54 protein-coding genes and 1 riboswitch (1 of these 55 running past the window's edge) are annotated in these 57,671 nt (G+C 37.6%); of the genes, 13 read left to right on the top strand and 41 right to left on the bottom strand.

Annotation, left to right across the window (positions count from 1 at the left end):
- The 17 genes from bchH to OXPF_RS13575 form a co-directional block, all read right to left on the bottom strand.
- Positions 1 to 3,129 carry the 5' portion of a magnesium chelatase subunit H gene (bchH, locus tag OXPF_RS13655; RefSeq protein ID WP_054876149.1) on the bottom strand. It extends 621 nt beyond the left edge of the window, so the window shows 3,129 of its 3,750 coding nt (coding positions 1–3,129); its start codon is at positions 3,127 to 3,129; its stop codon lies off the left edge, out of view.
- Positions 3,130 to 3,244: 115 nt separating this feature from the next.
- A riboswitch (cobalamin riboswitch) is annotated at positions 3,245 to 3,423 on the bottom strand.
- Positions 3,424 to 3,544: 121 nt separating this feature from the next.
- On the bottom strand, positions 3,545 to 3,832 hold the full coding sequence (locus OXPF_RS13645; protein WP_054875780.1) for a DUF2325 domain-containing protein: 288 nt from the start codon (positions 3,830 to 3,832) through the stop codon (positions 3,545 to 3,547).
- Positions 3,833 to 4,185: 353 nt separating this feature from the next.
- On the bottom strand, positions 4,186 to 4,587 hold the full coding sequence (vapC, locus tag OXPF_RS13640) for a type II toxin-antitoxin system tRNA(fMet)-specific endonuclease VapC (protein ID WP_054875779.1): 402 nt from the start codon (positions 4,585 to 4,587) through the stop codon (positions 4,186 to 4,188).
- Positions 4,584 to 4,814 carry a type II toxin-antitoxin system antitoxin VapB gene (gene vapB / locus OXPF_RS13635; protein WP_054875778.1) on the bottom strand — a complete coding sequence of 77 codons (231 nt, stop codon included), beginning with the start codon at positions 4,812 to 4,814 and terminating at the stop codon, positions 4,584 to 4,586. Before vapB ends, vapC begins: the two co-directional genes overlap by 4 nt.
- Positions 4,815 to 5,026: 212 nt before the next feature.
- Positions 5,027 to 5,728 carry a DUF2225 domain-containing protein gene (locus OXPF_RS13630; RefSeq protein ID WP_054875777.1) on the bottom strand — a complete coding sequence of 234 codons (702 nt, stop codon included), beginning with the start codon at positions 5,726 to 5,728 and terminating at the stop codon, positions 5,027 to 5,029.
- 87 nt (positions 5,729 to 5,815) lie between these two features.
- Positions 5,816 to 6,373 (bottom strand): aspartyl-phosphate phosphatase Spo0E family protein, encoded by a 558-nt coding sequence (locus tag OXPF_RS13625; protein ID WP_054875776.1) that lies wholly within the window; start codon positions 6,371 to 6,373, stop codon positions 5,816 to 5,818.
- Positions 6,374 to 6,534: 161 nt separating this feature from the next.
- Positions 6,535 to 7,014, bottom strand: a complete 480-nt coding sequence (locus OXPF_RS13620) for a sterol desaturase family protein (RefSeq protein ID WP_054875775.1) — start codon at positions 7,012 to 7,014, stop codon at positions 6,535 to 6,537.
- Between the two features lie 45 nt (positions 7,015 to 7,059).
- Positions 7,060 to 8,811, bottom strand: a complete 1,752-nt coding sequence (locus OXPF_RS13615) for a hypothetical protein (protein WP_054875774.1) — start codon at positions 8,809 to 8,811, stop codon at positions 7,060 to 7,062.
- Positions 8,812 to 8,823: 12 nt separating this feature from the next.
- Positions 8,824 to 9,765 carry a hypothetical protein gene (locus OXPF_RS13610; RefSeq protein WP_054875773.1) on the bottom strand — a complete coding sequence of 314 codons (942 nt, stop codon included), beginning with the start codon at positions 9,763 to 9,765 and terminating at the stop codon, positions 8,824 to 8,826.
- A gap of 1 nt (position 9,766) precedes the next feature.
- On the bottom strand, positions 9,767 to 9,907 hold the full coding sequence (locus tag OXPF_RS22545) for a hypothetical protein (protein WP_160317223.1): 141 nt from the start codon (positions 9,905 to 9,907) through the stop codon (positions 9,767 to 9,769).
- 37 nt (positions 9,908 to 9,944) lie between these two features.
- A complete protein-coding gene (locus tag OXPF_RS13605; RefSeq protein ID WP_054875772.1) occupies positions 9,945 to 12,650 on the bottom strand; it encodes a GAP1-N2 domain-containing protein in 2,706 nt (901 codons plus the stop codon).
- On the bottom strand, positions 12,647 to 13,900 hold the full coding sequence (locus OXPF_RS13600) for a TRAFAC clade GTPase domain-containing protein (RefSeq protein WP_054875771.1): 1,254 nt from the start codon (positions 13,898 to 13,900) through the stop codon (positions 12,647 to 12,649). Before OXPF_RS13600 ends, OXPF_RS13605 begins: the two co-directional genes overlap by 4 nt.
- A 12-nt stretch (positions 13,901 to 13,912) precedes the next feature.
- Positions 13,913 to 14,548: a hypothetical protein gene (locus OXPF_RS13595; protein ID WP_054875770.1), complete on the bottom strand. Its 636-nt coding sequence runs from the start codon at positions 14,546 to 14,548 to the stop codon at positions 13,913 to 13,915.
- 11 nt (positions 14,549 to 14,559) lie between these two features.
- Positions 14,560 to 15,834, bottom strand: a complete 1,275-nt coding sequence (locus OXPF_RS13590; RefSeq protein ID WP_054875769.1) for a vWA domain-containing protein — start codon at positions 15,832 to 15,834, stop codon at positions 14,560 to 14,562.
- Between the two features lie 173 nt (positions 15,835 to 16,007).
- Positions 16,008 to 18,341: a hypothetical protein gene (locus OXPF_RS13585; RefSeq protein ID WP_054875768.1), complete on the bottom strand. Its 2,334-nt coding sequence runs from the start codon at positions 18,339 to 18,341 to the stop codon at positions 16,008 to 16,010.
- Positions 18,342 to 18,583: 242 nt separating this feature from the next.
- Complete coding sequence (locus OXPF_RS13580; RefSeq protein ID WP_054875767.1) at positions 18,584 to 21,967, bottom strand: tubulin-like doman-containing protein; 3,384 nt, start codon at positions 21,965 to 21,967, stop codon at positions 18,584 to 18,586.
- 105 nt (positions 21,968 to 22,072) lie between these two features.
- A complete protein-coding gene (locus OXPF_RS13575; RefSeq protein ID WP_054875766.1) occupies positions 22,073 to 24,052 on the bottom strand; it encodes a VWA domain-containing protein in 1,980 nt (659 codons plus the stop codon).
- Positions 24,053 to 24,622: 570 nt separating this feature from the next.
- On the opposite strand from OXPF_RS13575, the gene OXPF_RS13570 reads away from it, so the two are divergent.
- The gene (locus tag OXPF_RS13570) at positions 24,623 to 26,332 is read left to right on the top strand and encodes a methyl-accepting chemotaxis protein (protein ID WP_054875765.1); all 1,710 of its coding nucleotides are present in this window, start codon (positions 24,623 to 24,625) and stop codon (positions 26,330 to 26,332) included.
- 239 nt (positions 26,333 to 26,571) lie between these two features.
- Here OXPF_RS13570 and OXPF_RS13565 read toward each other — a convergent pair whose 3' ends face one another.
- The gene (locus OXPF_RS13565; protein ID WP_242854410.1) at positions 26,572 to 28,344 is read right to left on the bottom strand and encodes a flavin monoamine oxidase family protein; all 1,773 of its coding nucleotides are present in this window, start codon (positions 28,342 to 28,344) and stop codon (positions 26,572 to 26,574) included.
- Positions 28,345 to 28,468: 124 nt separating this feature from the next.
- Complete coding sequence (aroD, locus tag OXPF_RS13560; protein WP_054875763.1) at positions 28,469 to 29,242, bottom strand: type I 3-dehydroquinate dehydratase; 774 nt, start codon at positions 29,240 to 29,242, stop codon at positions 28,469 to 28,471.
- Positions 29,243 to 29,487: 245 nt separating this feature from the next.
- Here aroD and OXPF_RS13555 point away from each other — a divergent pair, with 245 nt between their 5' ends.
- Positions 29,488 to 31,461 carry a penicillin-binding transpeptidase domain-containing protein gene (locus tag OXPF_RS13555; protein ID WP_054875762.1) on the top strand — a complete coding sequence of 658 codons (1,974 nt, stop codon included), beginning with the start codon at positions 29,488 to 29,490 and terminating at the stop codon, positions 31,459 to 31,461.
- Between the two features lie 28 nt (positions 31,462 to 31,489).
- Here OXPF_RS13555 and OXPF_RS13550 read toward each other — a convergent pair whose 3' ends face one another.
- From OXPF_RS13550 to map, 3 genes are all read right to left on the bottom strand, one after another.
- The gene (locus OXPF_RS13550; RefSeq protein ID WP_054875761.1) at positions 31,490 to 33,856 is read right to left on the bottom strand and encodes a heavy metal translocating P-type ATPase; all 2,367 of its coding nucleotides are present in this window, start codon (positions 33,854 to 33,856) and stop codon (positions 31,490 to 31,492) included.
- Positions 33,857 to 33,968: 112 nt separating this feature from the next.
- Positions 33,969 to 34,340, bottom strand: a complete 372-nt coding sequence (locus OXPF_RS13545) for an ArsR/SmtB family transcription factor (RefSeq protein WP_054875760.1) — start codon at positions 34,338 to 34,340, stop codon at positions 33,969 to 33,971.
- A 216-nt stretch (positions 34,341 to 34,556) separates the two neighbouring features.
- Positions 34,557 to 35,303, bottom strand: a complete 747-nt coding sequence (gene map / locus OXPF_RS13540; RefSeq protein WP_054875759.1) for a type I methionyl aminopeptidase — start codon at positions 35,301 to 35,303, stop codon at positions 34,557 to 34,559.
- Positions 35,304 to 35,474: 171 nt separating this feature from the next.
- Here map and OXPF_RS13535 point away from each other — a divergent pair, with 171 nt between their 5' ends.
- Complete coding sequence (locus OXPF_RS13535) at positions 35,475 to 36,587, top strand: DUF5050 domain-containing protein (RefSeq protein ID WP_054875758.1); 1,113 nt, start codon at positions 35,475 to 35,477, stop codon at positions 36,585 to 36,587.
- Between the two features lie 130 nt (positions 36,588 to 36,717).
- Positions 36,718 to 37,584 (top strand): hypothetical protein, encoded by an 867-nt coding sequence (locus OXPF_RS13530; RefSeq protein ID WP_054875757.1) that lies wholly within the window; start codon positions 36,718 to 36,720, stop codon positions 37,582 to 37,584.
- A gap of 136 nt (positions 37,585 to 37,720) precedes the next feature.
- On the opposite strand, the gene OXPF_RS13525 is transcribed toward OXPF_RS13530, so the two are convergent.
- Together OXPF_RS13525 and OXPF_RS13520 are read right to left on the bottom strand one after the other, a co-directional pair.
- Positions 37,721 to 38,173, bottom strand: coding sequence for a hypothetical protein (locus tag OXPF_RS13525; protein WP_054875756.1), 453 nt, complete (start codon positions 38,171 to 38,173; stop codon positions 37,721 to 37,723).
- Positions 38,170 to 38,376, bottom strand: coding sequence for a helix-turn-helix transcriptional regulator (locus tag OXPF_RS13520; RefSeq protein WP_054875755.1), 207 nt, complete (start codon positions 38,374 to 38,376; stop codon positions 38,170 to 38,172). Before OXPF_RS13520 ends, OXPF_RS13525 begins: the two co-directional genes overlap by 4 nt.
- A gap of 412 nt (positions 38,377 to 38,788) precedes the next feature.
- Between OXPF_RS13520 and OXPF_RS13515 the strand changes: the two genes are divergently transcribed.
- The 3 genes from OXPF_RS13515 to OXPF_RS13505 all read left to right on the top strand — a co-directional run bounded on the left by OXPF_RS13515 (position 38,789) and on the right by OXPF_RS13505 (position 41,236).
- Positions 38,789 to 39,598, top strand: coding sequence for a transporter substrate-binding domain-containing protein (locus OXPF_RS13515; RefSeq protein WP_054875754.1), 810 nt, complete (start codon positions 38,789 to 38,791; stop codon positions 39,596 to 39,598).
- Positions 39,599 to 39,785: 187 nt separating this feature from the next.
- Positions 39,786 to 40,502 (top strand): amino acid ABC transporter permease, encoded by a 717-nt coding sequence (locus OXPF_RS13510; protein ID WP_083479961.1) that lies wholly within the window; start codon positions 39,786 to 39,788, stop codon positions 40,500 to 40,502.
- Positions 40,499 to 41,236, top strand: a complete 738-nt coding sequence (locus OXPF_RS13505; protein WP_054875753.1) for an amino acid ABC transporter ATP-binding protein — start codon at positions 40,499 to 40,501, stop codon at positions 41,234 to 41,236. Before OXPF_RS13510 ends, OXPF_RS13505 begins: the two co-directional genes overlap by 4 nt.
- Before the next feature lie 50 nt (positions 41,237 to 41,286).
- On the opposite strand, the gene OXPF_RS13500 is transcribed toward OXPF_RS13505, so the two are convergent.
- From OXPF_RS13500 to OXPF_RS13425, 17 genes are all read right to left on the bottom strand, one after another.
- Entirely contained in the window at positions 41,287 to 42,150 is an 864-nt protein-coding gene (locus OXPF_RS13500) for an AraC family transcriptional regulator (protein WP_201779723.1), read from the bottom strand.
- Between the two features lie 175 nt (positions 42,151 to 42,325).
- The gene (locus tag OXPF_RS13495; RefSeq protein WP_054875751.1) at positions 42,326 to 42,856 is read right to left on the bottom strand and encodes a GNAT family N-acetyltransferase; all 531 of its coding nucleotides are present in this window, start codon (positions 42,854 to 42,856) and stop codon (positions 42,326 to 42,328) included.
- Between the two features lie 33 nt (positions 42,857 to 42,889).
- Complete coding sequence (locus tag OXPF_RS13490) at positions 42,890 to 43,402, bottom strand: hypothetical protein (protein ID WP_054875750.1); 513 nt, start codon at positions 43,400 to 43,402, stop codon at positions 42,890 to 42,892.
- Between the two features lie 209 nt (positions 43,403 to 43,611).
- Positions 43,612 to 43,947 carry a DUF3784 domain-containing protein gene (locus OXPF_RS13485; protein ID WP_054875749.1) on the bottom strand — a complete coding sequence of 112 codons (336 nt, stop codon included), beginning with the start codon at positions 43,945 to 43,947 and terminating at the stop codon, positions 43,612 to 43,614.
- Between the two features lie 18 nt (positions 43,948 to 43,965).
- The gene (locus OXPF_RS13480) at positions 43,966 to 44,292 is read right to left on the bottom strand and encodes a DUF6054 family protein (RefSeq protein WP_054875748.1); all 327 of its coding nucleotides are present in this window, start codon (positions 44,290 to 44,292) and stop codon (positions 43,966 to 43,968) included.
- A gap of 207 nt (positions 44,293 to 44,499) precedes the next feature.
- Complete coding sequence (locus tag OXPF_RS13475; RefSeq protein WP_054875747.1) at positions 44,500 to 44,895, bottom strand: secondary thiamine-phosphate synthase enzyme YjbQ; 396 nt, start codon at positions 44,893 to 44,895, stop codon at positions 44,500 to 44,502.
- Positions 44,896 to 44,925: 30 nt separating this feature from the next.
- A complete protein-coding gene (locus OXPF_RS13470) occupies positions 44,926 to 45,468 on the bottom strand; it encodes a hypothetical protein (RefSeq protein ID WP_054875746.1) in 543 nt (180 codons plus the stop codon).
- Between the two features lie 129 nt (positions 45,469 to 45,597).
- Positions 45,598 to 46,131, bottom strand: coding sequence for a hypothetical protein (locus tag OXPF_RS13465; RefSeq protein ID WP_054875745.1), 534 nt, complete (start codon positions 46,129 to 46,131; stop codon positions 45,598 to 45,600).
- Between the two features lie 445 nt (positions 46,132 to 46,576).
- On the bottom strand, positions 46,577 to 47,077 hold the full coding sequence (locus tag OXPF_RS23410; RefSeq protein ID WP_278308403.1) for an MFS transporter: 501 nt from the start codon (positions 47,075 to 47,077) through the stop codon (positions 46,577 to 46,579).
- A 68-nt stretch (positions 47,078 to 47,145) separates the two neighbouring features.
- The gene (locus OXPF_RS23405) at positions 47,146 to 47,844 is read right to left on the bottom strand and encodes an MFS transporter (RefSeq protein ID WP_054875743.1); all 699 of its coding nucleotides are present in this window, start codon (positions 47,842 to 47,844) and stop codon (positions 47,146 to 47,148) included.
- A gap of 109 nt (positions 47,845 to 47,953) precedes the next feature.
- Positions 47,954 to 48,577, bottom strand: coding sequence for a hypothetical protein (locus tag OXPF_RS13450; RefSeq protein WP_054875742.1), 624 nt, complete (start codon positions 48,575 to 48,577; stop codon positions 47,954 to 47,956).
- An 84-nt stretch (positions 48,578 to 48,661) separates the two neighbouring features.
- Positions 48,662 to 49,357, bottom strand: a complete 696-nt coding sequence (locus tag OXPF_RS13445; protein WP_054875741.1) for a hypothetical protein — start codon at positions 49,355 to 49,357, stop codon at positions 48,662 to 48,664.
- 79 nt (positions 49,358 to 49,436) lie between these two features.
- Positions 49,437 to 49,901: a hypothetical protein gene (locus OXPF_RS13440; protein ID WP_054875740.1), complete on the bottom strand. Its 465-nt coding sequence runs from the start codon at positions 49,899 to 49,901 to the stop codon at positions 49,437 to 49,439.
- 28 nt (positions 49,902 to 49,929) lie between these two features.
- Positions 49,930 to 51,390 carry a DUF5050 domain-containing protein gene (locus OXPF_RS13435; RefSeq protein WP_054875739.1) on the bottom strand — a complete coding sequence of 487 codons (1,461 nt, stop codon included), beginning with the start codon at positions 51,388 to 51,390 and terminating at the stop codon, positions 49,930 to 49,932.
- The gene (locus OXPF_RS13430) at positions 51,387 to 51,620 is read right to left on the bottom strand and encodes a hypothetical protein (RefSeq protein WP_152967768.1); all 234 of its coding nucleotides are present in this window, start codon (positions 51,618 to 51,620) and stop codon (positions 51,387 to 51,389) included. The genes OXPF_RS13435 and OXPF_RS13430 overlap by 4 nt, the downstream gene beginning before the upstream one ends.
- Positions 51,621 to 51,924: 304 nt before the next feature.
- Positions 51,925 to 52,092, bottom strand: coding sequence for a hypothetical protein (locus OXPF_RS22540; RefSeq protein WP_160317222.1), 168 nt, complete (start codon positions 52,090 to 52,092; stop codon positions 51,925 to 51,927).
- A gap of 30 nt (positions 52,093 to 52,122) precedes the next feature.
- The gene (locus OXPF_RS13425; RefSeq protein WP_054875737.1) at positions 52,123 to 52,764 is read right to left on the bottom strand and encodes a hypothetical protein; all 642 of its coding nucleotides are present in this window, start codon (positions 52,762 to 52,764) and stop codon (positions 52,123 to 52,125) included.
- Between the two features lie 90 nt (positions 52,765 to 52,854).
- Here OXPF_RS13425 and OXPF_RS22535 point away from each other — a divergent pair, with 90 nt between their 5' ends.
- The 6 genes from OXPF_RS22535 to OXPF_RS13400 all read left to right on the top strand — a co-directional run bounded on the left by OXPF_RS22535 (position 52,855) and on the right by OXPF_RS13400 (position 57,386).
- On the top strand, positions 52,855 to 53,130 hold the full coding sequence (locus OXPF_RS22535; RefSeq protein ID WP_160317221.1) for a hypothetical protein: 276 nt from the start codon (positions 52,855 to 52,857) through the stop codon (positions 53,128 to 53,130).
- A 112-nt stretch (positions 53,131 to 53,242) separates the two neighbouring features.
- A complete protein-coding gene (locus OXPF_RS13420) occupies positions 53,243 to 53,797 on the top strand; it encodes an RNA polymerase sigma factor (RefSeq protein ID WP_083479959.1) in 555 nt (184 codons plus the stop codon).
- A 25-nt stretch (positions 53,798 to 53,822) separates the two neighbouring features.
- The gene (locus tag OXPF_RS13415; RefSeq protein WP_054875735.1) at positions 53,823 to 54,557 is read left to right on the top strand and encodes a DUF4367 domain-containing protein; all 735 of its coding nucleotides are present in this window, start codon (positions 53,823 to 53,825) and stop codon (positions 54,555 to 54,557) included.
- A 60-nt stretch (positions 54,558 to 54,617) separates the two neighbouring features.
- A complete protein-coding gene (locus OXPF_RS13410; RefSeq protein WP_152967766.1) occupies positions 54,618 to 55,076 on the top strand; it encodes a hypothetical protein in 459 nt (152 codons plus the stop codon).
- 548 nt (positions 55,077 to 55,624) lie between these two features.
- Positions 55,625 to 56,362: a hypothetical protein gene (locus OXPF_RS13405; RefSeq protein WP_054875734.1), complete on the top strand. Its 738-nt coding sequence runs from the start codon at positions 55,625 to 55,627 to the stop codon at positions 56,360 to 56,362.
- Positions 56,363 to 56,594: 232 nt separating this feature from the next.
- A complete protein-coding gene (locus tag OXPF_RS13400) occupies positions 56,595 to 57,386 on the top strand; it encodes a hypothetical protein (RefSeq protein ID WP_054875733.1) in 792 nt (263 codons plus the stop codon).
- The last annotated feature ends 285 nt before the right edge of the window (positions 57,387 to 57,671 follow it).

The following is a 57,671-nucleotide window of genomic DNA, read 5'->3' as shown; positions in this document are numbered from 1 at the left end:
TTCACCTATCTGTTTTTCACCCTCCCAGTTTTTTGTTTCGATAAGCTTGCTTATACCTGTGCCATACTCCCCTTCCTTAGGGCCGAAAATCCTTGAGTAGGAAAGCTCTTCTGCCTCTTTTAAGCTGTACCCTTCATCTGAGAGCTTATTGAATATTTTTCTGGTATTTGCTTTAAAATAGTTTTGTTCATCAGGCTCTTCAAGCTCTGCCAGTCTTTTAAAAATATCATTGAGGTCATCTATAAGGTTTGGGAACATATCCCTGAAAAAGCCGCATATGTTTACAACTACATCTATTCTGGGCCTTCCCAGTTCACTTAAGGGTATTATTTCATAATCCGCCTTAAAAAGGCTTCTTTTAGGTGCCACTCTTACTCCTAAATAATGAAGTATCTGCCCAACTGTCTCCCCTTGGGTCCTTGAGGTTTCCAAGCCCCACAGTATTACAGCCGTGCTGTTGGGGTATTCTCCCCTTTCTTTTTTATACTGCTCCAACGTGTTCATGGCAATATTTGCTCCTCTTTGCATGGCAGCCTCTCCCGGCACCATTCTGGGGTCAAACTGGTAAAGGTTATATCCTGAGGGAAGCACTTCCGGATTCCTTATGGTATCGCCTGCCAGGCGAGCCGGCAGGTACTCCCCCGACAATACTTTTAGAAATCCCTTATGCTCATGGCATTCAATTGCCGATGAATAAGCTCTTATACCAAATTCAAGGGCTGCAGCTGCTTCTTCCCTCAAACCGTCGTCCTTTATAATGTAGCGGGGTACCCTGTCGTTTCTAATGTAATAATCTACTATTTTTGCCGCGGCAGTATCCAGCTTTGACAGGGTTTGTATTTCCCTGCGCTCCATTAGCAGTTCATAATTATATCCTTCGGATTCAGCCACAAGCCTTCTTAAGGATTTGATTTCTCCCCTGTCATACCTCAATATAAATTTCATATAGCCTGCGGCTTCGTCATTATCATAAGCTTTGCCAAAGGTATGAAGGCCCCTTGGCACCAGAGATTTTTTGATTCTGTATAACTCACCTTCAAGGTCCTGCAGGCTATTCCCGTCAAGCTTAAGGTTTTCTGCTGCTTCAACAATTCTTTCCATTAAATCATTGCATCTTTGAGGCTGAACTCTCTGGGCTTCATGATATTCATTAACCATGCTCTCCAATTTCAAAAGGTCTCCGTATAGTTCCCCTTCCATGAAAACCGGAGGCTGATAGCTTATCATCACAGCATGGGACCTGCGTTTTGCAATCATGGCTTCTGCCGGATTCCCGGCATAATAGATATAGCCATGTGGTATGTCGCCAATGAGCATATCCGGAAAGCAGTGACCCGACATGCCGCATTCCTTCCCTTTAAGAAACTCCAGCGTGCCGTGGGTGCCGACATGAATGATAATGTCCGCCTTGAAGCTCTCTTTCAGCCAATGATAGAAGGCTATATACTGGTGGTGGGGCAGCAGGCTCTTGTCATGATATACCTTTTCGGGATTTTCATGAATCCCCCTTGAAGGCTGAAGGCCGATAAATATATTCCCGTTTATTATGCCGGGTATGAGAAAATTATCTCCTTCACTCATTATCCTCCCGGGAGCTTTTCCCCACTGCCTTTCTATTTCTTTTTCAAAGGATTCCCCGAATAAGAACTTTTCATATTCTTCTTTGCCATACCTTATAAACAATTCTGAAGGCTCTTCATTGGCCCATTTGGCTGAGTTTACAATTTTTCCAGCTGCAAAAATATCCATCAGTTCTTCCTTTGTGATGCATTCCAGCGTATACCCATCATCCTTCATAAAGTGAAGAATGTTCTCCACTGAAGAAAAAGTATCCAGAAAGGCCCCCCCAAAAATGTTATCTTCGCCGGGCGGATAATTGTAACAAATTATAGCTACCTTCTTGTCGCAATTGGATTTTGTTCTCAGCCTCAGCCAGTTATAAACCCTGGAAACCAGCTTTTCCGCCCTTTCCTCTATAAGCGAAAGCTCGCTTAGCTCTATATCATATTCTTCCTCTACATGTGCACCGGCCTTCACCATGGCTCCTACGGGTATTGTTTCAATACACCCGTCCAGTTCGGGCAGCATAACCGATACCAGGAATTCTGAAGGATTTATGCCCTGAGGAGAATTTCTCCATTCATCAATTTCTCTTTTCGTCATAAAGAAAGGATGAAGCACCGGAACGTTAAGCTCTTTAAGCATATCCACGGCAGCCTGGGCATCGCCTCCCATAGGGCCTGCACTCAGCCTGAAAGACATAAAATTTATTATGAGATTTACTTTTTGTCCTCCTGCATTATCAAGAATGGATTTCAGCCCTTCAATGTTTTTTGATGAAGCCGATGAAAAGGCCACGGGAAGTATATTGGCAAACTCACCAATCCTTTGTGCAATCTGTGCCACACATTTTGATGTGCGGTTAGGATAACTATGGCCATAAAAAAATATTGCAACAGTAGGTTTGGCTGAATCAAATGGGTTTTCTTCCGCAAATTTTTCAAAGCTTAAATAGTATTTTCTGTCATGAGGCCTGCATATGCCTGTATCTTCGGCAACTGACGGCTCTTTAGGTTCAGGTATGCCCTTTGCTTTTCCATAATCCCTGAGAATTAGATACAGCATATTCTTAACATCATCTTCTCCGGCGCTTCTCATGTATTTGCTTATGTCCATATAATTCTTCATGTCCTTCATTTTACCCATGAGAGCTGCATTGCCTACTTTTTCAGCCACATCCAGCATCTTCATCATTGAGCCGTAATCATTTTCCTTCCTTAAATTCAACCTGTTCATATCCAGGTCCTCGGCAGTAAGGGTGCCGAGCTTTAAAAGGGATCTTATGGGGCTGTTTTCGCCGTTTATAGGTACGATATATTTTTTAAAATTGATGCAGGTTTTTAATATGAATTCCCTTATTTCATTAGGCGCACCCATGAGATCCACTATTATCATGTTTGCACCTTTTAGGTTTTCCTTTAAATCCTCCATCTTTTTTGATGAAAGGGCTTTACCCGCATAATATAGTTTCAGGCTAAGACTGTCAGGCCATTTTTGATTTATCTCTCTTGCGGCATTCACCATGTCCGAAAGAACTACATTAGAGACTGTAACAACAACAAGTTTCACGCTTAAACCTCCTATCAAAAAACATAAGCCTCCTGACTAAAAGTCAAGAGGCTATTTGAACCCGCAAAAAAATACTGCTTTCATAAATAACACCTCCCTATCTTCCGTAGAGTATGCTGGCGTAGAAATACAGGCAGGTCTTCTGACTCAAGTATCATCACCTCAATACCCTTCCCGGTTAACCAGTGGCTTTGTATTGAGACTCCTCTTATACAGCGGCGGGACCGTGCAGGAATTTCACCTGCTTCCCTCTAATAATCCTTAAAGATTATCACCTGTATTTATTATTGATTTTTTAATATTATATCAAAATATTGGCAGCTGCTCAATTAAAATATTTATGAAAGAGCTAATAAAACATGAAATCATAAAAAGTCCCACAATTCAAATAAACTGTGAGACCTTTTAGATTGCTTTAAAAACTGTTTTCCAGCTCTGCTATGGACTGCTCCAGCGATACGGCGCTGCTGTTATGGCATCTTACCACCGGTATTTTTTTTCTCTTTGCTTCTTTTACAGCCGTATTCACCATTTTATGGCATACGGTGCTGGTGAAAAGCAATATACCGTCCGGGCTGCCGATGAGCTTGTCAAACTTGGCAGGCATCTTGGTAAACACCTTAACGGTATGACCTTTTTTCCTGCATACTTCTTTATAAACATCATGCATTCTTTCATGTCCGCCAACAACTATAATACTCATAAGTACCTTCTCCTTTGTCACCAGAATTTATTTTGTGTACAGGAATCATTAATCCTCCGAGCACATAGTTAATCATAAAATAACCTCCTTATGCTGTTTCATAATCTTCCTGCCGATAAATTAAAAATACTGCAAATACTAAAACTATTGATTATAACCAATAATTATTATCAATAAGCCTTTTAAAAATTGCTACTTGAATTAATTCAAGTAGCTGTAGCCTGACCTTTTTCTTTTGTCTGCGTAGTTTATTCCATATGTTAGAATCGTCTAACTTTAGTATAAAGTAACTGAGAATGGTTGTCAATAACCCAGTTGTTAATTTTTCCTGATTATACTGTACATAATAACATTCATTTACTAACCCAATTTTCGAGCCCAAGACCTTCGACTGTCTCAAATTCCCGGACATTATTAGTAACGACGATAAGTCCTTTGGCTTTCGCATGAGCTGCAATCAACATATCCATAGTTCCAATAGGAGTTCCTTTTCGCCTCAGTGCTGCGCAAATTTTCCCGTATTCTGCTGCCGATTCATCGTCAAATGGCAGGGTGTCTATGATAGACAGAAATTGGTTTAGTGCAATTGTATTTTTTTCCGGGTATACGCTTGCTTCTACACCATACATGAGTTCTGCCAGGGTAATTGCAGAGATGGCAACGCTGCCCATGTTCGAATGCAGATTGTTAAGGATGTTTTCCGTTTTTTTCTTTATGAGATATATACAAATATTTGTATCCAGCATGTATTTCATGGTTTTTCCCTTGGTTCTTGAGCATCCTGATTACGTCCCTCTTCAAATAAATCATCGGTAAAATTGTTAAGACCATTGAGAAATGTTTCCCATGCATAATCTTTTGGAAACATCATAACAGCATTACCCACCTTTTTAATATATACTTCGTTACCCGAAAAACGGTAATCTTTCGGCAGCCGGACAGCCTGACTCTTACCATTGATAAATAATTTTGCGGTTTCCATTACTAATCACCTCATAAATAGTATATACCAAAGTATATACTACCGTCAAAAATTTATACATATCAATTTTAACAGCACCGCTGCATTAATAAGGTTACAGCCATACCAATGGTTCACATTAAAATAAACCCGCTGTTAAGCGGGTTATATGTCGTACATATTCATTGGTTATTCTGTATAATCTCCATTGCAGTGCATGGGAGTATCTAAGGTTATATGTTTTCATGATTTTCATGGAATATTTCATATTTGATATCCATCCACCTGTCTCTTATGATGTCCTTTATTTTGGCATCTATAAAGGGATTTTTTGTACATTCACCAAGAGCTATGCTGAACCACTTTTTCGTATCAGCATAGTTTTGAAGTCTAAAGCTCAATTCCCCCAGCATGTACAGCATAACTTCGGGCTTCATTACTTTTATTCCCTTGTTATCCTCCGTCTGGTATGATTCCTCAAAGGCTGAAAAAGCGCTTTTCATAAATCTCATTTCTTCTTCATGATTTTCATCCAGCCTGTTTAACCAGCATAACCTAAGACAGTAATTGCCTCTCACCGACAATTTTTCATTTGTAATTTGTGCCGCAAGAAGTGCAAGCTTAAAGGTGGCTATGGCTTCCTTTAAGCTTCTTTCTCCGCAATAATCTACACTGTTCCAGTGCTTTGAAACACTATTATAAAAATTTTTCTTTACCTCATAATCCAATCCAAGGGTGGAGTGCTCTGAAAATGCAAAACCGCATCGGGGGCAAACTTTTATTTCATAATAATATGGGTTAATATTCTTATAATACCTGAACAGATCTGTATCCCTTTTAGCAAGCCGGACCATGCTGTTTCTCACCACGGAGCTTTGAAACTTATTCTCACATACTGGGCAAGTAAATTCTTTTTTATATAGGTATTGGCTCATTGTTGTCACCTCTGAAACAAAAACATCTAATATATTATAACATATTTTAGCATATTTTGTTTTTAGAGGTATGAAGACGCCTTTAAGCTATTGTAAATTGTTCATTCTGTCTATCAAAGCGTAAATTTTTTCTTCCTGGCCATGCATACCATTGCTTATATAAAATAAATCAGTAGTATTTTTTATAAACTCCATCACTACTGACTTACCTTTTATAATAATCGGAATTGCTGTTACCATGTAAATTTTATTACCCTGGTATTCCAACTTAAATACTGCATTATTCTCATTAAATGCCCTGAGGGAAATACAATTGTCGCATACCTCGCCTCTGTTCCAAAACTCAAAGCATTTTACGTCCTCGTCATACAAATCAGTGTCCTTCAAAATAAGGACTTTCTTATGAACAGGGTCCACTATTCTCAGCCGTTGGTATGACATATCGGTAATTTCTAACTTATCCAGCAGGTTTTCTAATTCCTCGATTATTTTTTCCTCTTCTGCTCTTTGTTTCTCCCTCATCATCTGTACAATGAGTATGTCAAGCTCTCTGCTTTTATCCAGTAATTTTTCGTTATCATAATTGGGGGAGTCCAGCATTTCATTGAGTTCCCGTCGCAAATCCTCAATCTTCTTATACATCATTTAATACCCCTTTCTTAATAACAGCTATTCTCTGGAATACTTTATTTAACTATATCAACAAATTTTACCAATGTCAAATATTGCTTTTTTATGTCATTATTGGTATAATATATATTGTGTGTTTAAAGTAATTTAACAAATTATGCAAGTTAGATTATACCTTAAGCGGACCTTTCTTTATCGGTTCTAAACAATATATCCCATATATGACTGCCTATACCATAGTAGATGGTATTATCCATATGGTGTTTTCTGTGATTTTCTTTTAAGAATTTAAAAATCCTGAGATTTTCAATTGCTTTACCATCAGGTTTATGAAAGTGAAGGTGTATATATTCGGTCCACAGTGCATATATAAGGGTGGTAGCAAAGAACAATATGCCCTGGGATATATTATCGATAAACCATATGACCGATAATATATAATATAAAGAAGCTTTTATAAATAAATACATATAGCTTGGCATAATATCCTGCAACCTGGCATCAGGTACCTCAAAAGAAGTTTTACCGCTAAATTGCCTGTGATGTTTTTGAGCAAAACCATCTTTTTGAAAGTAATGGAAATAAAACCTGTGAAAGCAGTATTCAACTAATGATGAAAGCAAAAAAGCAACAATTACTGTAGTTTGTATATTCATAGCAATATGGCTCCTAAAAGTATTATACGGCATAGAGACCTATTCTTATTCTGCGTCCAATACATTTACACTTGGGATGGTAACGGGTCCGTCTTCCCCGTATATCCTTGACTCCTCAGTATAGACTCCAGTTATATACATGCTGCCTGTCCTGTTAAGCCTGAAGTTTCTGAGAAAAACATATGTATCGCCGCTCCTGCCTATGGCCTCTTTCCTGAAATTGTCATATTCCAGCACATTGCAGAAAAATTTTATTTTTTTGCCTCTATAGTTATCAATATCCCTTAAGTTTATCAGAGTAAAATCGTCCTTTATTTTATCAAAGCTATAATAACCGTCTTTTAATATATAATAACATTGCCCGCCTTCTCCTTCACCGACTGGGTTATCTACAAGCAGCTGCTCCGGGCTTTCTATTGTGAGGCTGTCGGCCTCAAGTTTAAAAATCTCTTTAAAGCCTGTATCCAAAACAGCAAGCCCAATATACAAAGCCTCCCTGTTATCCGACGATAATTCCACGATAACGGAGGGACCATTATAATCCAATTCTTTTACAGTCCTAATGGACTTTAAGTTATCATTATAATCCTCTATCTTTGCAGATGCTGCAGTGTATTTACAGTCTTCTGAAACCTTTACTAAAACCAGTTCTCCCTCGTCATCGCATCCCAAGGCAAACACGGTACTTCCCCAGGTGTCTACGCCGGACTGGGCCATAATAAACCTTTTATCGGGAAAAACTGTATTTAAAGCTACCAACGGCTCTTTTTCAATCCATTTTATTTGTGTACTGTTCATATCAGGCTGTACATCTTTGAATTGAGAAATATTTTTATAAATGGTCATTGCCTCACTAAAGTTACCTTCATCACTGTATTTATTTGCCCTGTTATAATCATCTCTTATTTGACTGTCTACAGCAGCAAGGACCTTTGACTTTGTAAGATAGTTCCCTATAAAGGATTCATATTCCCTGTAATGGCCGTATAATGAGTTATAATCCAGAGCATTTATATCTTTATCTATTTCATGTCCCCACAAAGATTCCATTTTATCTATAACCCATTTATAATCACGGGAATTCTTCTTATAAGATAAAATTATATTCTGGGCTTCGGAAGTAGCGGCAGAAATTCCTTTATCCAAGGCTATAATATCGATTTTATTATAATCATAGTCCTTTATAAGCTTATCCACTTCCTCTTTCTTATTTTCTTCTCCTCCATAATATACCGCCGGCATTTTAAGGAAGGTATCTTTAAAATCTTCATTTTGAAATTCCTTTGATTTAATATTATTTTCCGCCCGGGCTTTTAAAGCATCCTTTGCAGCAGCAAAATATTTTTCCAGGTTATCCTCTATTTTATAATTCTTCGATATTTCTTCAAAGACAGCTTTTGTTCCTTCGCCCTTTTCAGACTCCTGGCCGTATCTTTCAATATATCTGTTGTATTCATCTATAAGATGCTCGACATCCTTTGATTCATTTGCCTTTTTAATATTCTTTGATAAATCCTCCATGAAGGCTTTAAGGTTTGTAACATCTTTAAGCTCACCCAGCCGTTCCGAAAGCCGGTCCTCATTATATTCAAACAATGTACGTTGTTTTGCTTTCATCAACCACTCTTCGGCATCCACCACCCTGCCTTCATTATAAAACTCCTCGCCCTTTTTAAAGCTTTCTATCTTGGAATAGTTATAATAAAGCTTAAACAAAGCTGCAGCCATAAACCCAAGGCAAATGCATGCCGTTACCAATCGTATAAACTTAACCTGCTTGTACCCTACATATCTCATAAATGCTTCCTCTTATGCTAAAATCCCTTTAAACTGAGGGTCATCCCTATATTTTTCGTATATTATATGGGCCACCTCTTTATAAAGGCCATCCAGCCCTTCTATGTTTCCTTCTTTAAGCAAAGCATACAATCTTGCCAGCCTGTCTTTCTTCATTAAGTTCAGGTACCTTGATATAAAGCTTTTATACAATACCACATTATTCCTGGTCCTTATTGCCGCCTCCGCAACTCTCCCCAGGACTTCCGTGCCGACCTGCTCCTCTGCAATCACATCTTCCCAGGCTATAACATAGTCGATGACCTTTCTTCCGACAAGGGCAGGAGACAATTTTGCAATATCATTTATATAATCTACAAACAGCGGATTATATACGGTAGGTATCAGGGTTTCAAGCTCCAAGCTTTCATCCTTTCTTAATATGAACTTATCCAGGCAAAGAAGCTTGCTGAGCTTGATTGGGTCATTTCTAAGGAGCACCCCAATTTCTCTGAAATCTTCATAAGCACCTTTAAAATCTCCCGACTCCATCTTTTCTCCGGCGGCATCGGCATCCATTTTCAATCCTTTAAATATGCTGTTATAATGCCTTTTAAAGAATTCAAGCATTAACATGGTGCCTCCCGACTTTTTATAGGCTTTGTATAAAAAAAGGTATAAAAATATCAGGGCCAAGCCGGATGCAGCCATTATATATATTTCATGAAGGTTTCGGGCAAAAATTATTCCCGAAAAGAACAATATAAAAAGAACCAGTATGTCTATTTGAAAACGCCTTCTTAATGTTATATGAAAATGCCTGTCTATATGGATAAGCTTCATTTTATTGCAGCATTCATATTCATTTTCAGCCAAAACGGTGTATTTTCCGCAGCTTTTACAAAAGCTCAGCTTCTCATATGAATATCTGGTAACTTTAAATTTTTTAAATAACACTGCCCTTCTGCCATCCATATCAGTTCCTCTGCCCATTAATAAACTTAATCAGCATTGCATCTATATTTTCAACGCTGACGGCATTTTTCTTATTTCTGGTAAACATTATGAATTTAACGCCCACAAATACCGTCATTGCAGCAATAAACACATATATCATATTACCACCTCTTCTTAAAACCTGTTAAACCTAAGTTTTAAAATTCTTTTTCTGTAATCTCGCTGTCAATAAACTTTGTAATGCCTGCATAGACAGCGTTATTTAAATCTGCTGCCAGGCTGTCAAGGTCATTTGGGCTTTGAATACTAGCGCCGTCCTTTTCAGCTATTGAAATGCTATAGCTGAAGTTATATATATCCCTGTAATTTTCCCCATCAGTTATGGAAGGGCCTTCCCCGATAATGTTACTGCCGGTATTTGCAATTGACAGGATTATAAGTCCCCGCATATTTTGAATGTTTATCACTCCGCATTTTATGGTATACATGCAGCTGTCAAGGGCTGCTTTGCTTTGAAGGCTGTCAATTTCCTTTTTAATACTGTCTTCAAGCATTGCCCTCTTATATGCAATATTAGCCTTATAGGCGTCTTTTACTCTTAATGGTCCGTCAGTTTTTTCACCTGGTAGTAAAACCCCGATAAGCTTATAGGTTCCGACTGCAACTGCACCGAGCAAAAGGAAGGTGAACATGCTGCGCATTATCTGCCTTTTATGTATTGTAAAAAACCTTACTGCAGGGTTTGCCAGCTCAAGTTCCAGCTCTTTAAGAAATTTCGAAAACTCCTTGTTTCTTGTGCTGTAGAGCAGGATTTTTACATCCTTCTTTTTAAAGGCATTTTTATCATGAGTAATAAAATAGTTCCTCACGCTCTCTGTATATTCATCAAAATTTATAACATGGGAAAACACATTTTCATCAAAGGACCACAGGAAAAATTCATATATTTTATCACTGCCGCCTGAATGCAAATAATTGATGAGGCTTTCAAAATCATATTTAATGCTGTTACCTAAAACTGTAATAAAGCCCAGTATAATAGCAGGATAGTTGCTGTATTCGATTTTATCTTTGTAAAGCTTGCGTATTATTGATTTCACCTGGTTTCCGTATTCCAGCCTGAATATACCATATCTATCGGAGCTTTGGCCTTTAAGTACTAATTCTTGAATATATTCGATCATTTCATACCTGGGTTGACTACGCCTGTACTTAAGTCTCAGGCTTTTGATATCTTCCAGGGATAAACTATATAAATCTAAATTTTCATACAGGAAATCTTCGCAGTTATCAATTATTGATACTGCAAACTCCCTGTATTTTTCCTGCTGGAGATTATTGCCGGCTGACTTGGTCAGCCCGGTCATAAAGTCTTCAATCTTTTTATTTTCGGATACCATGTTTTTTGACTTTGCTAAAAGCTCCGTAACCTTATGGGTTACCAGTTCTTTAAAGCGCCTGTTTAGAATAACGTCATTTGATATAGTTTCCCAGTATTGTATTTCATTAAAAAGCCCCTTCAGGTTTTGTATATCTGAAAATCTGTCTTCAATATATATTTCAAAGACCGGTTTTACACTGTTGCTTCTTAATATGAGATTTATAAATTGCCCATACATCAGTGCATTTTGTGATAAAATTTTAAATATCCCTGCCCCATAATCCTTAACTGCCCTGCTTTTTGAAAGGACAGTTCCCAGCAGATAAAAAATCCTGCTGTTTACAGTTTGAACTCCAACATTAAAATAACTTGCAAGGTTTTCAACTGTCCTGTAGGAAGGAAGGTAAGTGCTGCTCTCCATATCTTCAATTTCCCGGTCAACTATCTTGATATATAAATTGCTTAATAAGGCCTTCCCTCTTTCGTCAGAGCAGTTATAATACTTGAGTATTATATCCTGGGCATGTTCCCTGTCCGACCTGTAAAGGTTAAAATTCCCTTCCTTTATGCAATATAAAATGCAAAGGTCATCATATGTACCCATGTATAGCTTTTCTTCATGGCCGGCATTGTAAAGCATACTTAAAGCAAATTCATAAAAGGACTCCAGGTTCCTTTCATTATTTATATTGTCCCAGGCAAAATCAAGATAAGGGTGGTCCACTGCATCTATATCAGGTATCCGGTCATTGACAAGGTCGAATGCATATTCTCTCTCAATCTTGGAATAATTTTGCCTCAGTCCTTCCTCTTCCACGAACATTATGTTTATATATTTCCTGCTTTCAGGCTCCTTTACATAGGTAATATACCCTATGTTCCCTCTCACGTAATAGGGCAGCCCTGCAAATATATATTTTAGAAGTCTTTTGGCATAACCCGATATATCCCCTATATCAACTCCGGGATTGATATACACCTTTTTCTTTCCCATGGATGACATAATTGAAGCATGCAGAAGTTTTTTATAAACCCCTTCCGTTATACCTATATCCTCCAGTTGCCCTGTATTGTAATTTCTCTCATTCCTGTCATACTTAATGACTGAAAGCTGGGGAATTTCCATACCCATTTCAATATTGTAGCTGTCTGAAAATCCTCCGGCATAAACTGTCTTTTCAATATTTTTTATATACTCTCCCTTTTCGGCCTCAGGTATGACGAAATTATGGGTAAAGAAGGTGCTGCGAAGTCCGGTGAAGTCTGCACCCACATATACCGAACGCCCGACAACCATTTCTCCGGTATCAACATGAAAGCATATGAAGGATTCAGGATATTTTAAAGGATCCTTCTCTCCCGAAGCCTCTAATTTCCTGGGAGGGTCATAGAAGCAAAAGGGATGGAGGTTTTTCTTTATGAAGTTTTCATTCAGTCCCCTGGATTTTGCGATGGTATCATATCCTTCCGAAGAACGGAATATGCCTCTTCGTTCCCTTGTATAATACTGCTGCTCAATCACTTGGCCCTACTCCCTTCAATGACTTTCAACCGGTACAGCAACCACAGAAAAGGCTCATCTACTCTTACAGGGCTTACTGTCCCCTGTATCTTCTGGTCTACCGGGTCGCTTCCTAAGGCAGATACGGCAAAATATGCAGTATTGGTAAAATGCACCTCCATGGCGTCGGTGAAAGCCCTGTCTACTTTATCAATAAACCTTTTTACTTCTCCGTTTATATTTTCAAATTCCGTAAGGTCAAATGTACCCTTGTGGGCGGCATTGTAGAATATGTTGCTGTTTTCTTTTATATAATCATCGCCGCACAGCACTTTTAGAGTATCGCTCTTTGTAAGCACCACGGCTGTGGGTATGTCTGTCTTTCCCTTCTCCTGGTTTCCTATAAAGTTCTCAAAAAGGCTTATTATTACTTCCCGAGGCTCATCATATTTTGATGTAAAATCCCCGGGGGCATCTTCTCTTCTTATGCTTATCTTGTTCCTTATTGTCCTCATCTGCAGCGGATCTACCAGGAACATCATCCCTGAGGAATTTTTAATGTGAGCTGCAAATATATCAAGGTAATCCCTCTCTACCATTCCTTCGCCTGCCACGTCGAAAAACACCAGTGTCACAGGGTCCTTAGATTCATCCTTGAATTTGAACTGGAACATTAAGGGCTCCTGTTTTGCCGTCTTCCGCGTAGAGGTTAAAAGTTCCCCCCTGTCGTAGATAGGGTCTTCATATAATTCCCTGAACCTTCTGCTTACTTCAACGCTTACCGGTAAGCAGGCGGCATTGAAATTGTTTGCGGTAAAATTCTGCAGCGTATGAATTAATGAAGTCATATAGACGGATTTCCCTACCTGGGAAGCACCGATAATGGAAATTATATTCCCCGGTACTTTTCCGGCTGTTAAGGGAAGTTCATTATGGCAGGAAGGGCAGAGCCTTTTTTTAGAAGCAATTCCATACCTGTCTACTACCTCAACCAATACTCCGTCTACATACTTTTTATATTCGTCGGGAATCCTTTCGGGATAAATAACCGCTTCCATGTCCGGCAGAGGTCCCAAGTCGAACTTTGCCCTGTAGGCATTTAAATTTTCATCTTCCTGGAGCTGAAACTCCTCGTCATCCTCTTTGTAGTGGGCTGCCCTGAACACTGCTTTATCCGGGCTGTATTTTTCAAAACAAAAAGGGCATACAATGTCAAAAAACTCCGGCCTTACCGTCTTCTGTTTTGACTTGAAAAAATCAAAAATACCCATAATATTTTCCTCCTATCTGCCAATAAGCTCATATAATCCGACGTTTATGCTGCTGTCTGTAAGAAATAATCTGACATACTCGTTTTTATCCATCTCTATTTCAGGCATAATATTTTCGCCTGCGGTAAAATCCTGTATGAAAGGAAATACTATTCCGTCACTGGAGTTTTGAGGATATGATCCCGACTTTTTTACATAGCAGATGGCATCCTTATCAACAGGCGCCTCCGGGCAAACTGTTATCCTTACGGTTTTTTTATCTGTAAACAGCTTTTTGCGTTCTTTTACGGAATAGACTATATGTATTTTCCCGGTCCTTACGCTTATTTTATTATTGATGCCGTCCTGGTCGATAAGATATAATTCACCATCTTCCCTGACCATTGGATAGAGGGTATATGTATATCTTCCTATACCCTCTATCCTTTCATGATATCCGTTATACTCCATATACTCGTTTTTTGTATAAAGCTTTGAGTTTTCTTTTGTCACCTTGTCTATGTCTATCTTTTCATCCTCAGCAGTACGGCATATGTATACCGAATCGATACCCCGGGGCCACAGCCAGCTAAGTATACAGTTATCCCCGTCTATTACACAGTTAATATCTCTTATCTGCTCAAAAGAAGCCTGCTCCCTGTATCTCATCATCATTCCTCCTAAAAGCTTTTCTTGCCATGGCCGGCTCCGCTGCCGGGCAGGTTGGTGCTGCCTGGAGGTTGCTTGCTGCTGCTTTTTCTGTAGAAATTGCCGCTTCCTTCCTGCTTTACAAGAAAAGTGAAAAATGTAAAGACACAGGACAGAATTATAACGGCAGGGATCCTTATTATGTATTGCAGCCAGGGAGCCGTTTTATATCCTATTTCCAGTATCAAACCTGCCATAAGGCCTGAAACAGCTCCTCCTATGGAAAGCCCTTTTGCAAGGTACCGGTTATCAAATATAAGGCCTACGGCAAAACCTACTGCCACACCTATGATAATTAAAAATACCACTCTCATAATACCATATACCATACTGGATGAGGTCCTGCCGTTTCTTTCGCCTACCAGCAGCCTTAGATCCCTTTCGCGGTATATTTTTGTAAATGCGGTATCCAGGCCTTCCACGTTTTCTACGCTATAATATTTCCCCCCTGTATCTTCCGATATTCTGACAAGCATGTCCTGGTCGCTGCCTTCCATTCCTACGGTAAAAACAGGAATATAGCCGGATTTATATGGAGCTATGGTCTCTTGGTAGAAATCTGCCAGGGAGTAAGTATCTCCTCCGTCGGAAATTAATATGACCATGGCCGATCTTCCGGGCATTTCATTTTGTTTTATATGCTCTGAAGCATAAGTTAAAGCGCCTTTTATATTTGTCATGCCATAAGGTACGTCATATTCCTGGAGTTTACCCGGGATATCCCTCTTTAAGCCGTCGGTTATGGCAGCCATGGGCTGCACATTTACAACCTCGTCATTAAATACAAATACCGATACCCTGTTGTCTGTATTCATGCTGTCTATAAGGTTTTTAACAGCCTTAAACCTTAAGTTTTGAGGATCCGTACCCTCCATGCTCTGTGATGTATCCATAAGGATTACCACATCGTTGATTTTTCTTGAGCCTCTGAAGTTCAGCCCATATACAAATTGGAGCACCATGCCTGCTATAAAAAGCATTACAAGGGTGCAGGGCACTAAAAACTTCCATGAGCTTAAGGTATACATTCTCCTCCAGGCAGGCCCATTTAATATGGGGGAGATTATCTCTGCAATTAGGCACATAAGCCCCACAAAAAAAGACATCTGTCCGAAATAAAGCCCCATAAGGAGGCTGTGGGGAATTGAATAAAGGAGCTTTGAAATCATCACTTCCCCCACAATAAAGCCTATTATACCGCCGGTTAAACTTAATGCTGCCATGAGCATGTTCACTTTTCTGCCCAACACAACCACCACCTTTGAAAACAAAAGTATTTCTAATTGAAAGATCTTTTAGCAGCACCTGCAAGTTTTTGTGCTCTTTGCTTTTAAAATGACCCATTTTTAAAACTTAAAACAAGGTCAGGGCCATTTAAGGCGCATCGAGCATTAAAAACTTGCAGGTACACTATATATAATTATATATTAAACTCAACATCGGGCAGAAGCTCTTTGTCAATGCCGTGGAGCTCGAACCCTTCCTTTTCATATGTATTATAATATTTAGCAGAGTTCCTGGCATACACCAGGCTTTCTATAGTAAAACCTCCCATGAGGTTTAATTTTTCAATTCCGCTGGTCCTCTTTTCGTGGACACATCCCAGCCTGTAGGTCCTGGTTTTTTGGTCTATCTTAAATCCATATTGTATAAAGAGGCTGTAATAGTCTCCGAAAAAGTATTTTTCTTCGTGCCTGTGTTTAGCAGAATATTCCATTATATATGTACTCACCCTGGCATCCCTTTCAAGTATGCTGTACAGGTTTTTAAAAAGTTCTTCTTCAGACAATACCTTTTCTCCATACTCTGAAGATATATTGGCCCTGTGTAAAAGCTCCTCTTCAAATGGCTCCATAAATTTGGGGCTGTCCAGTATATACTTTTTGGAGTTTTCGATAAGTCTTTTAAGGAGCATTTCTGCACTTTCCGGGTATCCTGCAAACCTTTCGTCAAAATAGAATTTTGAGCCCCATTTGTTTGAAAGATCTTCAACAACATCATCTACGATCTTTCCGTAATATTCATTTATATTCTGTCCAAGATAACTGTCGGCTGCCGCAATGTTTTTCCTTGAAGCATCAACTATGAGAGATTCAAGGCTTTCCAATTCATATATTTTCTTTTCAATCTCCCGGTGTATTTTTTCTATGGCAGCCTCGTATTTTAATACTATCCTTTGTTTTATCATAAGGCTTGCTATTTCTCTTTTGCGTATATATACATCCTCAATAAGCTTTCTTTTTATATCCATTAACCCTTGCTTTTTATAGAAAAACAGCTTGTGCACAGGACTCAATACAACCCTCTGGCTGTATACATCCTTAAGCTCGGCCTGAAGCCTGTCAATTTTCTTTTGAATATCTTTATATACATCGCTCAACGCTTCGGATACTATATCCTTTGAGGTCCACATATATCCGCAATACAGTCCGTATTCATGACTGTTAACTATATTTTTCTCTATGTGTGCATTTATTTCACCCTCAAGCTTTATATCCTCCAGTCTTTTAAATGAAGCCTTCTCAAAATTCTCATTGAAATATCTCATGCAGCTGTCTCCGTAGATCTTTACTTCGGCTTCCTGGAATGTCATTCCTTCAAGGGCGGAAGGTGATACATTTAAAGACATAATAGCCATCATACCGTCCTGTATGCCATCCTCTGGAATGACTTCGCCTGTCTTCATATCCAGCGAGGCTTCGTCCAGCCTTAAAATTCTTAAAGTATCCTGTAAATTCTTGTTTGTATTTTCCTTAAGCCTATCCATATAATGTCTGTAGTAATGATATAAAACCGCAAGGGCTATTGCACTGTTTGGACGCTTAACCCATGATATGCCGGCGCTTGCATATACCTGTCCCTTTCCGCCGGCAGAAATGCTCTTTTTAAAATATTCATTATTATATTGTTCATTGTCCGGTTCATTTCCCGCAGGGCTTATGATTTTATTCTTTAAAAGGCAAATGTAGGATATTGCCCTGTAATTTCTCTCCATGGCTTTTGGGGGAATTATACCGTCTTCATTCTTGTCGCCAAGGAGGTATATAAGGTCGAAGACCGGCGCATTTCCATTTGTTATATCCAGCCTTACTCCTTCATTTAAAACCTCCAGGGGTGCCTTAAAAGAATATTCCCTTCCCTGAAAATATTCTATCTCCTTGAAAAAAGCCACAGATATGGCTGACGCATATCCAAAGTCATCATTCTCATTGCTTTCGGCTATAAGTCCGTACAGGTCGGCGCTCACCATTTTAAAATCATCATAGAGCTTTGATTTAAAAAGCAGGGTTATTTCAGGAATTAATACATTCAAAGGGTCATCCACCCTTGTAATTACACAAAGATTTACTTTTTCAAAGCTTGAGTACATCCTCCCGTATTGCTGAAGCCTGGCCTTGGCTTGCCTTATCTTTTGATTAAACTCTATAAGGAGGCTCTCATTATCATAAAATCCCCTGTACAGTGACTTCCTGTATTTGTGTAAATCGGAGGACTCAAGGGGTATACCCATGCGAAACAGGCTGCTGTCTTCAACAGGTGCTGCTCTGTATATATGAAAATACAGCACACCGTTGCTGTTATTCCACTTGACGTCGATCTCATTTTTTATTGAGTTTATAGAATCTGATATTTTGTCTCCGACGAACAAAAATATCACCGGATTATAAACGGCCCTTTGTTCATCGCCGCCGTTTATCTTCCTGTCTACAGATGCCTCATATAAAGCAGCATAGTTATTTAACAAATCATCCATGGAAGCCCTCCCGGAATTGTATAGTATTGGGGCTGTTGCATTTTGAACACTCAATTGCTATGTTCAAGTTCTGCAAGTTCTAAGGCTCCCTGCCTTGAAAATACAAGAATTTTTAAACTTCATTCGCTCAGACAATCTAAAATTCTAAGTATTTTTCTTCGGCAGCGTCACCAAGAACTTTTAAAGAACTCTCATAATGCTCATTTACGTTGTTCATAATGCAACAGCCTCTTAAATTACAACTATTGCAAATTCCTTTTTAAATCATTCAATTTAGTTAATACTTTTTTATAAAAATCGTACATTTCGTTGCCGTTTATAAGCTCATCCCTGCTGTATCCAAGTTCCTCCCGGGATTCCGCATATGCTGCTATCATACCGTTTATTGTATTTAAAAGCTGTGTCGTGTCTTCCAGAGCCCCTAACTCTTTGCTCCTTTTTTCGGACTTTCTTAATACCTGGCCTTTGTGTTTTTCATCCAGGCTGCAAAATTTACTGTATATTTCAAATTCAGGATACTTTTTAACCTTGAGCAGGTTTACAAAGGGCTCCCACTCCTCTTCCTCCGGCTCCTTATCGTATACATACATTGCTCCCTTTTTAAATATGGTGCCGGTGTACATTGCTTCTATAAACTGCTCCAGCATTGTATTTTCTTTTTCAACAGCCTTAAGGGCAGAATCCAGCTCCTGAATTTTTAAAAGTATTTCGTCATACTTATTAAGCTCTGCCTTAACCAGTTTTATTGCCTGGGGTGAGCGTGCGAAATTTTCCATGGCCCTCTCTTTGTTATAGCTGTCAAACAAGTCCTTTGAATAATCCCTTTCGATACCATCCTCTACGAGACTCTTAAGGGCTAACAGGCATCTTTTCATTTCAGAAAAGTTCATCTGCCCGCTGGGAAGCTGCATTTCAAATTTTGCCAGGAAGGGCTGAAGTTTAAAAGGCTTGGTAACTATATAATTATACCTGTTGTTAGAGCCGTCGGATCCGTCCTTTTCCCTGATACACCCCTGCTTCAGGGCTTTTTCAAAAACCTGGGCAAGCTCCTGGTTATAACCCTTTACCCTGTTATTATAGTAAGTATCCCCCCATGACCTCTGGGGTATGGGTGAAGGCAGGTAGGTCCAGTTGTTTTCCCTGGTCTGTACCAGGTGGCGGCCTATGCCTTCCTTTTCAAGTATTGTCTTCTCATATGCCTCTTCATAAATTTTAAGAGGCGAATATGCATAAAGGGGTACTCCATTTTTTGTATTAAGCCAGAATATACGGTTTTTAACCTCGCTCTCTTTTACGGTAAAATTGGATTTACCCAGGGCGTTGGTCTTATAATTATTTATACCCTTTAATATTTCCGGCGCCTTTTGAGGTATGGATACAAATCCCCAGGAGGGCAGGTTTAAATTTCCGCTGCTGTTGCTTAAATAAAATACCGGGACTGCGTCATCGTCCAGCCTTTTGGCAATATTCCTCTCTATGAGCTTATCTATCATCTCATCGTTCCCGTATTTAATTACAAGGAACTCCTCCATGGATTTTGTGATCAAATCCCCGAAACTGTCTGACATGAAATCGCTTATTGAGCCTATTATATCTATGTCCTGCTCCCTTACCCAGTTTGCTGATTTGCCCAGCAGCTCTTTTGTAAAGAAACGTATAAGGTCGTCTTCATCCTTCTCGTCCATAACTTCGTCTATAGTCTTTAAAACATCGGGGATGCTTACGATATTCCAGTGATATGTCCTGTTCTCCTTATATTCCGTTTCCTTGCCGGTGACCAGAATATTTCCGTTCTCCTCAAAAATCTGGTTCAATGTATTTAGTACCTCTGTAAACACGTTATATATTCTGGAATTTTCACTGTTTAAGAGGCTGTGGACATCCTGGAAGAACTCCATCATCTGCTTTATACGTTCCTCGTCGGCCCTTAGGTAATATTCATTTATTTTGGCCTCTATATAGTCATTTTTCTTCTTTTCCTTATTTATTATAGCTTTCATGGCCTCTGCCATTTTTTCATCCGCATTATACCGGAGGCTCTCTATATCCTGGGGATATCTTTTTAACATCTCCTTTAAGGATTCAATATAGGCCTCTATGGTCTTTAGCAGGCAGAAACCGGATGTCGAAAATATAAGCCTGGAGGCATAGAAAGGACCCTGGTCTGCATTTAAAAATATCCTACGCACCTGGTCGTTGAATTCCGCAAGATATTCGCCGGGCAGCTGCCTCTTAGCCTTTATGTATTCCTCCCTGGCCTTCTCCAGAAAACCCTGGAGTTCAAAATCTATGTTTACCGACCTGGTCTTTACTATATTATAATGGCTAAGCCTTTCACTGTGGTTATATCCTACCAGCGGTTCCGGAACATTTTGCTGGAACCTTCTGGCCACAAATTCCTTGTCAAGCTTAAGAGACCTTACAAACTCCTCCACATCCTGCTGGTTTGGGGCATTTTTAAACATTTTCTCCATTTTCTTAAAGAGCCTGTATGCGAGGTATGTGGTTATTTCTTCTATAGGAAGATCTGCTGACGAGGCACCTATTATATTGTATTTGTAATTTGCAGAGTAAGGTCTTGCCATCTGGGCAATATTGGTATTAATATTGCTTATATAATCATGGATTGCAAATTCCTCTCCCGAATGCTTTTCCTCATCGGCCATGAAATTCGTTATGTTTTCCGCAGTAACATTGAGACAGTAATCGTATGCATTGTCAAGGAGCTTACCTTCGGTATTGGTGGCGGAAATAAGATGGCACAGGTTAAAAGGAGGCATGGGTGAGTCTACGGTGAGAATATCCCTGTAGTTCTGCTTAAACCTTTCGCCCCTCTCATCCACATTCATCCAGTAATCCAGTTCCTTTAATGCCGCATAGCCATTCTTTATGACATAATCGCAGGTATGGCTGTTGTTCCCTATCCTGTCAAGGTTTATATCTGGAGTAAAAAGGTATCCTAAAATGTTGACCCTGTCGACGCCGGCAGTGCCGTATTTTTTCTCCATGAGGCCCCTGACAATATAGGCTATATCAAGGAAGCACCCGCTGCCGGTCCCGCCGGACAAACCGCTTAATATGAAAACCATAAGCTTTTCGCTTGTTCCCTTTAAAAGCACATCTATCTTTTTTTCTATACTTTTAATAACTGGCATTATCTTGGTAAATAAAAGCAGCCTGCCTGCCTGTCTCACGCCATTGGCGCCATTCATGCCGTCGGTTATAATAAGCTCCGGCGACAGCCACTCGGAAATACACGGATCCAGTACGCTGCGGTTCTGGAGAATGCCCCCTATTTCCGCATTGGATAGGAGCACAAGTTCATTTATAGAGTCGAGCTTTATGCCCTTATACTTGTTTCCGGCGTCTCTCTGATTTGTTTCAAAGGCCAGAAATTCAATGTTGTCCGGCTTCTCCTTCTTCCTTCTAGTGATAGGGTCTTCAGGCAGCCTGAACCTCCTGTTTATCTGGTATTTGAGCCTTAAAAGGGCGTCGTTGCCCGTACCTCCGATACCTATTACCAGCATGGGATTATTTATTGTATTTACTCTTATCTTCTCACTTACAATACCTCCGCCAAGTTTTACATCCAGCTGCTGTATATGTTCTTTAATGGCAGGTCTCATTTTTAATCACATCCTCATCTTTAAAGTTTTTCTATCTTAAATGAACGTCTGTTGCATTTGAAAAAAATTGCATGATTAAAATTCGTGCAGTTCCTTCAAGCTTCCTCAATTAAAATACTCAACAGTTATGCTCTTATGGACTGTGGAAAGGTTTATGGTGATCCTTTCATTAAATTTAAGTTCATATCCCCTGGAAGCGTCAATTATTCTACCTGTCTTCTCAATGGTCCCCGGGGACATATTTTTAATTATAACATTATCGTTTCTGCCGGGAGTCAGCACTATCTTCTCTCCTTCCTTATATTCGGGAAGAAGCTGCAGCAGTTGATACAGGGTTACTTTGCCCCTGTATGTGTCCAGCCTCCTGTACTGTGGGGATGATATTTTGTTTGTATCAAGGTCCCTGACTTCTACCATCACCTGCCCTACAAAGGGCTTTCTGGCCTTCAGAATTGCTGGAAGTACAAGAGCCGCAAACAGTATTATGGCAGCCAGCAAAATCCCCATAACTATGTATACTATTATCGGCACTATAGCAAGGGTGACGGCCAGGTCCGACTTCCCTCCGCTGCCATCTTCGGCAGTAATGGTTAAAACTGCATCTCCGCTGGCTTTAGCGGTTACGGCCAGCATGCTTCCATTTATGGAAGCATCAGCTTTGTCCGGATTATCAATAGATACTTCATATACCAAAGGATCTCCGTCCGGGTCGGTAATTATCCTGGACAGGTCTATGGTTTTCTTTTGACCTGCACGGAGCCTTATATTCTTTAGAGGGTTTGAAATTACCGGAGGGCGGTTGCCTGCCTCCAGTATAATGCTCTCGCTCTCTCTTAAAAAGCTTTCAGAATCCACGACGGCTTTAACCTCATATTTATGGTTTTCTTTAAGTGTGAAGCTGCCGGTAAAGCTGTCACTTAACAGGGAAAGGTCTATTTTCTCCTCTGTGCCGCTGTCAATATCCTTTATCATAAGATATGCCTTCATATCTTTATAGGCTTCTATATCCTGAAGCCTCTGGCCATTGCTTGAAAGATAAGATGTCACATTGACCATATCTCCCTTATGGTATTCACCGGGAGGTGAAAGCTCCATATTCACCTTCAAATCATAATTAAATATTAGATTTATTTTTATTTTATCCCCCGATAAGCCCTTTACCTTAAGAGTCCAATCACCTTTTTGAGGATTGATTATTTTAATCAGTGAATAACTGCTGGATATGGAATAGTATATATTATCTGAGGGTATAGTCTGCTCCTGGCCGCTGCTGTCAAAGAGCTTCACTTCGACAGGGCTTTGGGACAGAAGAGATATATTGGCTTCCACAACACTGCTGTCCGGTATGGTAATTTTCACGTCCTGATATTCTCCGGTGCCGTTTACATACCCCGGTGTTACAATTTTTAATTTCAGATTGTCTGCAAATATTTCACTGAGTATCTGGGGCAAGGTGTCCGGAGTATCCGTAATGAAAGTTTTTGCATTTGTCGAAGATGATATTTGCTTAAGCTCATCCTGGTCCACCGTACCGTCTGCATTCAAACCTATTGTGTATATTGGATAACCCTTGTAGGAGGCTATTTGCATAGCTTCATTTTTATCGGCATCCGATTGCGCCTTTGTCCTGGAGCTTCCGGAAAGCTCTGCCTTTCCATCGGACAGAAGTATAATCAAAGGCTTCTTTGAAGGGTCATTACTTCCGTCAAGCATCTGTACGGCTGCTTTAAGACCCAGCCCTATATCCGTTGCAGATTTTTTAGGTATTGAAGATATTATATCCTTCAGCTCACTTTTATCATCTGCCGATTTAATTTCCTTAAGGGGAGTTTGCTTTATTATCCTGTCGCTGTATGCAATTATCCCCACTCTGTCTCCCTCCACAGAGCACATATCGATAAACATTTTTGCAGCTTCAAAGCTTATGCTTTTAGGGTCGCTCTTTTCCATGGACCCGCTGGAGTCAAGGACAATTACCGCATCGATTTTAGATCCGCCATCCGATTGTGAGTGAGCTGCAAATGGGAAAAAAACCTGAAAAATAATAAATAGGGACAATAATAACAGCAGCTTTAATTTTTTCATATTCCAGTACCTCCGGATTTATATGGTCATAATTAATGTTCTTATATAGTTTTACAGCACATATTGACATAGCTTATTTAAATTAGACGTGAAAAAATACAAATTGTCTTCATTTTTTTACTTTATTTTGTATAAATTTTATCCATCATATCTGTAGTTTAGCATATACTTTTCCTATTAATCAATTATTTAGTAGACCGGACTCATCTTTCTATATACATAATGGATTAATCACAATTTTCAGCTCTTACCGCCATAAGAAGGCTATGCATAAACCTGCGTTAACCTGGTTTATATTTATATAGAATGCATTGTCGAATTATAGATATTGAAAAAAGAAAATAGCGTGTTATAATAAGTATAATTTATTAAATAATAATTATTATTGATAACAGAAAACTTTTTAAGTAAAATTATAAAAGCAGGTTAGTACTGTGTTTCAAATTATATTAAATCCGTTCTACAATACCTAGATAAATTTTCATGACAGGGTATACCTTATATGGGAAAATTGCATTAATATTTTGAATTTAATATACTAATAATATTAGACTTTAAGGGGGACTATAAATGAATTGGCTTAACAACACTAAAATTGCAGTAAAGTTTACGGCAGCATTTATTCTAATATCAATATTTGTCGGAGCAGTTGGATATATTGGATTGTCTAATATGGATAAAATCAATAAAAACGCTGCGGATATGTATAGTAACAATCTTATGTCCATACAGGAGCTCATCACTATCAAAAGTAATTTTGCCCAATTCAATTCAGACATCTTGTCTTTGCTTTATGCAAAGGATGAAAATCAAATCACATCAATCCAGGAGCATATTAACGAACTCAGGGATAATAATAACGAGATGATGGCGGCTTTTGAAGAGATAGCTGAAGACAGCGAACGTGAATTATTCGATCAGTTTAAACAGCTGGTTGCCGATTACAGGGATTCATACGGCAAAGTTATCCAGCTGGTAAACGATAAAAAGTATGAAGAAGCTGAAACCAGTTTTGACGATACTCTAAAGATTGAAAAAGACATGTCGGATACCCTTGATAAATTAATTGCTCAAAATATTACAGAAGCGGAAAATGCCAACAAGGAAAATCAAAATATATTTAAATCATCGTCATACAAAATGACAATTATTGTTGTTGCCGCTTTTGTGCTAGCTATAGCTTTGGGCTTTACATTATCATTAATAATATCAAGGCAATTGAAAAAAGTTGTAATGTTTGCCCATTCCGTAGGAAATGGCGATTTTACTCATACAATAGATATCAAATCAAAAGATGAAATAGGAAACCTGGCCGGCGCTTTAAATAGTTCAGTTAAAAACGTCAGGGATTTAATAAATGAAATAGCATCAGGAGCCCAGGAAATAAGTGCGATAAGCGAAGAAGTATCGGCGACAATGGAAGAAATATCATCCCAGATGGAAGGGATCAATGAATCCACAATACAAATTTCAAAAGGAGCCCAGGACTTAAGCGCAACAACTGAAGAAGTAAATGCATCTGCTGAAGAAATAGGCTCAACAACAGCCGAACTTGCCAATAAAGCAAATGACGGAAATATATCTTCCCAGGATATTAAAAAACGCGCAACAGAAATTAAATCAAAAGCAGCCAAATCCATTGAAACTACTGAAGCTATATTTAATGAAAAGCAGGCAAAAATAATTAAAGCCATAGAAGAAGGAAGGGTTGTGGAAGAAGTTGGAGTTATGGCCGATTCCATTGCATCCATCGCCGCACAAACAAACCTTCTTGCTTTAAATGCAGCCATTGAAGCCGCCAGGGCAGGCGAACAGGGGCGAGGATTTGCAGTTGTCGCCGATGAGGTAAGAAAACTTGCCGAGCAATCTTCAGATACGGTATCCAGTATTCAGAATGTTGTATCCCAGGTACATAGAGCTTTTAACAACCTGTCACAAAATGCCGGTGACATTTTAAGTTTCATTGAAAGCAATGTTAAGTCCGACTATGAGCTGTTCATGGAGACAGGGGTCCAATATGAGAAAGATGCGGAATTTATAAGTAAAATGTCCCATGAAATATCTGCAGCAGCAACCTCAATGTCTGAGGTTATAGAACAAGTTGGCGGCGCTGTTGAGACAGTGTCTGCAACGGCTCAGCAATCTGCTGCCGGTACTGAAGAAATATTAGCAAGCGTGAACGAAACGACAATAGCCATAGAAGGAGTATCAGAATCGGCGCTGAATCAGGCTGAGCTTGCTGAGAAACTTAATAATTTAGTTAAGAAATTTAAAGTGTAAAATTTTTCTGCGCCGTAGAATGGGGCTGTCTCATTTGACACACTGCATTTACTGTGCTCATTTATGTTGTTTCAAATGCGACAGCCCCACGGTACAAACATAATATCATCGGCAGTATAAAAGATAGACCAGTCACCAAGACAATCTATCTTTTATGCTGTTAATGATATTAATTAATCTAAATGAAGTGCTTATATAGAAGTTATATGTTCCCGAGTTGCTCCATGATTTGATCTTGATTAACTTTTTTTAGCTTTTATTCTCTCTGCAACCTTATTGGCAGCAACCATTGCTGTTTGAAATGATCCCTGCTGCCATGCATGTTTTTGAGATATGTGTTCACCTGCAAAAAATACTTTGCCATTCATTTCAGGCAATGTGACAACATATGAGAAAAGTATCTTATCCTGCGGCTTCATAATTGCAGCTCCTCCCCACATATACTGCACCTGCCCCCATCTGAAGGTTATGGAAGATATAAATTTATTATCTATATACTCGAAGGGAAGTCCATGAATCCTTTCAATATATCCTTTAATGTCATCAATTCTCAGGCTGGGGTATTCATTCCCAATCCTATCGGCATCCATGGACCAGTTATAACTTGCAAGCAATACGCCGGGCTCCGACGGTGATGCACCGGGCCGGAGAGTCCAGCCATTTTTCAAATTTGGTATTGGCATTGCATGATCGGAGGGATAAAAAACCGAAGTATTGGGAAGATCTGTTAAGGTGTTCCCCCCAACTATTCTTGTACATGGATTACCATATTCCCAAAACCTGTCTTTAAGAAAAAAGAAGGTCTTCTGGGCATTTTCATAGTTAAGTTCTATGATTGCCTGGGATTTTTCCTCACTGAATAAAGGATTTATTTTTGCCCTTCTCAGGCTTGAAAATGGCATGGTACATATTACGTAATCAAATTTTTCATAATAACAGCCGCCACGTTTTCCGTCTCTATATTGAAGTATTACCCCATCTCCCTCAGGGGATCCGTATATTCCATCTACTGCAAAACCTATTTTGAAGTTTACTTGCCCAAGCTCATCTTTGCTTATATTAACATATGCATCGGTTGTATCATCGCACAGTGCTCCATACAATGCCAGAGGTAATTTTATCATGCCTCCGTTGATGTAATAGGTAGCTCCGAAATCTGCAGTATATATCTCCTGAAGCTGCTGAATAAAGCTCAGGCCTATGAGGTTTTGCTCAAGCAGAGCCATATTGCCCAGCATTGATATGGCGCTCTGACTAAGTCCCGCGCCTTCATATGCCATTCTGCGGGTCATCATATCCCTTTCCTGTATCTTATAAGAGTATTTGGGCTTAATTTCTATAAGCTCTCTTCTTTCATCCGGTGAAAGGGTGTATAGGTATTTAGAAAACACCAGCTCCTCAAGGGCCTGCCATGGCCTCTTTCTTTCTTCATGTGTAAGGCTAAATTGGGGATATATGTTTTTCATAACGCTCAAGCCCTGGGGATCATTTACCGCACGTGCATTTCTTATATAAAAAAAATTTCTTATATTATTTATTACAAAAGGACTTGTTTCTAGTTTAAACAGGTTTATATAGTGCCATGTAGCTTCATGGGATAAGGGTATACGCATTGCCCCCAATTCTGCGAAATACTTTTTATCATCAGTAAAATAGTGAGTATTTATCCTGCCTCCAATTCTTCCGGCTGCTTCAAACAGCGTAATATTACAACCTATCTTTCTCAGTTCAAATGCTGCCGAAAGCCCTGCTTCTCCGGCACCGATTACCGCAATTTTAGAATTCTTTCCATAGCCCTTTGGACATACCGTTGTTATATCAGGAGGCGGATTTAAAATTTCAATAATATTTTTAAAGTCCTCCGGCCTTCCTTCTTCAACGAGGTGCTGCATCAGCATTTGGTGCCTTTGTTCACGGGTAGGATTATCAACCTGATATGGGACATTTATGTTGGTATAATGCATTAACCTATCACGCCCTATGAATTCTATACATTTCAATTTATGCTTCATTCAGAAGGAGCGTGATGGTATTATATTTAAATCCTTTAAATATTTATTATAGAATTTGAAAATCAAAGTTTATTATATGAATCAATTATGGATTGTCAACTTTAAGATTAAAACCATGGGGCATTTAGACAGACCTCTTTAATATATCAATAGATGTTCTTAAATCATCTATTGATATCTGCCCCGGAGCTGACGCCTTGGTGCCGGATGCAAAAGTAAGGCAGGAGCCGAATAAATGCCCTGCTGTTCTGCTAATTGCGCCTTTGCCTGACATTGATATACTTATAAAAGGAATTTTTGCATGCTTTTCCTTAAATTCAAGAGTTGCTTCCAGCAAAGTAAGCACATCCTTCATCCCCTCAGGCATAACTGCAATTTTAGCAATATCCCCACCGAAGTTTTGAGCATCCAGGAGTTTATTTATAATTACCTCCTTTGGCGGGGTTGCCGCAAAATTATGATGTGAAACGACAACATATATATTAGCCTTGCGGCCCTCATCTATAATACCGGCTAATATTTCACCGCCGTTAATCAATTCAAAGTCAACTATGTCAACAAGCCCTGACCTTATTGCAGTTTTGGCCATAGCAGCCCTTATTTCCTTGGAAATAGCCTTGACCCCTCCCTCTTCAATCATCCTACATGTAAAAATCACAGGATAATCCGGCAGTAAATTTCTTATATTTATGAGGGCATTGACTAAATCCTGTTCATCTTCCGCGCCGTCAAAATAATCCGCCCTCCATTCAACGATATCCGGTTTGAGGCCTGATATATTTTCACATTCAGTTACCAGCTCTTCCTTTGTCCTTGCCACTAAAGGAATGCATACAGCCGGCACTTTTCCGCCTATGGTCACATCTTTTACCTTAACTAATTTGACATCCTCTTGCATGCCCTTTACCCCCACTTTCAGGTTTTTCTATATTTTATCACAATTTTACATTTACAATATATAAATTAATATTATTGTTAAGTTTGCACGATTTATTTAACTTATTCCTTTTAACCTGATAGCAGGAATATTAAGGTTTATATAGAATTTTTTAATACTGAACATTGGATTTGTGATATAATAAATCCTTACAGGATTCATTGCTGCATTATATTTTTAACCCGTTACCCAAAGGAGGCAGAATTTTGAAGACATCAAAAAATCCTGACAGAAAAAAGATTATCAGAAGAAGAATGATTTTTCTTTATATATTTGTATTTTTAATATATACATATCTCTTAGGAAGACTGGTATTAATCCAGATTATAGACGGAGAAAGGCTTAAAAACTTGGCTGTATCCCAGTGGAACAGCCAAGTAAAGGTTGATGCCAAACGCGGGGAAATACAGGACAGAAACGGTGCCAAGCTGGCGTTGAGCGCCAGCTGCAGCCGCGTGGATGTATATCTGCCTGATGTAGCAAGAGTGGAAAAAGAAAAACCCGATATCAAGAACACAATGGCAGCACAGATTGCAGGTATTTTAGGACAAAGTCCCGATGATGTGTTAAAAAAGCTTAACGCCACCCTACAAAGCGGCATGCCGGCCAGCAGCGCCACCATCGCAAGAAGGATTGACAGCGACAAGGGCGTCCAAATTAAAGAATTAAAGCTGCCGGGTATAATAGTTTCCGAGGATACAAAGAGATTTTATCCCAACGGCAATTTTTTATCGCAGGTCCTGGGCTTTACCAATGTGGACAGCGTAGGCCAGGAAGGCATTGAACTGGAATATGACAAGGAACTCAAAGGCATCCCCGGAACCATACATACCGAAACGGACATTTTTGGAAGACAGTTGCCCTATGCGGAATCAAAATACAATGCTCCCGTAAACGGAAGCGATTTGACGCTGACAATAGATTCAGCAATACAGCTTTATGTTGAAAAGGCATTGGAGCAGGGAATTATCGCAAGCAAAGCAAAATCTGCGACAGCCATAGTCATGAATCCTAAAACTGGAGAAGTCCTTGCCATGAGTACAAAGCCGGATTTTGACCCTAACGACCCAAGAAACATGGAAAATTTCCAGACTGTCCAGGAAATGATACAGACATGGCAGAATAAGGCTGTAACTTTTACTTATGAACCGGGCTCTGTATTTAAAATAGTTACGGCATCGGCGGCATTAAGCGAAAACATCGTAGATGACTCCACCCGGTTTGAGGACCCGGGCTACCTGGTTGTCGCAGGCAGGAGAATTTATAACTGGAACAGGGCGGGGAACGGTGTTTTAGACTTTGCGGAATTGCTTCAGTACTCAAGCAATGTGGGATTTATGATGTTAGGCCAGCAATTGGGAAAGGAAACCTTATATAAATACATAGATGATTTTGGCTTTAAAACCAAGACGGGCATCGATGTGCATTTTGAAGAAAGCGGCTACGGAGTACCATTGGACAGGGTAGGTCCCGTAGAGCTTGCAAACATATCCTTCGGGCAGGGCATTGTTACAACACCCATGCAATTGACAGCTGCCTATGCAGCCATCGCCAACGAAGGCAAAATGATGGTGCCTCATATAGTAAAATCCATCACCGACACTGACAATGACGGAAATGTAATATCAAAAATGGAGATACAGCCAAAAATGGCAAAGCAGGTAGTGGATAAAAGTATTGCCGATAAATTGATGGAATATCTCGAAACAGTTATAACGGTAGGCGGAGGTAAACCAGCTTATGTAGAGGGCTACCGCATTGCAGGAAAGACAGGAACGGCACAAAAGGCAGAAAATGGAAAATATATAGACGGAAAATACGTGTGCACATTTATAGGCATGGCTCCTGTTGAAGATCCCCAGTTTGTTGTTTATGTGGCAATTGATGAACCGGACCCTTCAAACTATTATGCAGGACAGGTAGTAGCCCCTGTGGCAGGCCAGATATTCAAGGATATATTTACCGTTAAAAACATCTCCCCGATGGAAAAGGATGAATCCGGCATGGCTGAGATACCCGATGTACGCGGCCTTACTCCTAAGGATGCGGAAAAAAGATTGAATTTTGCCGGCTTTAAAGTGGAAATCAAAAAGGCAGGCACAACGGTTACATCCGTATCCCCGGCTCCCGGAACCTTGGCACAAACAGGGTCTAAAGTTACAATAACAGTAAGTAAATAGTAAAACCGCCTCACGGCGGTTTTTTGTTTTAAATATTATCTGTTTTTAAAACTCTCATGACGTTTAATACTGCAATCAATGTGACACCAACGTCTCCGAATACTGCTTCCCACATGGTGGCCAGTCCCCCCGCACCTAAAGCCATGATTACTACTTTTACAACGATGGCAAAGACGATGTTCTGCCAGATTATAGTCTTTGTCCTCCTGGCTATTTTAATGGCACCGGCAACCTTTGAAGGCTCATCTGTCATAATGACAACATCGGCGGCTTCTATGGCAGCGTCAGAACCCAGGCCTCCCATGGCAAAGCCAATGTCCGCCCTGGCAAGAACAGGTGCATCGTTTATGCCATCGCCTACGAAAATCATCTTTCCCTTGGATGACTTTTCTTTATCTATAAGCTCAAGCCTCTCTACCTTCTGGTCGGGCAAAAGCTCTGCATATACTTCATCCAATCCCAATTCCGCACCTACTTTTGAAGCAACGGATTTATTATCCCCTGTCAGCATGACAGTCTTTTTGACGCCAATTCCTTTTAATGCTCTTATGGCTTCTTTTGAATCTTCCTTTATTTCATCGGATATTACTATATTTCCTGCGTAATTTTTATCTACTGCCACATGGATAACCGAACCGGCGGTATCCACATTTTCATAGGGTATATTTTTGCTTACCATCAGCCTGTAGTTGCCTGCCAATACCTCTTTGCCATCAACCTTGACACTTATTCCCTGTCCCGGAACCTCTTCATAATCAGAGATTACTTCTTTATCCACATCTTTTTGATATGCATTTAAAATGGATGTGGCTATTGGGTGATTGGAATAGCTCTCGGCATAGGCTGCAAATGTGAGCAGTTCCTCAGGGGTTACCCCATCCTGTGGGCTGACCTTTGTGACCTTGAATACTCCTTTAGTTAAAGTTCCCGTCTTGTCAAACACAACTACATCAACGCTGTTTAAAGCTTCAAGATAGTTGCTGCCCTTAATCAGTATGCCTTTTCTTGACGCTCCGCCTATTCCCCCGAAGAATCCTAAGGGTATTGATACCACCAATGCACAGGGGCAGGAAACTACCAGGAATACAAGAGCCCTGTATACCCAGTCAGAAAAACTTGCACCAGGTATTACAAAAGGCGGTATCACTGCTATGGCAAGGGCTGAAAATACCACTACAGGGGTATAATATCTTGCAAATTTTGTTATAAAGCTCTCTGTCGGCGCCTTTCTGCTGGTGGCATTTTGTACCATATCCAGTATCTTTGATACCGTTGATTCTCCGAATTCCTTTGTGACCTCAATCTCCAGCAATCCGTTTTTGTTTATAAAACCGGCTAGAACCTCGCTGCCTTCCTCTACTTCTCTAGGAACAGATTCTCCTGTTAACGCTATGGTATCCACCATGGATTTACCTGCTATAACTTTGCCGTCTAATGGAATCTTCTCGCCCGGTTTTACGATTATCACATCGCCTATTCTAACATCATCCGGGTCCAGTTTTCTTTCTTCTCCGTTGATTTTTATATTTGCAAATTCAGGCTTAATGTCCATAAGCTCTGTAATTGATTTTCTGGAACGGTTGACGGCTAAATTCTGGAACAGCTCTCCTATCTGGTAAAAGAGCATAACGGCTACCCCTTCGGGGAATTCCGATATGGCAAAAGCTCCAATGGTAGCAATAGTCATAAGGAAGTTTTCATCGAAAATCTGACCGTTTTTAATATTCTTCAGCGCTTTTAAAACAACTTCTCCGCCTATTAATAAATAGCTTATTAAAAATAATGCAAACTCTGTCCAATATGAAAAATTAAACACAATAGCCACTATGAAAAATGCCGCACCAATACCAGACTTTATCAGTTCATTTTTAATTGAACCTTCCTCTTCATCGTGGGCATGGTATTTCACTTTTTTTCCCTTTTCTTCCTGCAGTACTTTAACATCCGGCTCAATCCGGTTGACTATTTTTTCTACTTGAGTTACTATGATATTTACTTTTTCACTGCCGTCCGATTCAAAGATCAGCCTTTGGGATGTAAAATCTATTACTGCTGATTTAACGCCCGGCAATTTTGCTACTTCTCTTTCAATTTTAGCTGCGCAATTAGTGCAGCAAAGCCCCATAAGTATCAAAACTTTCTTTTCTGACTTTAATATAGTCTTTTCTTTTACTACTACATCAGATTCTATTCTATTTACAATTGCCTTTGTCTTGTCTATTATCTCATTTATATTGGCAGTATTTTGTGCCTCTATGATTAATGTCTTGTTTACAAAATTTATTGTTGCAAGGCTTACCCCATCTAATTCTTTAACCTTTGCTTCAATTTTTGCCGCACAGTTTGCACAGCAAAGCCCCTCTAAAATTAGCTCCTTTCTTGCTGCAGCTTCCACTCCAATCCCTCCTCTTTAATGTAAGGCGACACTTCTCCTTTGGAGAAATGTCCCCAACTTAGTAAGGCGGCACTTCCCTTCGACGAAATGTCCCAACTTAGAATAACTAAACTTAAACGATTTCTTTCACGTGTATGAGTCCCTGATCAAAAATTTGCTGTATATGTTCATCATCAAGGGAATAGTAAACAACTTTTCCTTCTTTTCTGTATTTAATAAGCCTTGTCTGCCTTAATACCTTAAGCTGGTGTGATATGGCCGACTGGTTCATGCCAAGGAGCGCTGCTATGTCGCATACGCACATCTCGGTCTGAAACAAAGCGTAGAGTATCCTCACCCTTGTAAGGTCTCCGAAGACTTTGAAAAGCTCTGCCAGTGCATATGCCAGATTATCCTCCAGCATGTTTTCCCTTACTTCATTTACTACATCCTCATGTATGATGTTGCAGTTGCAATTATCTATGTGTTCAAGCTCTTTAGCCATTTCTTTTCACTTCCTTTATATTAATATATGAATAATTGTTCATATGTTCTGTTATTATTATATCAGTTAATACAGAAATAGCAACCGCTAAAATTAGTATCTGCTAAAAAAAGCTAATAATCATTATTTTTTACAAAATTAAAAAGCCGTAAATAATAATGCCAAAAGCTTCATTATCTACAGCTCAATTTTAAAATAACTTATAGAATTTATTGTTTATACTGCAGTAAGGACGACCGGTTCCCCCTTTGTCACCACTACGGTGTGCTCAAATTGTGCCACAAGGCTTTTATCGGGAGTTCTATAGGTCCATCCGTTTTTATCTTCAATAATCCTGTCTGCCCCTGATGAAACAAAGGTTTCGATGGCTAATACCAAGCCATCATTTAAAATACGGGTATCCAATATATCGCAATAATTTAAAATATAATCCGGAGCTTCATGAAGCTTTCTCCCTATTCCGTGTCCCGTTAAATTCCGGATTACAGTAAATCCTTTGCTCCTGGCTTCATTATAAATAGCCCTGCCGATCTGGTTTATCTTTGTGCCTGCCTTAGCCTTGCCTATCCCTTTATGAAGGGCGGACAATGAGCATTCGCACAATTTATTTTTAATTGATGATGCCGGCTCCACCACCACTGAAGCACCGGTATCGGCAAAATATCCGTTTAATACCGCCGACACATCCACATTTACCATATCCCCTTCTTCAATAACCTTAGAGCCCGGTATGCCATGGGCAACCTCATCATTTATACTTATACAAGTAACTCCGGGAAAGTTATATTCATGCTTTGGAGCAGAGACTGCACCATAACGGGATAATACCTTAAGGCCTATCATATCAAGTTCTTTTGTAGTTATACCCGGCTTAACGGCCATAAGCATTTCTTCCCTGGCTTCTGCAACAATGCTTCCTATATTTTTTAAAGCCACCAAATCCTGTTGGGATCCAATTGTCATAGTCTATCACCTGCCATATTCTTTCTTTTTTTGTCCAATTTCATTATACACTATATATTTATCTAATCTACCCTAAAATGCATTGCTGGAAATAATTTACATTATATGGTATGATATTAAATACACAGATGTTCTTGTTTTATATACTTTAAAGAGCAGGGGGATGAGGATTTGTTTTATAATAGACAGGGTTTAAAAACAGATAATGTACAAGCATCCTGCAGCAATTACTGTAAAAAAAGTAATTATATAAAGATTCCGGCCAAGGCAAAAACTTCATTGGTAGCGGCACTGGCTATCATGTGCCTGGTAACTGGAGGAGCCGCATCTAAATATGAAGCCAAAGGCAACACCACAGGCAATATTATAAATAACGGTTTGCTTGCACAGCAGGGCAACTGGGTTTACGGTTATATTGAAGACGGCTTATATAGGTGGACGTCAGATGGTACAAATAAAACAAAACTAAACAGCACCGGCCGCTATTATATAAGCGCAGCAAATGATTGGATTTATTACAGCAGTGACGGCACAGACATACACAAAATGAAAGCGGATGGTACAAATGATAAGGAAATATACAGAAATGACGGACCTATTTCAGGCGTGACAGTTTCAGGAGATTGGATTTATTTCTGCAGATTTTCCGGCAACGGGCAATCCCTTACAGCAGATGACGGGGAGCTGTTTCAATTCAAGCTTTACAAAATAAAAACCGACGGTTCAGGCTTGACTAAGCTTAGCAATGATGACTTGGGACCATATTATATGTATCCCTGTATAGATATAGAGAACGGTTGGATTTACTACAACAATTATTCTGATGAGTTCAAGCTTTACAAAATAAAAACCGACGGCACCGGCAGGGTTAAATGCTTTGAGGGAATGCTTTTTGATTTCAATATTGCAGGAGACTACATTTACTATGCCAACGGCAAGGATAACAACAAATTATACAGAATAAAAGCTGACGGTACTGAAAATACAAAGCTCAGTGATGACGACTCTGTCTTTGTAAATGTCTCGGGAGATTGGATATATTATTTGAAATCCTTAGGAGACTGGGATTACAATGTATATAAAATTAAAACTGACGGCACCGGCAGAATAAAATTATGCGATGATATTTTATCATCCGACTTTGACGGAAGGCCCCCGGCAATAAATATAGCAGGAAATTACATTTACTATCAAATTTTCGACACGTATGGTGTGGATAGCCAACATTATAAAATAAAAACAGACGGCACAGCGAAAGAGCTTTTATGGAAGGAAACATATTAAAGGCGGGAAATTATCCTGCCTTTAATAATTTATATTTAAATGATTTTAGCTGAATAGATGACAACTTAAAAGTAAAAAATAAAATGTATATTCGACAATATTTTATAAATTATATTTTCCGAGGTTGATTATGCAGAACTTACTTTGGTACATTTATTTAGCTTTGGGCAGCCTGGTGATCACAGCTATTATTATATATAAGAAAAGAAGCAGTTATAATCCTTCCACTCTCTGTATTTTTTATTTAGCCGCGGCAGGTTCTGCATGGGTAGGAGAATTTTTTGTACTGGGCTTGTTTAACGCTTATGTTTATAATACTGGTTTGTTTTCAGATCCCTGGGCTCAGAACCTTTTAGGACATCTTTTACTAAATACAACACTTTACCCTACAATAACTATTATAATGGTCGCATTTTCATTGGGATATGGCTGGGTATTATTTGTTTCAGCTTTTTTTATATTTTTAGAATACATATTTATAAAATTTCAATTATATGAGCAGTACTGGTGGAGATATTACATGACTGCTTTTGTCGTCTTTACATATCTTCCCATTTGCCATAAATGGTTTAATAAGCTTGTAAAGAACTGTTCCGGATTCATCAGGTATTTCACATTGTATTTTTCTGCCCTGGTAATCGCACACATACCGGCTCCTATTTTATTGCTTTCAGGAAAACAATATTACCAGCTGAGTTACATTAACAACTTTGCCGGTAATTTATACAAATCCAGCATTATAATTGCCTTTTCCTATAGCTTAATTGAAGCTTTTATTTTGGTATTATTCACATGTATACTAAAAAAATGGTATTGGAAAATCATACCACTATTTGTTTCACCTATAGCTAACGGCATCTTCGCAAAAATGAATATATTGATTATAAAGGATGGATGGGATTTATTTTACACATTAATTATATATGAAATATTTATAATAGCATTTATTTTGATTGAGAAGTATACTTTAAAAACCGGTTTTCATAAACAACATTGATAAAAATAATCACTTCGGGTAGCTTTATTACTTATTTTTATCAGACCGGCTAAAGGCGTCTTCCTGCCACATTTGATAGATATCTTATACTAGAGTAAGGCATCTTATGAGCATAGCTATACCGGCGATTCGATTATTAATATTTAATAACATATATTATGTCAGTCAATAAGACTCCAAACCATTGGATAACTGTAAATAAAAATATGGTTTCTATCATATAGGATGGGTCGCTTAAAAGTGTCACAATTATTAAAGGCATAATAAATATAGATAACAGTCCTGCAGCTATAATACCCTTTGATAACATACTAACCTGATATTCATCATATCTTATTTTCCGCTTTGAAATCATTAATAATATAATAATGATCGCCAAAATTATTATCATATACCCTATATATTTCATGTTTCCTGCCCTTATAAAATCAGACCATCTATTCCAAAAATCAGATTGCAGTGTATTTGTCTTTTTAAGCAATCTCTGAAACTCAATGTGATCTGAAGTAAATATAAAAAGAAATGCATATATGGAGGACATAAAAGCAATAAAAATTGCATTTGCTGCTGAATGCTTCAGTAATTTCATTTCCGCTCACTCCCCTTAAAATCAAAAATATCTTCTATAGTTATGTTAAAAAAACATGCTAAATCATATGCTAACCAAATGGAAGGATCAAATTTGCCTGTCTCTATTGCATTAATAGCCTGGCGTGACACATTTACTTTTTCCCCTAATTGGGCTTGAGTTAAGCCATATTGCTCCCGGAGCTCTTTAACTTTATTATTCAACTACCTGCCTCCCTCTTCATGTAAGTTAAACCTTACATCAAAAGATTACAACAATAAATAGGATATGTCAAGTAAACCTTACATCCTAAATAATATAAATTCTTTATTGCATCCTGACAGGGGCACCTGGGATTCAGCGCGGGACTGGAAAGCGCCGAGGATATCATCAGCGATTTGAAACAGACGCTGGAAAAATGCGGCTGTAATAACATTAATTTAATCCGTTAATTTTTCCTGAATCCAAGAAAGAATTAAAGGCTAATTATCATATCCTTTATTATTGACAAGCTATATCATGGACATATATAATCAATATATAAAATGCATATCGGAATAGTAGGATATATGACTTCTGCCTCTGCAATTGAGACGGAGGTTTTTATATTTATATAATTTAAGAGGAGGATTATCAATGAAATCATCAAAACTGACAAAACTATTTTTAGTATTACTGACCTTAGGGTTAATATTGACAGGGTGCGGCGCCCCAAAGGAACCGGCCCAGACGCCTGGAGGCAAGCAAAAAGTGCTGGTAGGTACCGAAGGTACATATCCTCCATTCACATATGAGGATGAAAGCGGAGTTTTAACAGGCTATGATATTGAGGTAGTGCGAGAAATTGAAAAACGTGTGGGCGATATAGAAATAGAGTTTGTACCAACACCATGGGATAGTATGTTTTTAGGCCTGGAATCCAAAAAATTTGATTTTATCGCTAATCAGATTGCAAAAAATCCTGAGAGAGAAGAAAAGTATTCCTTCACAGATAACAACTATTTCGTATCAGCTGCCCAGATCATAGTTAAAGGTGATAATAACAGCAGCATTAATAGCTTAGATGACCTTAAAGGACTAAAAGTAGGGACATCTGTAGGAAGCAACTACACAAAAAAGTTGGAAGAATATAATGCAAAGAATAATAATGCCCTTGATTTGAAATATTATGACGGCAACGTCACAACTGTTTTCCAGGACATTGATGCCGGCAGAATTGATGCAACTTTAAACGAAAGGCTGACAGCTGCCGATAACATTAAAAAATTAGGATTAAATATAAAAACTGTAGGTGAACCGGTTAATACTGTACCCAGTTACTTTGTGTTCCGCAAGGGAGAAGATGAATTAAAATCCAAAATAGATAAGGCTCTTGCAAGTATGAAAGAAGACGGTACCCTAAAAGATATCTCTATAAAATGGTTTGGTGAAGACTACACAAAATAATTGATATACCAAAAATTATTATAGCTTAAAATTTGCAATGCAAATTTTAGGTCGCAAGATTCCAAATGGCCGCGCCGTTTGAAATCTTTATATCTTAAATTGCTGTGCAGGCTGCCCTATGATAAAATAGGTTTTAAATACTTAGAGCAGCCGCACGGCATATTTACTTTGAAAAGGGGGATTCGGGGTGGAAACGATTTTTGATTTTAATTACATGATTAAGTCTGTTCCCGAAATAATACGCTATTTACCTATTACATTAATAATTTCAATTGTTTCAATGTTCTTTGGATTAATCATAGGACTTGTCACGGCACTTATAAAAATATATAAGGTTCCTGTATTAAGAAGGATTGCCTCACTGTATGTATCCTTCACCCGTGGAACGCCCCTGCTTGTTCAAATGTATCTCGCATATTATGGGATACCGAAGGTTCTTAACTATATGCATGCAAATTATAGCTGGAATTTGGATGTGAGCAATATTCCGGCCATTGTATTTGTATACATATCTTTTTCTTTAAACGTCGGCGCTTATTTGTCCGAAACCATCCGGGCGGCAATTCAAGCAATTGACAAAGGACAATTGGAAGCGGCTTATTCCGTCGGAATGAGTACATATCAGGCTATGAAAAGGATTGTATTGCCCCAGGCCTTATTGGTTGCCCTGCCCAACTTCGGCAATACCTTTATAGGGCTTTTAAAGGATACTTCACTGGCTTTTATCATAGCCGTTGTTGAAATAATGGGCGGCGCTAAAATAGTAGGAGCACGGGGATTGAGGTTCTTTGAGGTATACATTGACGCAGCCTTGATTTACTGGCTCATATGCCTGGTCGTGGAGAAGGGTGTAAACTCCCTTGAGAAAAGAGTCAGACGGTATGAAGGAGGAATTGCACGGTGATAGAGCTTAAAGATATTCATAAATCCTTCCATAAAAATGAAGTATTGAAAGGCATCAACCTTAAGGTTAACAAGGGTGATGTATTTGTAATAATAGGACCCAGCGGCTCCGGCAAATCAACCCTTTTAAGATGCATAAATTATCTTGAAAAGCCCGATAAAGGCATAATTAAACTTGGCGATCTTACTGTGGATACCGAGAAAGTAAAAAAAGAACAGATTGCGCAGCTGCGTAAAAGCACAGCCATGGTATTCCAGCAATATTGCCTGTTTAAAAATAAAACCGCACTGGAAAATGTTATGGAAGCCCTTATCGTCGTAAAAAAGAAAAGCAAGGAGCAGGCTCTTAAGGAAAGTATCCACTATTTAGAAAAGGTAGGCTTGCAGGACAGGCTTAATTATTATCCCTCCCAGTTATCGGGAGGCCAGCAGCAGCGTGTAGGAATAGCAAGAGCCCTGGCAATCAATCCTGAAGTTATATTGTTTGACGAACCTACATCAGCCTTAGACCCCGAGCTTGTGGGCGAGGTTTTAGAGGTAATGAAATCCGTTGCAAAGGAAGGCATGACCATGATTGTTGTCACTCACGAGATGGGTTTTGCAAAGGAAGTTGCCAGCCGGGTGCTATTCATGGACGGCGGAGTAATCGTTGAAGAAGGCAGCGCCAGAGAAATTTTTGATAACCCAAAAGAAGAGCGAACAAAGCAATTTTTATACAGGGTCAAGCAATCTTAAACAAAGGTCATGCAGGTGCATAAAAACATCGGCATGACCTTTTATAATAACTATTTTTTTACTACCGGTATCCATACTTCGCATTTATAATCCTTTGCTGCTGCATCTCCCGGAAGGTAGACTTCAAGCTCCGGCCCGTTAGCATGTTCAAATCCCGTTGCCGGAAACCACTCCTGGAAAATCCTTGCCCACACATCCTGTATAGCGCCGGGCATAGGCCCTGTTGATGTGAATATAGCCCATGAAGCGGCAGGGATTTCTCTGATTTCAAAACTAGCTGAACCCGGGTTATCGGTATGCTCGACGGCAACCATGTAAGAGAATTGTTCCATATTTTCTTCAAAATCCATGCATATTCCAAACATAATTTTTTTGTCGCTAATAGCGTAAAGTTTATCACTTGTCCCGTCGGCATTGCATTCGCTCCAGAATTCCGGTATACTTTTTAAGTTTTCTCCGTCCTTTGTAGAAACCCTTATAGATTTGCCTATAACTTTAAATGCTTCCTTTTCGATAATCTTATAATCCATATCCTTATCTCCCTTCAATGATATATGGAAAGAAATGCGCGGAAATGCCTTAAGCTTTGCCCCGGGTTCCCGTGCTGCCGAGGGCGCAATTCCATGAGCCCTCCGGAAGGCTTTTGCAAAAGACTCCGGTGAGTCATACCCATACTTCAAAGCCACATCGATAACCCTGATATTTGATGATATGGCAAGTTCCTGGGCAGCAAGGGTCAGTTTTCTGTTACGTATGTATTCCGCCACAGTAAAGCCGGTCAGCATATGAAACATACGCTGGAAATGAAAGTGGGAAGAACACGCTGCCTTTGCTATATCCTCAATACCGATTGTTCTTTCCATATTCATTTCAATATAATCTATGGCGTCCATCATTTTATTAAGCCACTCCACCTGCCTCCCCTCCTTATACATATAATATCACTGGAGATATTACACCGTCCTGTCATATCGTGCTTTTATATGACAGCCCCGTACGGCATCCTTTACGCAAGACCAGTGTCGGGCGTGAGGATCGTCCCTTAAATTATAAACAATAATAACCGCATGTGAGTTATAATAATATACCTTATTCAAAAAACTCTTTACTATAAACCACAGTTCCTGTAATGCCATCAAGACTTCCGTCTTTAAGTTCCAATGCCATAAACGACTCATCCGGTACATCAAATGGGGTTTTGATTCCCCATTTACTTGCAGGCCTAAACCCAAATCGAGGATAATATTTATCATGCCCGAGAACAATTACTGATTCGAAGCCCATTTCTTTTGAAATCTTCAGGCTTTGAAGAATTAATTTGCTGCCGATTCCTTTATTCTGATATTCAGGTAAAACTGAAACAGGGGCTAATGCCAATGATTCGTATTTCTTTTCGCCATCTTTAACGAGTAGTTTTGTAAGCATTATATGCCCTACAATTTCTTCGTTAATTTCTGCAACGAGGCAAAGTTCTGGTACAAACACATTACTTTTTCTCAATTTAGCAACTAAAAATTGCTCTGTATGGTCACTATGCTCTGCATTTTTAAATGCTTTTTCTACCACTGTTTCTGAAAATTCATAATCTTTTTCAGTTTCCTGCCTTATAGTTATATTCATCTTTAAATATCTCCTCATATAAAGTTAAATTAATTAAAATATTAAGCTTATAAATCCAATTAAAATAATTGCAAAAATAATGCCTACGATAATATTCCATGTTAGGTCTTCATCAGCAGTTTTGGATTTCTTTGCTATTAAGATACAAATATAATTAATTATGAAAATTACCACAACGACTACTATGGCAAAGGGTAAGATTTCAATTAAGCTAAATGAGGAGCTTATATCAAATTTATCCCTTAATTTTATCTGCATAAATGCATTTAATCCAGTAACAACGGAAATGATGTAGTAACCTATTATATCTATCCTTCTCTTTTTTCTAATGAAGTCAGTACCTTTTTCTTTATACACGCAGTATAATCCAGGATTCATAAAACTTAAAAACTTATCGTAGTATTCAGGTTTGATGCTTAATAAGACAGCCCATGCTAAAAATATAATTGCAAATATGAGTATAGTTGTACCAACACCTAGAATATTATACATTAAAAAAATCATTAACAGTAATAGAGCTGAAATGCTAATTGCCCTCAGATTCATTCAGATCCCCCTCAATACTTTTAATTTCTCATGCCCACCTATTGGTATTCCTTGTCCTACAAATACGGTTCAGGTATGATTCGGGTCCGATAAGGGACTCCCTATAATGCGGTTTTATAATTTAGTTAAAGTTAAATGCCCCAGGCAGTAAACCTTTTATTATGTCAAAGGTATCCCATTATAATATATAGGAGATATAATTGCCCTGACTATGCTTTTTTGTACTTGTCAAAAGCCTTATCTGTATCAATATGGACACCTTTGAAAAATAGAATTATCCAAATGAGCATTGCAAACACTGCAAAATAATTACTGAAGAAATAAGATAAACCTGCTCCAAAGAGTAGTATTACAGACCAAAGAAGGAAATTATTTCTCGCATCTATACTCATTTTCTTCTTATCATATTTTTCTCTTTCTTCCCTTGCAAGAGTATTAAATCCACTAATTAACATTGCACCTTTTTCTTTTAATAAGGCAAGAATTACCCCCATTATTCCAAATAACACTGCAAGCATCAAGCATGTTATTACCCATGCATTCATAGTAAGCCCTCCTAAGCATTAAACAAGATAGTCCCTTAAAATATACTCAACATCGCTGACAAAATCGTCGGCTGCGCCCCAATCAAAATCAAAAATTATCCCCTGTGCGCTTCCTGTGGCAACTGCCCTCACTTCAGTCTCTCCTTTTATATTGCCGGCAATTACAACCAGCGCTGCCCTGTTGCTTACCCGCATAAAATATTTTTCAAAAATCAACGTACCGATAAAACGTCCGTCACCTAAATCATTTATTTCTTCATGTATTAAATCTGCATCGCAATCCTGCTTGATCTTATTCAGTGCATTCTCCGGGTTTATACTAACTTTAAAAATGCGCTTGCTCATAAATATTGCCCCCTCCGGTTATTTTTTTCCATAAATATATTCTTCAGCGTCTCTAACAATTTTAGTTTCGAGCATGTTTTCTATCTAAGACGTATCATTATGAGTAAATGTTTTACATAAATAATAAAGAGAGCCCAAATTTTTATATTCAGACTCCCTATAAAGCATCATAAACTTTTGACAAATTATCTTTAATAGATAGTAAAGTTATATGCCCATTACCTTTATATATACCTTTCTGTTCCTTGGACCATCAAATTCACAGAAGTATATTCCCTGCCATGTACCTAGCTTCAGATTTCCGCCTTCGATAATTACAGTGCAGGATGAACCCATTAAGGATGCTTTGATATGAGCATGGGAGTTGCCTTCCATATGGCGGTAGCCGTTATTATGCTCCGGAAATACTTTGTCCAATGTATGTAAAATATCATGAACAACATCCGGGTCAGCATTTTCATTTAAGGTTACTCCGGCTGTGGTATGGGGTGCAAATACTATTGCCAGCCCATCCAAAACTTCGCTTTTTCTGACTTCATCTTTGACTAAATGGGTTATATCAATGAATTCCTGAGCTTTAGAAGTTTTTATAGAGTGTTCCAAAATTTCACCTTACAATCCTATTGCCAGAGTTTATTTATTAATGGGTTGAAGAGGGTTTCCCTTTAATATTTCTTCTACCTCTTCATATCCTTCGGGGAAAGAATAGTTATATCGTGCCGGAAGTGCAAAAACATAACTATTGTTACGCCCCAGCTCGCTTGGATCAATGGGCGCCGCCCCTATATGAAACTTTCCTTCCAAAAGTGAGTTCCACTGCTCAGTGGTGAATACCATTATAGGGATATCCTGCCTGGGTTTTTCAGCAGTCCATTGAGGATGCCTTATAGAAATAAGCGGACCGTTTTCCACTATTTTTTCTCCGTCGCTCTCTCCTGTGGCTGCGCCTTCCCATGTTTCATCTACAATGGTATAGCCTTTCCAGCTATCAGGCAGGGAAAAATTAAAGCCATACTGAGTATTAGTATATACAACCGCACTTTTACCGGCAGTCTCATCTTCTGTTTGTACGTTTCCATTTACATCATTATTTCCTTCATTAGTTTGTACAGGTTTGCCGCATCCAATCAACAATACAAAAACTAACATAAAAATTGCAATAACTGATTTTTTCATTATTCTACCTCGCTTAGATTTATGTTTATATGTCTATTATACTATTTATTATTGATGTATAACCTTTTATTAAGTAATGTTTACTGAAAATTCATTAAATATCATATTTTTCAGCCTGGTTAATGCATTTTAAGCATATACAAATTTACCAGTTGTACCATTTTTTTCGATATGGTAACTTTTTCTTACTTCCATCCTGCCATCTCTTAAAGGTGCATATATATCTTCACTGCCTATATATAATTTCATATTAGCAATTTTTACCCATTCATTATATTTCCGTTTTTCACCATCAATCAGTATTTCAAGCTCTACTCTATAACGGAGCTGGCCGTGACTATCTTTTTCAGGATTAATGCTTGCATTTAAAACTTTATATCCTTTTTCCTGTGTCAACTTGTTCATCCTGGAAATATAAATTGCCTTACCTTCCTCATATATATATTCCGGGCCCATGTCAACACCTCTATCATATAATAAAACGTAGCTATATGCCTTTTCATAATCCTGTGACATTAACGCATCGTAGTAACCGTGAACATTCCTGTCTATTTCTCTATAATTAATAGAGCCAATAATTGAGGGCAGGGTTGCAAAAGTTATTATGCCGATTGCTACTATAGCAAGCATATAGTAGTCTAGTAGATTTTTGCGCTTTACCATTTTTGTAGCCTCCCATAAAATATTTTTACTACTAATAAATTCCACAGATTTGATTCTATTCCTTTTATTTATTATCAAACTTATTTTTCAAAATAGAACTGTGATTACATTCCAGCTCACATAATTTGGATTTAATTTGTATAAACTCCAAAAAATGTTTCACGCGGAACAATTCCCGAATTTCCTTGACAGCATTGCGTTTACAAATGTGATTTTATTTTAAAAAATTGATTTTTTGTAAACACCGGCTTTAAAATTTACAAAAACTGTAACGGTGCAATATCATCTTCGATTGACTTAACCCAAGTTTTATATCAAACTGCTGGCCAATCGATTCTGTATAACTTTCTGCACATTTGCTTGATGTCAAATTACTAAGTAAGTATGCAGGAGTATTTTATAGTATTGTCCACGCCATAATTTAAATCTTAGTAAGATTACCTTGTTATATATTAATTATTTTCTTAACGCTTGATAAAAATGAAAGATAGATAAACAGCATAAGAAATACTGCATAATCAGCAAAAATAATTATATTCATTTGTATTTTTTCCCCTAACATACCGGCAATCATCATACCGATTGGCATTAAAGCAGTATATAAGGTATTTCTAAAAGCAAATACTTTTGATCTCATATTTGGAGGTACGCAGCTTTGTATGCTTGTTTGAAGTAATGATCCCATTGCTGCCAAGCATAATCCATCAATAAAAAACAACACTGCAATTAAATAAAAATTTAGTGTCATGGAATAAATAATCATTGTACAAGAAATTAAGATTCCGCTCATGATAAATACAAAAAACTTTTTTTCTTTTTTTATTTCAATAACTGATAGGATAGCATAACCTATAAATATTCCAAAAGTATTTACAGCCATAGATACTCCATATAATCCGACCCCAAGCTGATTATTGAATTTAAACCAAGGTAATGTGAGAGTCATCGACATTGAAGCACAAAAATTCAAAAAAGAAATTGCAATAAAAAGATACTTAAGGCCCTTTAGATTATTTACGGTATGCCTGCCTTCATATCTTCCATAAAATTCAGTTTCTCTGAAGACGATTTAATTTGCGGTATTTTAGTGAAACATTCAGAAACAGCTGAAAATAAAAAGCTAAATCCATTAATGACAAACAGAACCGGTGCACCGATAATTTGAACCAGAAACCCGCCAAATGCATATCCTACCATATCATTTACAGAGCTAATTGAAGAAAGTATGGAATTTGCCTTTAATAATTTAGATTGCGGAACTACATCAGGTATGCATGAATTTATTGTTGGATTAAAGAAACAACCGCATATATCTACAACAATACATGATATAAAAACCATCCATACCTGTAAAAATCCTGCTACAGCCGCTATTCCAATGCAGAAGATGGCTATGGCTCTAATGATGTCAGCCGTTATTAATACTTTTTTTCTATCATGCCTGTCTACAAATGTTCCTGCAAAAGGAGAGATAAATACTTTTGGTAAAGTAGCAACCGCTAAGAGCACACCCATCAATGATACAGAGCCTGTTTTAGAAAGAATCCAAAAACGAAGAGCTATGTCAAAAACATTATCCCCTAAAATTGATACAGCCTGTCCTTGAAACAATAAGATAAAATTGAGATTCCATAGCTTTTCTTTTGGTACTTCATTTCTTTTAAATCCACTAAAACTTGATTCACTTGACTTGTTTTCAATCTCTGTATCCATTACTACTCCTTTTATCATCATTCTTCTTTTAATATTGAATTCTCTTTGACCAGATTCAGTGCATCCTCTGGATTTAATCTCACTTTAGAATTAAATATACTCATATTAACTACTTTTTTCTTGAACTATAGAAATCTGTAATATAGTCAATGATTTCCTGATCCAGTTTGGCTTTAACTATAACGGTATTTGACGGATCAGTTTTATCATATCTTGGAACAAGTGTCGTCCCATCTGAGAAAATAGTAATATCGATTATATATACTTGATTGAGATCATTTAAAGTATTGTTTGTTACTTCAGTTACTGTAGTATTACCATTCTTCTTTACCGTGGACTTCTTTATATTTTCGTAATTGAACTGCAGCCTAAATATCACTTCGCTCTTTGGCAATGTTGCACCATTGACTTCTATTATCCCCTCCGAATTCTGAATTTCCCTTATAACCTTATTTATAAAATCCTTATCTTTTACCTGAATTCTGGACTCATTAAAGAGTTTCCCTATTTTGTCCAAAACCTTTCGCTGTTCTTCCATACCGGCCCCTTTTGTTTTTAATTCTTTTAACTCAGAACCCAATTTATCCACATCGTCCTTATTCTCGTAACTCTGGATGAAGATTTCATCAGGAACTTGTATGTAATCCAATTTTATCTCTTTGTTAAAGCACCCAGTTAATAATAATGTGTGAATAATCACAATTGATATCAAAAACAATGTTTTTTTATACATTAAATCACTTCCTGGACATAATATCTGGATCATGTATTAATACGGCATTTTGCACTCACTCAATATTGTTTTCAGCAGTTTCACTTACTTAGGAAGCTCATGGCTTTCAACCTTAATAAATTCCTTACTACCCCATTTAAAGGTATCTTCAAAACTTTTTCCTTCTGAATTATCATAATACTCTATTTTAAATGTGCTGTTATCTACCTTTGTAAGTTTTGTGGAGTAATATCCTGTCGTATTGCTTATAAACAATGAAGAATACCCTTTAACAGGCAGTTCTTCTATTTTCCCATCCTTTCCTAATGTAAACAGCTTATAATTCCTGCCATTGCTTGATGCGTACTGGCCTATTGTAAAGTCAATATTACCGTCGTTATTATAATCATCGAACTGAACCTGAAAAGAAGAATTAAAAATCAATGGCTCGTTATATAGTTTACTTAAATCAGCTTGGGCAATAGTATTGCCGGATTCATCTGCCAGTTCAATAATAAAATAGCCTTCCCATATGGTCCCTATGAATGCCCCCGGATTCCAATCCTCATAATACTTTCCTTCAACCATTTTTAATCTTAAATATTGATGTTGTCCAACAATAGGAAACATATCATTATTTGATAATGTCATCGGCGATTGGATTGAAATATTCGGGTTTTTCTCTTTATTTTCACCGGAAGCATTTAAAGAAGCCGTATTAACTGTATTTTTAAAAGAGCAGGATGAAAGTACCGCAATTAATGTGAGAACTGAAATCGTAATATAGATTATTCTTTTCATAAAGAGACCCCCCTTTTTTTGTTAATTGGCGATTAATTACAGCTATTCATGGTATGGATTAAGTGTCTTAGCTTCAAGTCTATTTATCAGGACTAAACCTGGAATTATCGTAATTAAACGGGATACTTGTACCTTTCACTACATCTTCAATCTTTTCAACAATTAGCCAGTCATCCATGTTGTTTTGGTGATCAAATTCTAAAGGAGCAATCTCCTTAACGTCTTTGAACTCAACTAAACACAAGCATTTTTTATGCCATCTTTCTTTTTGTTTATTTGATAGGTTAAGTTTGCTTTGATTATCCTCAAGTGTCTTTATAATTTCATCTTCCGACAGTTTAACAAAATTTTGAACACCTCTAACCGTCGCCATGGCAGAAATTTTTCCTGTTCCTTTTTTAATAAAGTATAATGTTTCACCTTCAAAAACCCTGCTATGAGGAATTTTTCTTCCAGCTGCTCCTCTTACAATCATAGTTTTGGCGCCATCAAGAATTTTCTCCAGGACCTTTTCCTTGTCATCGCAATACACCAAATGTACCATCTTTTTATTACTCCTTTCAATTTTTCACTCACTCAATATTATTTTCAGCCTCAATCATAGGGAAGGTTGGGCTCGTACCATAGGATTCTATTTCATACGAACTACCTTCTTTTTTTACAGTATAAAACTGGAGCTTCCCTAATACCCATCCATTCTCTCCCGGTTCGCCGTTCCCTGCAAGCCATATAATATTTCCATCTTCAGACTGAACAGAATATTCCACTGAAAAACCGAAGTTTGAAATATCCCCATTCAATGCCCTTATCTCTTCTATCTTGAAATCCTTTATTCTCTCCTCCTCCGGTACATCCGCATCCTTATTCCTTTCAAGCTTATCCACAATTATTTGTTTCGCTATTTTCTCCAGTGCAGCCCTCTGACTTTCATCAACTCTTTTATATATAGCCGGTATCTCGTCTGTGCTGATGACCTGTTTTCCGGTGCTGTCCATACCGACTTTTATACGCTGCAAAGCGTTATCGGCAATATATCTATTGATATAAACCCAATTACCGACAATATTAACTATAACTCCATGCCTTCTCCCAAAGTAAATAGAAAATTTATCATCACATAGTTCTGTCCTTTCTGTGCCGTCAAGTTTTATTTTATAAAGTTTGCACCTGTTATCTCCTGTTTCCTTGAAATAATAAATCCAGCCATTATACACATTTATGGGTAACGGGATTTCATCATCGCTTATTTTAATATTTTCGCTTCCATCTGGTCTTATTTTATATAGTTTTCTGCCGTCACTTCCATTGGCATAGTATATCCAATCACCATCGATAACGGCACAATATATGCGTTTATACTGTTTTTTACCGGTGCCATCCGTTTTTATGCTAGAAAAGATGCTATCATTACCACTCCAATAATAAATCAAATCACCATATAAGTTAATATATGCTTCATCAACATCTCCAACTTTGTCTTCACAAAGTTTTACTTTGCCTGATCCGTCTGTTTTCATTTTATATAGTTGAAAATTCGCCCCAGTGGGAGATTGGCAATAATATATCCAGTCATCGGATACCATCACAGCCGCTACTATGCCATCATCAAATTTGACCTTGCCTGTGCCATCTTTTTTAATCTTATTTAGTGTTCTGTCCGAAGTATTGACATAATAAATCCAATCTCCTGCGGCATTAATATATTTAGCATTATCATCACATACCTTTAAATAGCCGGTCCCGTCCATTCCGTATTTATAAAGCCCATCCTTCAAACCGGCATATATCCACTCTCCTGCTTCAGCATAATACCCCTCGTTCATAATATTACCGTTGGTATTACCTTTTTGAGAATTATCAATCATGGTTCCGGCTGCATTTGCATTTGTCTGATCAGCCTCTTCTTTTATTGTACTTTTATCAGACTGAGATGAAAAGTCAGACTTTGGAATTGTTTTAAGACTTATATTTGAGCAGCTAGCAATGAAGAATATTAATATAAACAAGACAGGTATTATATATATCCTCTTCAAAATATCACATCCCTGCTTTTTTTTACTCCAATGATAATCAGTAATATTGAAATCAATATTTCAGTAACAATAATAAGTTTGATAATTGGATGTATAGCATCGAATGCTGAGGCTTTACCTATACCACCGGTAATTAAAGCATAGCGAAAATAAAACTCGTATGCAATAATTACAAAAGTCATTTTAGTTAAAGCGCCAAACAGCAATTTCAAGCCATATTTAAACATCATACCACCTCCTCCTTGAACAATTTAGTGCTATAGGTGTAAATGTTAATAGATGTATGTACCTATATAACAAGACCTAAAAACTTCAAAAAAGTTTCATATATTCTTCAAATAAGTATTAATTATTCTATTCTTCTCCATTCTGTTCTTGCATTATCTAAGTGAGATTGTACGCCGTGCAGCCGAAAATATTGTCCGCAAAGTGAACCCCGCCGCAAAAACAAGCGTAACGATAAATGGAATACGGGAATGATAAGAACAACTGCTTTTACCCTTCCCGCATTTTGATTGTTTCTGATCTTACCATTTATTTTGTGTTTAAAACATATTCCTGCGCAATCTTATCTTGGTCAACATCTATAATTACTATTTTATAATAACCTAATTCATAACTACCTGTTTCCGCCGGTATTATTGCCCCGATTCTGTTTTCGTCGATGATGCAATAGACACCACCCCCGTTTAAATTTTGCAAACCAGTGATCTCTTAATATTTCCATTTTTATCATGAAAAAAAGTAACGGTCCTTAATAGTAGTTTTGAACTCCTCTTCCGACCCTCTTACTTCAATGCTGCATCCTGTATCCGGTATCAGCGGATTTAAGCTTAAATCTTCAAGTTCACCTTTTATTTCATCCGGAATTTTATAGTTTTTAATTATGTCAACTTTTTCTTCGCTATATATATCACAAATCAGCTCTGCCGTTTCTGTTTCAAAATCAATTAAAAAGTAATTGCGGGCAGGTTCACCGTAAAAATCAAAAGAATAAGAAATTGAGTAACGCCCATTAGAAGAAGCAGAAGCTCCAAATGGCCAATTATTATATGATTCTCCCAAATAATCGACTTTATCAACTTTATTTTCATTGATATTGTATCTTAATACATATCGCCCAAACACAGCAAACAAAAAATTCTGCCTGTGGAGAAGACTCCAACCTATGGAACCATAAACAAGTGGCTTAAGGGCGGTTTTCCCTTCTTCAATATCCATGAATTTCGGATAATATTTTTTATCAACTGCTTCAACGACAGAATCAAAAGACGCAACTGGGAGTGTTTCTTCCGATGTTGCAGATTTTTTATAGCAGGCTGTCAATCCTGACAATAAGCAAATGCAAACAAATATACATATCCAGGTTTTCATTATATTCACCCTTTTGAAAATGATATATTAATAAGACGTTTGAAAGGAGATTTTGTTACACTAATATCTGTTATTTTTTACTTTTTTTTCATGGTAACACTCTCAGCTATTTTCAAGCCAGAACGTTCAAGACTGCTGAAGGGCTTAACAAAGCTAATATATCCACAGTACGATCTTTCTCATACTGAGGAATACATCATTGACCATCTTGAACATGCACAAGTCATCAAGCATATCTTCACTGACAAGACTGTCCATGAGACAAACAGATATTCATCAGGAGCAGCCATGGCTGCCAACAAACTTGCAACACATGCGCTTATGTTTGCGTCAAGCCAAGAGAGCAGCTTACGGCAAAAGCTATGAGCAATCCGTAGATGGCCTAAGAAATCAATACAGTATGTGATATAATAAAAGTAGTTTTTTATTGTCTAAAGTGATAAAGCAAGCCTTACTATATAGATTAACAAAAGGTAGGATGAATATGTTATTATTTTTAACAATGATAGACGGTACCGAAGAAAGAAATAAACTTGAAAGACTGTACATAAAATATCATAAATATATGTTCTATATTGCAAATGAAATTTTAAATAACCCTAATGAAGCACAAGATGCTGTTCAATCATCAATTATAAAAGTAGTCAATTATCTGGATAAAATTGATGATATTGAGTGTAATAAAACAAAATATCTAATCGTTACTATTATTAAGAGCACTTCAATTGACATGCTAAGACGCAGATCAAAAATTGAGTACTTATCATTAGACCTTACTGATGAATATATCGATATTAATACCCCAAATACCGAAGATATTGTAATTAGGCTTAGTGAAACAAAAGAATTATTAGAAAAATTAACTGAAATTAAAGCTGAATATGCTGATATATTGACATTAAAATATTATCATGAATTGAGTGATAGAGAAATCGCTGACATACTCTCTATCTCGCATGAGAATGTCCGTACCCGGTTAAGCCGGGCAAGAGCAGCACTTAAAAAAATAATGATAGAGGATAGATCAAAATAATTTACTTTTAGAGGGATGTGTGAAAATGAAAGATAAATTTGAAGAAGATGATAAATTATTTGGTGGTCTTTATTATCAAATTGGAAAACATCATACTGGAAATGTTTCGGAATATTTAGACAATATAAACAAAAATTTGGATGAAGTTGAGTATCCAGATGAATTGAATTTATGGTTCAATGAGTTTCTTACTGACCATGAAAGAAAGAAAAGAACACTAAAAAGAAAAAAATGGTTAAATACTTTTTCAAGAAGAATAGCGGTTTTTATAATTTTGTTTGTCATAGTCATAACTATGACAACACTTAGCGTTGAAGCCTTTAGAGTAAAGGTATTCAACATCGTCACTGATATAAGAGAGAAATATTCGAAGATAGAATTTAAAGAAAGAGATACAATTAAACAAGGCCAATATTCAATCACATGGGATTTATACCTGTATCCGGAGTATTTACCAGATGGCTACTATGTTACTGATGCTCAGAAAATAGGTGATATAAAAATAATTCATTTTTCCGACGAGAAAGGCAAGAATCTGGAATTTTCTCAATCTCCGATTAATTCAAGCCTTCAAGTTGACACTGAAAATGTACAAACAAAGAATGTTGTGATAAATGATTCTGAAGGCATGCTGATTGAAAAGAATGGAGTTCATATTATAATCTGGACGAAGGGTGAAAGTGCTCTTTACATGATTGGAGAAATTTCTGAAGAAGAAATCTTCAAAATAGCTGAGAGTGTTGTAATGAAAAAAAAGTAAAAAATAACAAATATTAGTGTAACAAAAATCTCCTTTCAAACGTTTTATTATTGAAAGGAGGTGGAATTTATTAGCAAAAACTTAATAAATAAAAAAATAGTTCCTCTAGTTTTAATTATAATAATTTCTCTTTCATACCTTCCAGCTTATGCTCATGAATCAAATGCAGAGAGACTTAGTAGTGACGACATGGTAATACAACCATACTTTTCATATATTTCGATATTTCAGAATGCATTTGATATTTCGACTAGCGGAAAGGCATCTGTATCATCATACTTAACAGCTAGGGATGTGGATGAAGTGGGAGTTGAAGCTAGCTTGCAACAAAACAAGAATGGGGTTTGGACTACAATAAAGAGTTGGTCAAATACTTCACCAGGGACTAATTCGGGTCTGAGCGGAACTTATTATGTGACAGCAGGGTATAGTTACAGGCTTGTTTCCAACGGTAAGGTTTACAAAGATGGCTCTCTTGTTGAACAGACTTCTTATATAAGCGAAATTAAGAATTATTAACATTGATAAAAAGGTAACTGCTATTTAGACTATTGTAAAATATATTCCTACCGGCAGTCTTCAATCAATGATTCCAGCATTTTGCAATCGACAAAAAGTAAAAATATAAGGAGTGAATTATAATGAGAAAAATAATTTCTATTATGATAGCTATGTTGCTATATTGTTTTTCAAGTATTACTACTCCTCTTATTGTAGCTTAGGCAAGAGATGGAAAGAAGCAATCGGATGCTATGCTTCAGGTCCAAATATATAGTAGCAAAGGAATTGTTTTTATGAAAAGGAATAAACTTTTATAACTCATAGGCATTTACCTTTTAGGTCTGTTGCTGGTATGACCAGTAGAGAGCCCGAGACACTAAAGACTTGACTTAACGTTACGAAGAAATTTTAGACAGAAAAATCAGAAATCGCATTAAAGCAGTATTTAGTAAAGAAAAACGCTTTTACTGTCTAGGTAGAATCACTCTAGACTGAAGAAAAAGCGGCATAAAGTCTCTCTTATAGATTTTCGAGAAAATACCATGAAAAAATTGGAGGTTATATTAATGAAAAAAATAATATATTCGATCCTTGTTACTTTATTATTAGCTATTTGTTCTGGTGGACAAGCTTTGGCTGCAGATAACAATGACAAATATAAGGATCTTGATAAAGGACATGCATTTACTATTGATAAACTAAATGAAATATTTCCAGAGGCCCATATAGATAAGGATAAACTTTTAAAAATTGAAGAAGATTTTAAAGAAGGTAAAAAGCCGGATGTGATGGATAAGAGCAAAAAACCTGTTAAATCATTTATCAGTAGAAAGAGTAAGGATGAAGTACATCACTTAGAAATATATGAAGATGGTTCAATTTTTTCTTATGGAATTGCTTCTGGTACTGATGGTATATGGGGTGTTGGTTCTGGAAGTTCATATGTAAGTGGAGATTTTGAATACTTTGAAAACTATACTGTATTCTGGGATTTATACGGCCTTCAGCATTCAATGGGCTTCAAAATATCATGGCGTGAGAATATATTCTCTGGCTTGTGTAATATTACAAGTTCACCAAAACAGGATCATGCTGTAAAGGTAAGCCCAGTTCGTGTATGGACAGTTAAGTCTTCTCAACAAGGCACAAATCCAGCATCGGCTGCAATGACGGGAAATGCTATAGATAATAATGGCAATATATTAGTAGGGATGAAGGTTATATTTGAAGTGATAAACGGTTCCACTGATGTTGACACACAATTAAAAGCGGGTGGGTATACATACGAAAATTCTGACGATTAATCTATATAATCCCCTGGATTGGCGGGAAATTTTGTTCCATAATCCAGGGGTATTCTCTTCATTATGCTTTAGTAAAACAGATATTATGATATTGACATTTTAAAATTCCATGATCTATGTGTTATTATAGATATAAAGTTGACATACACTAAAATATGGGAATTGGTTGATATGTAGTACTTCTTTGTTGAAATTCTCAAATTAATTATTATTATGAGAGGATTAATATAAAATGAATTATAAAAGAATTTTTTATACCGCATTATTAATTATCATTTTATTAATAAACAGTGTTAGCTGCACAATAAGGAGTAAAAAAGAAGAGTATAACCAGGTCATACAATCATGGCTTGTTGATAATATTCAGAACGCAGATAGCTATAATCTTGGTTTATCTTTGGTTACTGTGTATAATCACAACGATAAGCGACCTGAAAACATACCCGAGTCAGTAGTCTCTGATTATGAAATTGATATCTTTAAATCTGAAAAGAAAGCAAGGATAGTAGAAAAGGAGGGTATCATAAAAAAGACCTCTTATTTATCTATTGAAGGCGATAAGGTTATCATCTACAAAAGCACTGATAACGGTTTTGAGAAAAAAGTATATCAAGATGCTCAACTAGCAGAAGCAATGAGTAAAATAGTATTTCCAGATGATATAAGTATTTTTAATGGTGAAGTAGTGCTAAGTGGTATTGCTAGTGACGGCATTAAAAGTCTTACAGTACAAAGATATGTGGATGGGGAACCATTTTATCATCTTTATTATCTTGTAACTGGAGAAAAGCAGAAAGAGAAGAATATCATAAGCTTAGGCTTCTCCTATAGTACTCTTTATAAAAAAATGAGAAGCCTTAGGATAGATGATACAGGTATCTTATATAAATCAATATATTATCTTCTAAACGGGTCTCAATATGAAAATATCTATACAAAGAATAACGTTAATTATGATCAAGAACTGGTTATCTATTTTACCGGGTTAATTACCGAGGATTTTGAGCTCCCAGAGGTAAAATAGTAATATTGGAGATTAAATTTAGTGTTAAAATCGGTAATGTAAATAATTTTGTGAGTGAATGAAAAAGTGAGCTCCTTTCTGGCAAGAATCAAATAAAACCAGAAAGGAGTTTTTTTGCATGGATACACCGTAAATGGTAAATCGTGCGTACCTAGAATCGGATTAGACCCCTTACTTTGGACAAGATCGCCCAATAACTACGAATATCTCAGTATTTTAAGATTTTATATTATGACTATAAACGTATAGCCATACTTTCAATTTCCTTTCCAAGGTTTTGAGCAT

Origin of the sequence: Oxobacter pfennigii (assembly GCF_001317355.1) — a bacterium.
Lineage (GTDB): Bacteria > Bacillota > Clostridia > Clostridiales > Oxobacteraceae > Oxobacter > Oxobacter pfennigii.
Note: the sequence above shows the minus strand (reverse complement) of the source record. Positions and strands in the feature narration are given on the sequence as shown.

Coding starts and splice junctions, on each gene's coding strand:
- OXPF_RS13645 (WP_054875780.1), bottom strand. CDS start 3,832: ATGAGTATTATAGTTGTTGGCGGACATGAAAGAATGCATGATGTTTAT.
- vapC (WP_054875779.1), bottom strand. CDS start 4,587: ATGAAATACATGCTGGATACAAATATTTGTATATATCTCATAAAGAAA.
- vapB (WP_054875778.1), bottom strand. CDS start 4,814: ATGGAAACCGCAAAATTATTTATCAATGGTAAGAGTCAGGCTGTCCGG.
- OXPF_RS13630 (WP_054875777.1), bottom strand. CDS start 5,728: ATGAGCCAATACCTATATAAAAAAGAATTTACTTGCCCAGTATGTGAG.
- OXPF_RS13625 (WP_054875776.1), bottom strand. CDS start 6,373: ATGATGTATAAGAAGATTGAGGATTTGCGACGGGAACTCAATGAAATG.
- OXPF_RS13620 (WP_054875775.1), bottom strand. CDS start 7,014: ATGAATATACAAACTACAGTAATTGTTGCTTTTTTGCTTTCATCATTA.
- OXPF_RS13615 (WP_054875774.1), bottom strand. CDS start 8,811: ATGAGATATGTAGGGTACAAGCAGGTTAAGTTTATACGATTGGTAACG.
- OXPF_RS13610 (WP_054875773.1), bottom strand. CDS start 9,765: ATGGATGGCAGAAGGGCAGTGTTATTTAAAAAATTTAAAGTTACCAGA.
- OXPF_RS22545 (WP_160317223.1), bottom strand. CDS start 9,907: ATGATATATGTGTTTATTGCTGCAATGACGGTATTTGTGGGCGTTAAA.
- OXPF_RS13600 (WP_054875771.1), bottom strand. CDS start 13,900: ATGGGTATTTTTGATTTTTTCAAGTCAAAACAGAAGACGGTAAGGCCG.
- OXPF_RS13595 (WP_054875770.1), bottom strand. CDS start 14,548: ATGAGATACAGGGAGCAGGCTTCTTTTGAGCAGATAAGAGATATTAAC.
- OXPF_RS13585 (WP_054875768.1), bottom strand. CDS start 18,341: ATGGATGATTTGTTAAATAACTATGCTGCTTTATATGAGGCATCTGTA.
- OXPF_RS13580 (WP_054875767.1), bottom strand. CDS start 21,967: ATGAGACCTGCCATTAAAGAACATATACAGCAGCTGGATGTAAAACTT.
- OXPF_RS13575 (WP_054875766.1), bottom strand. CDS start 24,052: ATGAAAAAATTAAAGCTGCTGTTATTATTGTCCCTATTTATTATTTTT.
- OXPF_RS13570 (WP_054875765.1), top strand. CDS start 24,623: ATGAATTGGCTTAACAACACTAAAATTGCAGTAAAGTTTACGGCAGCA.
- OXPF_RS13565 (WP_242854410.1), bottom strand. CDS start 28,344: ATGAAGCATAAATTGAAATGTATAGAATTCATAGGGCGTGATAGGTTA.
- aroD (WP_054875763.1), bottom strand. CDS start 29,242: ATGCAAGAGGATGTCAAATTAGTTAAGGTAAAAGATGTGACCATAGGC.
- OXPF_RS13545 (WP_054875760.1), bottom strand. CDS start 34,340: ATGGCTAAAGAGCTTGAACACATAGATAATTGCAACTGCAACATCATA.
- map (WP_054875759.1), bottom strand. CDS start 35,303: ATGACAATTGGATCCCAACAGGATTTGGTGGCTTTAAAAAATATAGGA.
- OXPF_RS13530 (WP_054875757.1), top strand. CDS start 36,718: ATGCAGAACTTACTTTGGTACATTTATTTAGCTTTGGGCAGCCTGGTG.
- OXPF_RS13525 (WP_054875756.1), bottom strand. CDS start 38,173: ATGAAATTACTGAAGCATTCAGCAGCAAATGCAATTTTTATTGCTTTT.
- OXPF_RS13515 (WP_054875754.1), top strand. CDS start 38,789: ATGAAATCATCAAAACTGACAAAACTATTTTTAGTATTACTGACCTTA.
- OXPF_RS13495 (WP_054875751.1), bottom strand. CDS start 42,856: ATGAATATAACTATAAGGCAGGAAACTGAAAAAGATTATGAATTTTCA.
- OXPF_RS13490 (WP_054875750.1), bottom strand. CDS start 43,402: ATGAATCTGAGGGCAATTAGCATTTCAGCTCTATTACTGTTAATGATT.
- OXPF_RS13485 (WP_054875749.1), bottom strand. CDS start 43,947: ATGAATGCATGGGTAATAACATGCTTGATGCTTGCAGTGTTATTTGGA.
- OXPF_RS13480 (WP_054875748.1), bottom strand. CDS start 44,292: ATGAGCAAGCGCATTTTTAAAGTTAGTATAAACCCGGAGAATGCACTG.
- OXPF_RS13470 (WP_054875746.1), bottom strand. CDS start 45,468: ATGAAAAAATCAGTTATTGCAATTTTTATGTTAGTTTTTGTATTGTTG.
- OXPF_RS13465 (WP_054875745.1), bottom strand. CDS start 46,131: ATGGTAAAGCGCAAAAATCTACTAGACTACTATATGCTTGCTATAGTA.
- OXPF_RS23410 (WP_278308403.1), bottom strand. CDS start 47,077: ATGACTCTCACATTACCTTGGTTTAAATTCAATAATCAGCTTGGGGTC.
- OXPF_RS23405 (WP_054875743.1), bottom strand. CDS start 47,844: ATGGATACAGAGATTGAAAACAAGTCAAGTGAATCAAGTTTTAGTGGA.
- OXPF_RS13450 (WP_054875742.1), bottom strand. CDS start 48,577: ATGTATAAAAAAACATTGTTTTTGATATCAATTGTGATTATTCACACA.
- OXPF_RS13445 (WP_054875741.1), bottom strand. CDS start 49,357: ATGAAAAGAATAATCTATATTACGATTTCAGTTCTCACATTAATTGCG.
- OXPF_RS13440 (WP_054875740.1), bottom strand. CDS start 49,901: ATGGTACATTTGGTGTATTGCGATGACAAGGAAAAGGTCCTGGAGAAA.
- OXPF_RS13430 (WP_152967768.1), bottom strand. CDS start 51,620: ATGATGTTTAAATATGGCTTGAAATTGCTGTTTGGCGCTTTAACTAAA.
- OXPF_RS13425 (WP_054875737.1), bottom strand. CDS start 52,764: ATGAAAACCTGGATATGTATATTTGTTTGCATTTGCTTATTGTCAGGA.
- OXPF_RS22535 (WP_160317221.1), top strand. CDS start 52,855: ATGGTAACACTCTCAGCTATTTTCAAGCCAGAACGTTCAAGACTGCTG.
- OXPF_RS13420 (WP_083479959.1), top strand. CDS start 53,243: ATGAATATGTTATTATTTTTAACAATGATAGACGGTACCGAAGAAAGA.
- OXPF_RS13415 (WP_054875735.1), top strand. CDS start 53,823: ATGAAAGATAAATTTGAAGAAGATGATAAATTATTTGGTGGTCTTTAT.
- OXPF_RS13405 (WP_054875734.1), top strand. CDS start 55,625: ATGAAAAAAATAATATATTCGATCCTTGTTACTTTATTATTAGCTATT.
- OXPF_RS13400 (WP_054875733.1), top strand. CDS start 56,595: ATGAATTATAAAAGAATTTTTTATACCGCATTATTAATTATCATTTTA.